Below are 57316 nucleotides of genomic sequence, written 5' to 3' on the forward strand. Positions count from 1 at the left end.
GCGTTCCTTCGCGGGAATCAGGTGACGTGAACAATCACCAGCCTGCCATGACCGCCCCCTCTCAGCGAATTTGCAGAACTCTCAGCACACTACCGCGAGGGCGTAGAAAGGAGCATTAAGCGCCGGGCTGGCGCTTCGGTGCGTCCAGCGTCGCGCGCCATTCCTTCAGCAGCGCCTGCCGACGACGTGGATAGCGGATATCCGTGGTGTTGAGCCCCGACATCCGGTCGGCGCGAAAATGTCTGAAATCCTGCCGCGTCTCGCACCAGGCCACCACCACCCGCACCTTGTCGAAAAAGCCGAGCGCGAATGGCCAGATCAAGCGCTCGGAGGCGGCGCCGCCGGCATCGCGGTAAAGAAAGCCGAGTTTTCTCTCGTTGCGGATCGCCTGGCGCACCAGGCCAAGGTCGATGCTTTCGACAGCATCGCCGTGCGGCCCGACCAAAAGCGCGGTCGCATCGAGGTCCTCGCGCAGATCATCCGGCAGCACAGCGGCGATCTTGGCCAGCGCGTCGGTGGCGGCGGCCGACAGCCGCTTGTCCGGTTGTCTGGCAACCCAACGCGATCCCAGAACGATGGCCTCGATCTCCTCGTCGGTGAACATCAGTGGCGGCAGCATGAAGCCGGGTTTCAGCACATAGCCCAGCCCAGCCTCGCCCTCGATCGGCGCGCCTTGCCCCTGCAGCGTGGCAATGTCGCGGTAGAGCGTTCGGATCGAAACGTCCATCTCGCCGGCAAGCGTGTGACCGCTCACCGGCCGGCGATGCCGGCGCAGGATCTGGATCAGGTCGAGCAGGCGTTCGGAACGGGACATGATTCGAGATTTGCCTGTTTCCTCAGCGAGGTCCACCACCTCAGACATTCGCACGCTGGACCATTTTGTTTGCGCAGCCGGTGACCCTATGCCAAAAGCGGCCTGCCGCCTCCGGAGACGCTCCTGCTTGAAGTCTTTTCGCGACAAACGCCGCGACAACCGTCCGCCCGCAAAAGGCAGGACCGAACATGCGCGGCCGCAGCCGGAGACCGTACCAATCCGACCCGAAGTCAGACAGCAACGCCACGAAACAAAACCGGACGACCGGTCTGATCCGAAGCCCGCCCCCCGTATCCTGGCGCGTCGCGAAGGCATCCTGCCCACTGAGCGCCTGCCGGTGATCCTCGAAGTGGCGCCCAATCAGGATTATGCACTGCTCGACAGCGGTGCCGGCGAGAAGCTCGAACAATACGGCCCCTACCGCATCGTGCGGCCCGAGGGACAGGCGATCTGGCAAAAGGCCTTGCCCGCCAGGGACTGGGACCGAGCCGACGCCATCTTCACCGGCGACACCGACGAGGAAGGCATCGGCCGCTGGCGGTTCCCGAAGGTACCGCTGGGCGAGACCTGGCCGATGAAGCATGACGGCATCGACTATCTCGGCCGCTTCACCTCGTTTCGCCATGTCGGCGTCTTCCCCGAGCAGGCTTCGCACTGGGACCATATGGCCAGCCTGATCGCGGCGGCCAACCGCCCGGTCAAGGTGCTGAACCTGTTCGGCTATACCGGGCTCGCGTCTCTCGTAGCCGCCCGCGCCGGTGCCGAGGTCACCCATGTCGATGCCTCCAAGAAGGCGGTCGGCTGGGCGCGCGAAAACCAGGAAATGGCCGGTCTCGGCAGCAAGCCGATCCGCTGGATCGTCGACGATGCTGTGAAATTCGCCGAGCGCGAAGAGCGCCGCGGCAGCCGCTACGACATCATCCTGTTCGACCCGCCCGCCTATGGCCGCGGCCCCAAGGGCGAGGTCTGGCAGTTGTTCGAGGACCTGCCCGGCCTGACCGATCTTTGCCGCGCGATCCTGACGCCGAAACCGCTCACCGTGGTGCTGACCGCCTATTCCATCCGCGCCTCCTTCTTCGCCATCCATGCCTTGATGCGCGACACCTTTGCCGGCATGGGCGGCACCGTTGAATCAGGCGAACTGATCATCCGCGAGCAATCCGCCGGCCGGGCGCTGTCGACATCGCTGTTTTCGCGCTGGGTGGCCTGAATGCCCGGGAGACCTGAATGCCCGGGAGTCCCGAATGAATGAGCGGCACGCAGGTGCGCCCGGGCAGGTCAAGGAAGTCACCAGCCTTGCCAATCCGCTGATCAAGGACATCAAGGCGCTCGCCCAGAAGAAATTCCGCGACCAGCAGAACGCCTTCATGGCCGAAGGGCTGAAGCTGGTCATCGACGCCCTCGACCTCGGCTGGTCGATCAGGACGCTGGTTTTCGCCAAGGCCGGACGCGGCAATGCGGCGGTCGAAAAGGTGGCGGCGCGCACGGTTGCCGCCGGCGGCACCGTGCTCGAAGTGTCCGAAAAAGTGCTGGTCGCCATCACCCGCCGTGACAATCCGCAAATGGTGGTCGGCGTCTTCCGGCAAAAACTGCTGCCGCTAAGAGACATCCGCGCTCACGACGGCGACGTGTGGGTGGCGCTCGACCGGGTGCGCGATCCCGGCAATCTCGGCACCGTCATCCGCACCGTCGATGCCGTCGGCGCCAAGGGCGTCATCCTGGTCGGCGAGACTACCGATCCTTTTTCGGTCGAGACCGTGCGCGCCACCATGGGCTCGATCTTCGCCGTGCCGGTGACCAAGGCGACGCCGGAAGCATTTCTGGCTTGGCGAAACAGCTTCTCGGGCCTGGTGGTCGGCACCCATCTGAAGGGTGCGGTCGACTACCGCTCGGTCGATTTCTCCCGAGGACCGGTGCTCTTGATGATGGGCAATGAGCAGCAGGGCCTGCCCGACAATCTGGCGGAAAGCTGCGACCGGCTGCTGCGGATTCCGCAGGCCGGCCGCGCCGATTCACTCAATTTGGCGGTCGCCACCGGAATCATGCTGTTCGAGATCCGGCGCGGCGCGCTGAAACTTGCCCCCGAGGACGCCACATCGTGAAATCATGGTCTCCCTATGCGCTGCTGGTGATGGTGGCAATCGCGCTCGACCAGTGGATAAAGCATCTGATCGAGACCGGCCTCGTCTTCCAGGAAAAGCTCGACCTGGTGCCATTCCTGGCGCTGTTTCGCACCTACAATACCGGCATCGCCTTCTCGATGTTCTCGTCCTTCGGCCACACCGGCCTGGTCGTCATCGCGGTCGTCGTCGTCGCCTTCGTGCTTTATCTGGCAACGCGTACGCCATCCGGCCATGTGCTGGCCCGCATCGGCTTTGCCCTGATCATCGGTGGCGCGATCGGCAATCTGATCGACCGCGCCGTCTACGGCCACGTCATCGACTATATATTGTTCCACACGCCGGTATGGTCCTTCGCCGTCTTCAACCTCGCCGATGCCTTCATTTCGGTCGGCGCGGCGCTGGTCGTCTTCGACGAATTCATCGGCTGGCGGCGCGAGGCCAAGCCGCAAGGCCCAGAAGCCTGACGGCCCGACTCTTTTGACCAATTGACCTCGCCGGACGGTCGCCGCACAGTTCGGCCAGAGCCAGCCAATGCCGACCGCCAGCCTTTGCGAAGCCGAGGAGAAGAGATGCCTGAAACCTTCAAAGCCATCCTCGTTTCGCGCGACGCCGAAAAGAAGCAGTCGGTCGAGATCGTCGATTTCGGCGAAGCCGATCTGATGGAAGGCGACGTAACCGTCGCGGTCGAGGCGACGACGGTCAACTACAAGGACGGGCTGGCCATCACTGGGAAAGCGCCAGTGATCCGCCGCTGGCCGCTGGTGCCGGGCATCGATTTCGCCGGAACCGTCCTCTCCTCATCGCATGCCGACTGGCGCAAGGGCGACAAGGTCATCCTCAATGGCTGGGGCGTCGGCGAGACGCATTTCGGCGCCTATGCCGGGCGCGCCCGCGTCAACGGCGGCTGGCTGGTGCCGTTGCCCGACGGCATCAGCGCGCACGATGCGATGGCGGTCGGCACCGCCGGCTATACGGCCATGCTCAGCGTCATGGCGCTGGAGCGGCACGGCATCCTGCCGGATCGCGGCCCGGTGGTGGTGACGGGTGCAGCCGGCGGCGTTGGGTCGGTCGCGGTCTCGATCCTGTCCAGCCTTGGCTATCACGTCATCGCCTCGACCGGCCGCAACGCCGAAAGCTCCTATCTGATCGACCTCGGTGCCGCCGAAGTGATTTCGCGCGAGGAACTCTCCCAGCCGGCCAAGCCGCTGGCCAAGGAGCGCTGGGCCGGCGGCATCGATGCCGTCGGCAGCCACACGCTGGCCAATGTGCTGTCGATGACCGCCTATGGCGGCGCGGTCGCCGCCTGCGGCCTGGCCGGTGGCATGGATCTGCCGTCGAGCGTCGCCCCGTTCATCCTGCGCGGCGTCTCGCTGCTCGGCATCGATTCGGTGATGGCCCCAAAGGCTGTGCGGCTGGAAGCCTGGCGCCGAATCGGCAGCGATCTTGATCTCAAGAAGCTCGCCGGCCTGTCGACGACCATCGGCTTCGACGGCATCATCACCGCCGCCCACGACATCGTCGACGGCAAGATCAGGGGCCGCGTGGTTGTCGATATGTGAGGCCCCGAAGCCACCAGAACGGGCGGCAAAAATGCATGACCGCTAAAATTCGAACGATCCGCCGCGCTTTTCCATAATCTCTATCTGGCAAGGATTTCCGCATGATCGCGGAGTCCGCCAGGAAAGAGAAGAGCCGTGCCGAAAGCGTCGACGGGCCGAGTCCGGCGACGGCGAAGCGGCAGCGTGTTGCGCCGCCGCCTCTGGCGCCGGATTTGCCGCGCCCCACGTCCGAGGGCCTGCCGTTCCTGACGGTGGTCGCCAGTGTCGTGCTGGCGGGCCTCTCCCACCTCACCGGTGCGCCGATCTTCATCACCCTCGGCCTGCTGGCGACAGGCCTTGCCGGCGTCGCCATGCACCTGCGCAGCCGGCGCACCGTCCGCCGCGCGGCGGCCTTGCTCGACGAAACCGCGGCCCGTAGCCGCGCCGAAATCGAGACGCTGGCCGACCGCATGTGGGAGATGCAGGAGAGCGAGGAGCGTTTTCGCGGGCTGATCGATGCGCTCGGCGATCTCGTCGTCCACCGCGACCGCGATGGCCACATCGTCTACGCCAACAAGGTTTTCGCCAGCCTCGTCGGAACCGACCAACGCGACCTTGCCGGCAGGACCCTCGCCGAGCACGGCATTGATGTCGGCATCGTCCCCGACGCCGCCTTTTCCGATCATGAATGCCTGAGTTCCACCGACGTCTCCATACGCACCCCGAACGGTCCGCGCTGGTTCTCATGGATCGAACTGTCGGTACGCGACAAGGATAGCGGCGCCGTCTCGCACCGGGCGATTGCCCGCGACATCACCGCGCGCAAACGCGCCGAATCCTCGCTGATCACCGCGCGCGAGCGCGCCGAATATGCCAGCCAGGCCAAGTCGCGCTTCCTCGCCACCGTCAGCCATGAGATCCGCACGCCGATGAACGGCATCATGGGCATGGCCAAGCTTCTGGCTGACACCAATCTGTCGCCCGAGCAGCGCACCTATGTCGGCGCTGTCTCGACCTCCGCCAGCGCCCTTTTGGCGCTCATCGAGGATTTGCTCGACTATTCCAAGATAGAGGCCGGCCGTTTCGACCCGGAGCCGCAGCCGACATCGCTGCGCGAAATCGCCGACAACATCGTCGAACTGATGGCGGCGAAAGCCTTCGCCAAGAACATCGGCCTCGGCTGTCATGTCGAGCCCGACGTGCCACAGATGATCATGGCCGATCCGGGAAGAGTCAGGCAGGTGCTGCTCAACCTGATCGGCAATGCGATCAAGTTCACTGACACCGGCGGCGTGCTGGTTTCGGTTGCACGGGCCCGCACCGAGACCAGCGACCGCATCTGCTTCACCGTCGCCGACACCGGCCCTGGCCTGCGCGAAGAGGATATGGAGCGCATCTTCGAGGAGTTCGAACAGTCCGACGGCACCTCGACCCGCACCCATGGCGGCGCCGGCCTCGGTCTGGCCATATCGAGGCGCCTGGTCGCCGCCATGGGCGGTGCCATTTCGGTGTCGAGCCGGCTTGGCGAGGGATCGGAATTCGTCTTCGAGATCCCGGCCGCAGGAGCAACCGAAGCACCGCAGAACCGGCAGAACATCCTGGCCGGCCGGCGCGCCGTGATCGTGTCGAAGAACGCCGTCGAGGCCGACGCCATCGCCCGCACCATCCGCGCCCATGGCGGCGCCGTCGACGTCGCCGCAACCGCTTCCCAGGCGACGCCCTTCGCCGAACATTGCGATGTGCTGTTGATCGACGCGGCCCTGGAGGACGGCGACGGCAGACTGCTCAAGCGCCTGCGCCAGAGTGGCTTTGCCGATTGCGAGGCGATCACGCTGATCGCGCCGACCGACCGCGGCATGCTTGGCGAATTCCGCACCAGCGGCTACGCCACCTTCCTGGCGAGGCCGGTGCGCGGCGAAACCCTGCTGCGCGTGCTGCTGACCAGTCATGCCCCTGCCTTGCCGCCGCCCAAGCCGGAAAAGACCGGCGCGTCCTCGCTTCGTGCCCATGGCGGGCGCCAGCAAGGTTTGTCGGTGCTGATCGCCGAAGACAACGACATCAACGCCATGCTTGCCCGCGCCACGCTTTTGAAGGCGGGACATCGCGTGAAAGTGGTCGGCAATGGCAAGGCCGCGGTCGAGGCGGTGACCGAAGCCGGGCTGAAAAATCGCTTCGATGTGGTGCTGATGGATTTGCACATGCCGGTGATGGACGGGCTGGACGCGATCGCCGCCATCCGCCGCCACGAAGAGGAAATGGCTGTGCCGCCGGTGCCAATCATGGTGCTTTCGGCCGACAGCCAGGAAAAGACCCGCCACGCCGTGCTCGCCCATGGCGCCAGCGGCTTTGTCACCAAGCCGCTCGATCCCGACGCGCTGGTCCATGCCGTCGAGGGCCAGGTGGCCGCCTGAATTCATGTCGCTCAAAAGTGGCCCCGGTTTTGAGAAGACGACACGCAAAACAAAGACTTGAAGCGCGTCGCGTGAATCGTCCCAGCGCGACGCGCTTCAAGGCGACGCTGGAGAAATCCTCGCGTCACGTAGGTAGCCGAATGAGGGTTTTCGCCAGCCGACGAAGTATTGCCCGTCGCGCCGTATCACGGTACTGTCACAATCCTGTTGCACCTACACCGTATCCCCGTGCCAAGAGGGATGGCTCGAAGGAGAATCACTCGTGCATACAGTTATGCCGGAATGTGACACTCGGCCCAGCGCAGGCGGCGCTTTGCTCGCCGCGCGGAACGCCGATGCCGTCGCAACAGGCGCACCGCTGGGCCGTATCGGCAATCTCGAAGTGCGGCTTGCCCGCAATGAGGCCGAGATCGCCGCCGCGCAGGAAGTGCGCTACCGGGTGTTTTATGACGAGCTTGGCGCCAGGAAGGACCTGTTCCAGGCGCAGGACCGGCGCGACGCCGACCGCTTCGACCCGCTGTGCGACCATCTCCTCGTGCTGGACACTTCGATCTCCGGCCCCGAGCATCGCCGCATCGTCGGCACTTACCGCCTGCTGCGGCAAGAGATTGCGGCGACCGCCGGCGGCTTCTATTCCGAAGGCGAGTTCGAACTGACCAAGCTGATCGCCCGCCATCCCGGCCAGCGCTTCCTTGAGCTCGGCCGCTCCTGCGTGCTGCCGGAATACCGCTCGAAGCGCACCATCGAGGCGCTGTGGCAAGGCATCTGGGCCTACATCAACCACTATGAGATCGGCGTGATGACCGGTTGTGCCTCGTTCCCTGGCACGGTGCCGGCTGCGCATGCCGAGGCGCTCACCTACCTTGCCCATCACTGCCGGACCAACTCCGCCTGGGATGTGCGGGCGGTCTCCGGCCGCTATTGCTCGATGGATCTGATGCCGATCGAGGCAGTCAACGCCAAGGCGGCGATCGCGGCCATGCCGCCGCTGGTCAAGGGCTATCTGCGCGTCGGCGCCCGCATCGGCGACGGCTGCGTCATCGACCGTGAGTTCTCCACCGTCGATGTGTTCGTGGTGATGCCGGTCAAGGAAATCGGCGCCCGCTACGTCAACTATTATGGCGGGGAAGCGCAGCGCTTTGCGGCGTGAGGCAGTAGGCAGTAGGCAGTAGGCAGTAGTGAAGGCTGCCGCGAATTGCTGACTACCGACTATTCCCTATTCCCTATTCCCTATTCCCTATTCCCTATTCCCTCTCCCTACGGAATATCCTCCGGTCGCCGTCCCGGGCGGCTCTTGTAGGACGGAAAGGTCCAGCCGAATTTCAGCGCGCCGCCGCGCACCAGGAAAGCCGCGACGAAGCCGGCAATATCCGAGGCGAGCGGCGGCAGGCCGGCAAGATCGCCAAGTGTGTAGAGGCCGGCGCCCGCGAGTGCGGCGGTGACGTAGATTTCGGGCCTGAGCAGCACCGATGGCTCGCCGGCCAGCAGATCGCGCAGGATGCCGCCAAATGTGGCGGTCAACACGCCCATAACAACGGAGACGACCGGCGAGCCGGTGATGGCCAGCCCCTTGGCCGCGCCCATTACGGAAAAGGCCGCCAATCCGATGGCGTCGAGCCAGAGCAGCCATTTCCAGCGGGATTCGACGCGGTGGGCGATGAAGAAGACCAGCACCGCAACCGCCGCGCAAACCAGCACATAGCCGGAGTTGGCGACCCAAAAGACGGGCAGGTTGAGGATGACGTCGCGAAGCGTGCCGCCGCCAATGCCGGTGACGCTGGCCAGAAACAGGAAGCCGATAATGTCGAGCTGCTTGCGCGAAGCCGCCAACGCCCCGGTCGCGGCAAAGACGGCGACGCCGGCATAGTCGAGGAGGTCGATGGGTGTCAGGGACATGAGGTAGTAGGGATTGGGAATTAGGGAAAGTATGAATAACACGAAGCCGCGCGATTGATACGCCTGCCTATTCCCTATTCCCTATTCCCTACTGCCTACCCTACTCACGCATCCTTCTCGGCCTGCTCGTTCACCGGCCCCGGCTCGACCGGCGCTTCGGTGGCCGCGATCTTGGGGCCGCCCTTGGCGACCCCGACCATGGCCGGCCGCAGCACGCGCTCGCCGATCGAATAGCCCGGCTGCACGACCTGGACGACGGTGTTGGCCGGCACATCGGGATTGGGCACTTCGAACATCGCCTGGTGGAAATTCGGGTCGAACTTCTCACCTTCCGGTTCGAGCTTCTTCACCCCATGCCGTTCCAGCGTCGACAGCATGGCGCGCTCGGTGATCTCGACGCCGTCGATCAGCGCCTTGAAGCCGGCATCTCCGGCCGCTTTCGCCTCGGCGGGGATAGCATCGAGCGCGCGGCGCAGATTGTCCGACACCGACAGCATGTCGCGGGCGAAATTGGCCACCGCATAGGCGCGCGCATCATGCACGTCGCGGGCGGTGCGGCGGCGCAGATTCTCCATCTCGGCTGCGACGCGCAGCGCGCGGTCCTTCAGCTCCTCGTTTTCCTTCAGCAACCGCACCAGCGCTTCATAGTCGCCGTCGATGCCGCCTTGCGTGCGCTCGGCCCCGGCCGTTTCGATATCCTCGGGCGCGCGTTCGTCTTTTGTCTGGTCGCTCATCGCCATTTCCCGTCATTCGAATGGTTTGGATTTGCGCCCGATATCGAGGTTTGGCGGCCAAAAATCAAGGGGCAAGCCCAGGAGGACGCCCACAGCAGGCAATGTTGCGGGCTGCCCGTCGGACTTGGTGCGGGGCGCAAGGACGTTCAAAATTAATTCAAACTTTACCGTAACGGCAGCCTTTGCTTGCCAATACCCCGCTATGGGGAACCATTCAAAGCTTGGAGGAGTTTTGAAACCGACACAGGATTTGAGACAATGGACCGCAATACTGGCAACAGAAGCGAAGAGCTCGCCGCCGACATCAGGCGCCAGTTCGGCACCGAGGCGACGACGCGCTTCTTGCGCACCTTGCCGGCCTTCCGCACCGAGGCCGACATTCCCGCCCGTTTCCGGGACCTGCTCGACCGGCTGGACGGCATAGAAGCCAGCATGGCCGGCGGCCAACGCCGTCAATAGCGATGCTATCGCGCGACAATTACGCGCAGTAATTTTGCGTGAGCTTTTCCTTGCGGCAGCGGGACGCCCCGCCTATGCTTCCTGATGAACATGATTTCCCCCGAGACGGCCGCCAACAGCAAGCGCGCCTGGTTGAAGATCCTGGCGCGCTACAAGAAGCCCGACCGGCGACGCAGCACTCTTGAACTCGCCATCACCCTTATTCCTTTCGTTACGCTGTGGGCGCTGTCTTCGGCAGCCTATTCCTATGGCCACTGGTGGGGCTTGATCCTGATCCTTCCCGCCGCCGGTTTTCTGGTGCGGATCTTCATGATCCAGCACGATTGCGGCCACGGCTCCTTCTTCGCCAACCGCACTGCCGACGACTGGATCGGCCGCGCGCTCGGCGTGCTGACGCTGACCCCTTACGATTGCTGGCGGCGCGCGCACGCCACCCATCACGCCAGCGCCGGCAATCTTGACGAGCGCGGCATGGGCGATATCAGGACGTTGACGGTTGCTGAATACCGGCAGCTGTCTTGGCGGGGACGCCTTGCCTATCGTCTCTACCGCCATCCCCTGGTGATGTTCGGCCTTGGCCCGATCTGGCTGTTCATCTTCGAGCAGAGGCTGCCGGTCGGCATGATGCGCGGCGGCCTGACGCCCTGGGTGTCGTCGATGACCACCAATCTCGGCATCGCGGTCGCGGCAGCGCTGCTTATCTGGCTGGTCGGCCCCGGCGCTTTCCTGATCGTCCATTTGCCGATCGTGATCCTGGCCGGATCGGCCGGAATCTGGCTGTTCTACGTCCAGCACCAGTTCGAGGAGACGGAATGGGCGAAGGACGAAGAGTGGGAATTCCAGCGTGCCGCCCTGCACGGCTCGTCCTATTATGATTTGCCGCCGGTGCTGAACTGGTTCACCGGCAATATCGGCGTCCATCACGTGCACCATCTCTCGGCCAAGGTGCCGGGCTACCGGCTGCAGGAAGTGCTGCGCGACTATCCCGAACTGCGCGGCATCGGCCGCGTCACGCTTCTCGACAGCCTGCGCTGCGTCAAGCTGGCGTTGTGGGACGAGAACCGCCGCAAGCTGATCTCGTTTCGCGAAGCGCGGGCCTTGGCCTAAAAGCAATTCCAGCAAAGTGTGAGGCGGTTTTCCGGGCTTTCGCTTGGGAATGCCGTAAGAGAAAGAAAAAAACCGCCGCACCGAAGGCGCGGCGGCATCTTCCAAAAACCGGCTCAGGCAGCCTTGCGCTCCTCGCGCATCCAGACCTTGCAGCCCTGATCATGTCAGGCGCCTTTTCGGCGATCATGATGGACGGTGCATTGGTGTTGCCGCCGATGAGCGCCGATTCCTCCCTCGCGCCCGGCGGATATTTTCCGTCCGGACAGCCAGGAGAAGGCCCGATCACAGTCTTTGTAAAGACAGGCGAAATTACCGCTGCGTCAGATGTTGCGAACGCGCCGCCAGGAGTATTTCGGCCCCTTCGGCTCCGACGCTTCGGTCGGCTGATAGTAAAGGCCCAGCCCGCCTGTGCGGCCTTCTTCGAGGCGCTTCAGCAGAACCGGGTTGGAGATTTCGAACTCGTCGAAGCCGAGGCGCAGCATATGCGGCAGCTGGTCGACGAGCACCTGGCCAGTGGCGCGGACCGCGCCCTCGAAATGGTAGCGGCTGCGCAGCAATTCGCCCTTGGAAAACGAGCGGCCGTCGCTGAAGGCCGGGAAGGCCAGCGCCACCAGCGACAGCTGGTCGAGCAGATCCACAATCTTTTCCAGCTGGTCGCCGGGCTGCAGCGCGACGCCAAGCCGCTCCTTGGCCGAGCGCCGCACTTCGGCATCGAGGCCGAGAAATGCCTGCAACGGCAGGATGAAGCGGCCATTGCCCGCCAGTGCATCCGCACTTTCGGCATGTGTCCACTCGTCCTCGCGAAAACCCGTCCGGGTCCAGAGGCGGGTCTCCGCTGTCGTCGGTTCAGTCATCGAAAATTCCTAAAAGCCCCAAAATCGAAGTCCGCGAAAGCCGGTCCACACGAAACCGGCGGCCTCCGGGCGGAAGCCGCCGTTGCAGGCCAACCTCACCTGAATATCACCATAGCTTAAAGGGATGCGTCGGTCAGCGACACTTCCAGTCCCGACAGATGGATGCCGCACTCGGTCTTGGCATGACCGGCCCAGCGTCCGCTGCGCGCATCTTCGCCCGGCTGCACCGGCTGCGTGCATGGGAAGCAGCCGATCGACAGATAGCCGTACGCAACCAGCGGATTTTCGCGCAGCGCATGCGCGCGCATGTAGTCGGCCTGATCGGATGTCGTCCAGTGCGCCAGCGGATTGATGCGTACGCGCGGGCCGACCGCCTCGAACACCGGCAGCGCGGCTCGCGTCGCCGCCTGGAAGCGCTTGCGGCCGGTCAGCCAGGCCCGGAAGGGGGCGACGCCGCGCGCCAGCGGCTCGACCTTGCGCACGTCGCAGCAGGCATCGGTGTTGCTCTGGTGCAGATTGCCGGTCGGATCGACCCGTTCGAGCGCTGCGTCTTCGGGCTTGATCACCCTGATGTTGGTCAGCCCGAAATCGGCGACCAGCGCATCGCGGTAGCCCAGCGTCTCTTCGAAATGCTTGCCGGTGTCCAGGAAGATGACCGGCAGCGTGCGGTCGACCTTGGCGATCATATGCAGCAGGACGGCGGAATCCGCGCCGAAGGACGACACGGCGGCGATCTCGTCATGAAACAATTCGCTCGCCGCGCGTTCGATGATGTCGAGCGGGCTCAGATGTCCATACAGCGCGTCGAAGCCCGCCGCTTTGGCGGCGATGCTGTCGTCGACGTCGAGGATGCGGTCAAGCGGCCTTGGTTTCGCCAGCATAGAGCGCCTCCTTGAACGGCGCGGGACCGACACGGCGGTAGGCGTCGATAAAACGTTCACTGGGACCGAGCCGAAGGCCGAGATAGGTGTCGACGATCTGCTCGATGGCGTCGGTGATCTCTTCCGAAGAGAAGCCGCGGCCGATGATTTCGCCAACCGAGGTGTTCTCGTCGGCCGATCCGCCAAGCGTCACCTGGTAGAGCTCGGAGCCCTTCTTCTCGACGCCGAGGATACCGATATGGCCGACATGGTGGTGGCCGCAGGCATTGATGCAGCCGGAAATCTTCAGCTTCAATTCGCCGATCTCGCGCTGCCGCTCCAGCGAGGCGAAGCGAAGCGAAATCTCCTGCGCGATCGGGATCGAGCGCGCCGTCGCCAGCGCGCAATAGTCGAGGCCAGGGCACGCGATAATATCGCTAATCAGGTTGGAATTGGCCGTCGCCAGACCAATATCGACCAGCGCATCATAGACAGCCTTGAGATCGGCGCGCGCCACATGCGGCAGGATCAGGTTCTGCTCATGGCTGACGCGCAGTTCGTCGAACGCGTATTTCTCGGCGATGTCGGCGACCGCTTCCATCTGGCTGTCGGTGGCATCGCCCGGCACCTCGCCGATGCCTTTCAGCGAGATCGTCACCGCGGCATAGTCAGGATGGCGATGCGTCACGACATTCTGGTCGAGCCAATCCGAGAAGCTTTTGGAATCGAGCCGCGCCAGCTTGATCGCCGCGTCGCCTTCCGGCCGGGCGGTCAGTGCCGGCGGCGCGAAATAGGCGTCGATGGCACGGATGTCGGCTTCCGGCAGCTTCAGCTCGGCGTCCTTCAGCTCCTGCCATTCGGCCTCGACCTGGCGGGTGATTTCCTCGACGCCTGTCTCGTGGACGAGGATCTTGATGCGCGCCTTGTACTTGTTGTCGCGGCGGCCATAGAGGTTGTACACGCGCAGGATCGCCGTGCAGTAGGAAAGCAGGTCGGCTTCCGGCAGGAAGTCGCGGATCTTGCGCGCCACCATCGGCGTGCGGCCCTGGCCGCCACCGACATAGACGGCAAAGCCGAGCTCGCCGGCGGCGTTCTTCTTCAGATGCAGACCGATATCATGCGTCTGGATGGCGGCGCGGTCGCGCTCGGCCCCGGTCACCGCGATCTTGAACTTGCGCGGCAGGAACGAGAATTCCGGATGCACAGACGACCATTGCCGCAGGATCTCGGCATAGGGGCGCGGATCGGCGACCTCGTCGGCGGCGGCGCCGGCGAAATGGTCGGCGGTGACGTTGCGGATGCAATTGCCGCTGGTCTGGATGGCATGCATCTCGACGCTGGCGAGATCGGCCAGGATCGCCGGAATGTCGGACAGCGCCGGCCAGTTGAACTGGATGTTCTGGCGCGTGGTGAAGTGGCCGTAGCCCTTGTCGTATTTGCGCGCGATGTGGCCGAGCATGCGCAGTTGCGCGCTGTTCAGCGTGCCATAGGGCACCGCGATGCGCAGCATGTAGGCGTGCAGCTGCAGGTAGACGCCGTTCATCAGCCGCAGCGGCCGGAACTGATCCTCGGTGATCTCGCCGGACAGGCGGCGTTCGACCTGGTCGCTGAACTCGGCGACGCGGGCCTGGACAAAATCGTGGTCGAACTCATCGTAGCGGTACATGTTTCGTCTTTCAGGGCGCGTCCGCCCGTATTTTGTTAAGCTGCCCGCGCAGCCTGCTTGCCCAGATCTTCCCGGATGGTCGGGCCGGCGGCGCGGATCTTTTCGCGCAGCCGCACCGGCACGACGACGCCATTGACGACTTCAGCGTCGATCAGATTCACGTCGACAACCTGATTGTTGGCGTTGGCCTTGGCGCCGATTGCTTCCAGCCTGTCCTCTGCCGCTTGGTCATGGGCAAGGTCGGCATGGTCGACCGTCTCGGCCCAGCCGCCATCGGCATACCAGACGGCGATGCCGTCGGAGAGGCGGTTTGCGGTCAGTATCTTCATGGCTCGACCTCTGCGTCGGCCGCGTTGGCGGCGCCCTCATAGTTATGTGCCGCGAGCGGCTCGGAACGTTCAAAGTTGGCGCCGGCAACCGCGTCGCCGATGATGGTCATCACCGGACCGGCCAGATCGGCGCGCTCTTCCAGCGACGGCAAATCGGCCAGTGTGCCGTGGAAACGGCGGCGGTTCTGCAAGCTGGCATTCTCGACCACGGCAACCGCCGTGTCCGGCGACAGGCCGGCCTCGATCAGCCGTCCGGCGACTTCGGCGGCGACCGAGCGGCCCATATAGACGGCTACGGTGGCGCCGGAAATGGCGAGCTTGGCCCAATCCGGCAGCGAATTGCCCTTCAGATCATGGCCGGTGGTGAACACCATCGACGAGGAGACGCCGCGCAGCGTCAGCGGCAGCTCGAAATCGGCGGCGGCGGCAAAGGCGGCGGTGACCCCGGGAACGACATCATAGGCGATGCCGGCATCGCGCAGTGCGGCCATCTCCTCGCCGGCGCGGCCGAACACCAGCGGGTCGCCCGACTTCAGCCGCACGACGCGCTTGCCCTGCCTGCCGAGATCGACCAGCAGCGCATTGATCTCGGCCTGGCTCTTGGTGTGGCATCCCTTGCGTTTTCCGACCGGCAGCCGCTCGGCGTCGCGGCGGCCCATGGCGACGATCGCCTCCGGCACCAGCGCGTCATAGACGATGACGTCGGCTTCCATCAAAAGCCGATGCGCGCGCAGCGTCAGAAGATCCTCAGCACCTGGCCCGGCGCCAACCAACGCGATATGGCCCGAAGCCGGAGCCTTCGACAGCAACAGATCGGCGGCGGCGTCATGCGCCTGCGAAAGCTCGCCGGCTTCGACGGCGCGCGCCGGTGCACCCTGGAAAAAACTGCTCCAGAACTGGCGGCGGGCGTTGCCTTTCGGCAGCAGCTTTTCGGCGGCACCCCGGAACGAGGCGGCAAGCGCTGCCAGCGGCCCGAGCGACGGCGACAGCATGCGGTCGATGCGGCTGCGCAGCATCTGCGCCAGCACCGGACCCGCGCCTTCCGTGCCGATGGCGATGGCGACCGGGGCGCGGTTGACCAGCGCCGGGGTGAAGAAATCGCATAGCTCCGGCCGGTCGACGGCATTGACCGGAATGCCAAGGCGGCGCGCATCGTGGGCGACGCGGCGGTCGAGCGTCTCGTCGCCGCTGGCGGCAAACACCAGGACCGCGCCTTCGAGATGCGCGGCGTCGTAGGGGGCGTCGATACGGATGGCGCCGGTCGTGGCGATGAAGCTCAGCAATTCGGCGTCGGCAACATCGGCAATGATGCGAAGCACAGCACTCGACTGATCAAGTAGCCGCGCCTTGGCCAACGCTTCGCCTCCGCCGCCGACGATGGCCACGGCTTCGCCTTCGACCCGCATGAAGACCGGGAACGCGGTGAGCTTGGGATTGGTGTGCGGCATGACGAACAGATTCCAGAACAATTCGGCAGTTTTAGGCGCGGACGCGAAAAAGCTGAAGGAACCCACTCGCGCATCCCCTGACGGGAGGCAATCGGTTTTCCGCAAGCCAAAGGGCCAAGAGAAAAATATTCCACATCCGCATATCAGGCGGATTCAAGCTGCTGCCGCAGACTTCGTTCTGCGGCTCTTTTATCCGGGAGCCGGCCAAGCTGCAAAATTATTTTTTCTAAATTCTACCAATCTAGTAGATTAAAAGCCGTCACCTCGGACATTGCTCCGATAGACGATAGATCGGGCTTGGTATGGCTGCGTGCGATCTCGGCGAACGAAGTGGAACGTTCCCGCTTCGCCACGCGTTCTGCCCCTGCCGTAACAGACAATCGTCGGCTGGATTTGAACCTTCAAACAGGAGCCCGCAAATGAGCAAGATCAACCTGAAACATGGCCTTCTGGTCATGGTGGCCGATGGCGAGAAAGCGCTGTTCCTGAAGAACGAGGGCGACAATCTCTATCCGAACCTGCAGCTCTTCCAGGAGATGAAACAGGACAATCCGGCAACGCGCGAACAAGGCAGCGACAGTCCCGGCCGCTACAATGACGGCCCCTCCGTGCATCGCAGCGCGGTTGAGGAAACCGACTGGCACCGGCAGGGCAAGGAACGCTTTGCCGAAGAGATCGCGGACCGGCTCTACAAGCTCGCCCATCACGGCATCTTCGACGACATCGTGCTGGTCGCGCCGCCGCTGGTGCTCGGCACCATGCGCAAGAAATTGCACAAGGAAGTCACCGACAAGGTGCAGGCGGAGATCCCAAAGACACTGACCAACCGCCCGCTGATCGACATCGAGGCCATGCTGCAGCAGGCAGCCTGACGCTATCTCATAGATCATTCGCGCGCGCAGCGTTTTCGCTGCGCGCGCCTTTCGTTTTTCGGCGCCTCTGGCCACCAATTTACGTCTCGCGGGTTGCGTCGCCCGCACCCCCTCCACCATATTGCAAAGGCGGCGGCTGCGGGCGGCGCACACCCGACATTTCCCGAAAGGCGCTCCATAGACAATGCCGCATGACACGCCCCTTATCGCCACCATCGTCGCCGGTCTGGGGCTGGCATTCATCTTCGGGGCGCTCGCCAACCGTTTTCGCATCCCGCCGCTGGTCGGCTATCTCGTCGCCGGCGTGCTGGTCGGACCGAACACGCCGGGTTTCGTCGCCGATGCCGGCCTTGCCAATGAGTTGGCCGAAATCGGCGTCATCCTGCTCATGTTCGGCGTCGGCCTGCATTTCTCGCTGAAGGACCTTCTCTCCGTCCGCGCCATCGCCGTACCCGGCGCCATCGTCCAGATCGGCTTTGCCACCGCGCTGGGCGCCGGCCTTGCCTGGATGCTCGGCTGGTCGATGGGCGCCGGCCTGGTCTTCGGCCTGGCGCTTTCCGTCGCGTCCACAGTGGTGCTGTTGCGCGCGTTGCAGGAGCGACGGCTGATCGAGACCGAGCGCGGCCGCATCGCCGTCGGCTGGCTGATCGTCGAGGACCTCGCCATGGTGCTGGCGCTGGTGCTTTTGCCGGCGTTGGCCGGCGTGCTCGGCGGCCAGCCGCAGGTCGATGACCATGCGAGCCTTTTGTCGCTGCCGGCCAGCTACGGCATCTGGGGCGTCGTCGGCCTCACGCTCGCCAAGGTCGCCGCCTTCGTCATCGTCATGCTGGTGGTCGGCCGCCGGGTCATTCCGTGGATCCTGCATTACGTCGCCCATACCGGCTCGCGCGAACTGTTCCGGCTGGCGGTGCTGGCGATCGCGCTCGGCGTCGCATTCGGCGCCGCCAAACTGTTCGGCGTCTCGCTGGCGCTCGGTGCCTTCTTCGCCGGCATGATCATGAGCGAATCCGAGCTCAGCCACCGCGCGGCGGAGGAATCACTGCCGCTGCGCGACGCCTTCTCGGTGCTGTTCTTCGTCTCGGTCGGCATGCTGTTCGATCCGTTCAGCCTGATGAGCAATGGCTGGCCGATCCTGGCGACGCTGGCCATCATCGTCATCGGCAAGTCGCTGGCCGCCTTCGTTATCGTCATCGCCTTCCGCTATCCGCTGGGAACCGCCTTGATGATCTCGGCCAGCCTCGCGCAGATCGGCGAATTCTCCTTCATCCTGGCCGAGCTCGGCGTCGGGCTGAAGCTGTTGCCCGAACAGGGACGCGACCTGATCCTGGCAGGCGCCATCCTGTCGATCCTGGTCAATCCGCTGATGTTCCTCGCCCTCGACTGGATGAAGCCATGGCTGGACGCGCGCGCCGCCAAGGCAGCACCACCGGAAGAGGCCAAGCCGGTCGGCCCGGCGACGCAGCCCGGACAAGTGGCCTCGGTGGCCGCCGCGGCAAAAGAGAATGGCCCACCGCCACGCACAACGCTTTCGGGCCACACCATCCTGATCGGCTACGGCCGCGTCGGCAGCCTGGTCGGCGCGGCGCTGAAACAGGCATCGCTGCCCTTCCTGGTCATCGAGGACGCCGACAAGACGCTGGCGAGGCTCAGAGACGACGGCGTCGAAATCGTCTCCGGCAATGCGGCCAATGGGGGCGTGTTTGCCGCCGCCAATCCGCAGGGGGCCAAACGCTTGATCCTTGCCATCCCCAACGCGTTCGAGGCCGGGCAGATCGTGCTCAGGGCACGCGCCGCGAATCCCGGCATCAACGTCATAGCGAGGGCCCATTCCGATGCCGAGGTCGAGCATCTCAAAGGCCTCGGCGCCGACACCGTCATCATGGGCGAACGCGAGATCGCCCGCGGCATCGTGCAAGAAGTGCTGGAGCAAAAGCCGATGCCGCGCCCCGAAGCCATTGAGCCCTCCCCGGCCTGAGCTTGCCACAGGCGCATCGATCATCCAACGAAGGCGGAGCCGCCATTGTGCGCGACGCTGGCGAGATACTTTGCCGGCGGCTTGCCAAGCGCCTTCTTGAACATGGTGATGAAGGCGGTGACGGAGCCATAGCCAAGATCGCCTGAAACCTGCTGCACGCTGGCACCCGAGGCCAGCTCCCTTATGGCGACGATCAGATGCAATTGCTGGCGCCAGCGGCCGAAGCTCAGTCCGGTCTGCTTCACCACAAGACGGGCGAGACTGCTTTCTGAGAGCGCGACGCGACTGGCCCACTCTGCAAGCGTGCTGCGGTCGGCAGGGTCTTGCGCCAACGCATCGGCGATCCGCCGCAAGCGCGGCTCGGCGGAGATCGGCAGATGCAGCTGCTGGACCGGCATGCGCGGCAGTTCGGAGAGCAGGATCGTGGTCAGCAGCACGTCCCTCGCCTCATCCTCCTCCACGCGATCGGCCAGCTCGATGATCAGTTCGCGCAACAATGGCGAGATCGACAGCGTGCAGCAGCGGTCCGGCAGATCGGCGGCTCCCGGCTCGATATAGACGAAGAAAATCCGCGCATTGGCGGTGGCGATATTGCTGTGTCCCATGCCACCGGGAATCCACACCCCGCAATGCGGCGGCACCATCCACAGACCGCTTTGGACGCGGCAGGTGACGCCACCGCCGAGCGCGAAGACGAGCTGGCCCTTCCGATGCCAATGGGCAGCCACTTCCGCTTTGGTTTCGGTAACGTCGACGCGCACGGCAATCGCAGGTGCCTGCACATCATCGACATCGAAATTGACCCGGGGGTAGCGGAGCGGCTGTCTCATGATTGATGGCTTTTAGCGACTATTCGGCATGATAGCTAAATTCTTTGATCCGGGAAGTCGATAGGCTCTGGTTCGTGGCTGGCATTTCACAAACCGGCAGGAGGGCTTCCCATGCGCGCGCTCGTCATGTCTCCCGACGACCCCACCAGACTGACGCTCGCCGAGGTCGAGGACCCTCGGCCCCTCCCCAACGAAGCGCTTGTCTGCGTCCACGCAACCTCGTTGAACCGCGGCGAACTGCGCCTGCTCACCATACGCCCAAAAGGCTGGATACCCGGCCAGGACATCGCAGGGATTGTCGAACGGGCGGCAGCCGATGGCTCCGGGCCTGCCGTCGGCGCCCGGGTTGTGGCTTTGGTCGACGAGGCCGGCTGGGCGCAACGGGTCGCCGTTCCGACCGACCGCTTCGCCGTCATCCCGGATGAGGTCAGCTTCGTTTCCGCCGCCACGCTTCCCGTGGCGGGCACGACGGCTCTCAGGGTCTTGCGCCATGGCGGCGACCTCGCGGGACAGCAGGTGTTGATCACCGGCGCCAGCGGCGCGGTCGGCCGTTTCCAGATCCAGATCGCCCGCGAGCAAGGCGCCGCGGTGACTGCAATCGCCGCCGCCCGGCACGCCGAGGATCTCCGCGGTCTTGGTGCTCACGAAGTCGTCGAGTCGATCGAACTGGCCGAAGGGCCATTCTCTCTGATCACCGAGTCGGTCGGCGGCCAAAGCCTCGCCCATGCCATCGAACGCGTCGCCCCCGGCGGCACCATCGTCATGTTCGGTTCGAGCAGCGGCGAACTCACGCCGGTTGGCTTCAGACAGTTCGTTCCGGGCCATGAGGGAGCGAGGCTTCAGACTTTCGCCTACTACACATCCGGTCCAGCCATTGGCGCGGACATCGCCTCGCTGCTCGCTCTGGTCGCGGCTGGCCGGCTGGAAACCCGTGTGTCCATGACCGTGCCGTGGACAGACATCACCCAGGCCCTGGACGCCCTGCGCCAGCGCAGCTTCAGCGGCAAGGCTGTTCTCACCATCGCCGAATGAGCAGTCTTTCAGTGCTCAGACGTGCTGGCCGCCATTGATGTGGATTTCCGAGCCCGTCACATAGGACGCCTGCTGCGAGCACAGGAAGAAGATGATGTCGGCGACTTCCGAGGTGGCGCCAAGGCGCCTGAGTGGGATCGTCTCGACGATCTTGTCGGTGCCCGGCGACAGGATCGCGGTGTCGATCTCGCCCGGCGCAATCGCATTGACGCGGATACCGTGCGGGCCGAAATCATGCGCCATCTCGCGCGTCAGCGAACCGAGCGCCGCCTTCGAGGTCGCATAGGCGGTGCCGGCGAAAGGATGCACGCGCGTGCCGGCGATCGAGGTGACGTTGACGATCGAACCTTTTGCTGCCGCAAGCTCCTTGAAGAGACCACGCGCGAGCATGATCGGCGCGAAGAAATTCACCTGGAACACATCGCGCCAGACATGCATCGGCGTGTCGATCGAATCCATGCGGCTGTTGCCGTCCTTGAGCTTCGGCGAAATGCCGGCATTGTTGACCAGCGCGTGCAATTGCCCGCCATGCGCTTCCAGCCGGTGACGTATCTCCGAGACGGCGATGCCGACATCTTCCTGGTCGGCGAGATCGACCTTGATGTGGTCCTCTGGGCCGGCCGGCCACGGGCAATCCTCGGCAAAAGCCTGGCGCGAACAGGTGATGACCCGCCAGCCCTCACGCGAAAAGCGCTTGACCGTGGCATGGCCGATGCCGCGGCTGGCTCCGGTCAGCACGATGGTTTTTCTGGTGTCGGTCTCAGCCATGTCTGTCACTCCGGCCGGAGATGTAGCCGAATGCCGCGAAGGTGGCGAGAGGCCGAATTGTCACCGCAGCTCTCATATGAGGAACGGATTGCCAACTCGCATTTGGTTCGAAGCTAGAATGACGAGCCGCTCAGCCGCCGCCGAGAATATCCAGGATTGAGGTTTTCCGCTTCTTGGTCGGGCCGCCGACGCTGCCCGGCGGTACCGGGTGCTTGATGGAGGCCGTGGTGCCGCCGTCGCCCGGCATGTCGAAACCGTCGGCATCGACCGTTTCGGCCGGACGGCGGACCGGTGCTTGTGCGGGTACAGCAGCAGGTGCCGGCGCGGCAGCAGGCTCAGAACGGCTGACGGCCACGGCAGGCAACGGCGCCGCCTGATTGTTATCGACTGACGGAATATCGTCGGGCACGATGGTGTCGGGCGGCGTCGACTTCCAGGTGCCGGGCAGCGGCCGGACCGGCACACCTTCATGCGCGGCCACCATGAACTCGTGCCAGGCCTGTGCCGGCAGCGCGCCACCGGTCACCTTCTTCATCGGCGTGCCGTCATCGTTGCCGAACCACACGCCGGTGGTGAGGTTTGCGGTGTAACCGACGAACCAGGCGTCGCGCGAATTCTGGCTGGTTCCGGTCTTGCCAGCAGACGGCCAGGCGAAGGCCGCCTTCTTCGCCGTGCCGATCTCGACCGTGCCGGTCATCATCGAGTTCATCATGCCGACAATGTTCTGCTTGACGACGCGCGGCGCGCTGCCGCCATTGTCGTCATAGAGCACCTTGCCTTCGGTCGTGGTGATGCGGCGGATGAAATGGATGTCGGGCTTGTAGCCACCATTGGCGAACGGCACATAGGCCGATGTCAGCTCCAGCGGCGTCACTTCCGAAGTGCCGAGCGCGATCGAGGTGTTGGCGATCAGATCGGATTGGATGCCCATGCGGTGCGCCGCCTCGACCACCGCGTCGGGGCCGACCTCCATGGTTAGCTGTGCCGCGACGGAATTCAGCGACTTCGCCAAAGCGGTCGCCAACGTCACCTTGCCGAAATACTTGCCGCCGTAATTGTCCGGTGTCCACTTGCCGATCTTGATCGGTGCGTCGTTGCGCACGCTGTCGGGCGTGCGACCAGCTTCCAGCGCGGCCATATAGACGAACGGCTTGAACGCCGAGCCCGGTTGACGGCGTGCTTCGGAGGCGCGGTCGAACTGGCTAGTCGAATAGTCGTAGCCGCCGACCATGGCGCGCACGGCGCCGGAATTGTCGATCGACACCAGCGCGCCTTGGCTGACATTGAGCTTCTTGCCGCTCTCGTCGATCAGCCGGCGGATCGACTCTTCGGCGAGCTTCTGCAGGTTGAGGTCGACGGTGGTGTCGACGACGATGTCGCTGCGCACGTCGCCGATCAAATCGGGCAGCTCTTCCATGATGGTGTCGGCGACGTAGTTTTCGGAACCGGTCCAGTAGGATGGCGCGCGCGTTGCCGGCGCGCTCATCGCCGAGGCCAGTTCCTTGGCGCTGATCTTGCCTTCGTCGCGCATGGCGGCCAGCACCAGCTGCGAACGCTCCTCCGCCGCCTTCGGATCCCGCGCCGGCGACAGTCGCGACGGCGCCTTCAAGAGGCCGGCGAGAAGGGCTGCCTCCGACAGCGTGACATCGCGCGCGCTCTTGCCGAAATAGCGGCGCGAAGCCGCCTCGACGCCGTAGGCGCCGGAGCCGAAATAGACCCGGTTGAGGTACATTTCGAGGATCTGGTCCTTGGTATGCTTGTGCTCCAGCCACAGCGCCAGCAGCACTTCCTGCACCTTGCGCTCCAGCGTGCGGTCGGGCTTCAGGAACAGGTTCTTGGCCAGCTGCTGGGTCAGCGTCGAGCCGCCGTGCGAGAAACGCCGGCCCAGAACATTGGTCACCATGGCGCGCGACAGACCGATCGGGTCGATGCCGAAATGCGAATAGAAGCGCCGGTCCTCGATGGCGATGACGGCTTCGGGAATGTAGGGCGACATTTCGTGCAGGCCGACCGCCTCGCCACCGCTCATGCCCCTGTTGGCCAGCAGCTGGCCGTCGACCGAGATGATCTTGATGTTCGGCGCACGGTCGGGGATCGACCAGGTGGTGGCCGCCGGCATCTTGGCGCCGTAATAGGCGACGATGCCGGCCACCGCGATGCCGCCCCAGATGCAGAGCACGAAGCACCAGTAGAACATCCGGGCCATTACGCCGAAAAGGCCGCGCCGGGCTTTGCCTCGCTTGCCGCGTGACGATGATTTTGCCTTGGAGGTTTTGCGCGCCGAAGATGATTTGCGATTGGCCGGCACGACCCGATCCTCCTCGTTCACCGAAAAACCGGCCGCGGATTTCGCCTTTGGCGATCCCTCGAAGCTGGGTTCGATGCGACTGTCTCTGCGGTTCGCCATGCGTTGCGCTGTCTTCCCGGTGTCAATGGCGCTCGGGTTGGAGGGTAGATGCGGCGGTTTAAGGGCGCGTTAAAGCAGGGTTTATGTACCCTTTTCAGATTCCGTAAGAATTTTCTAAAATCCGCTGCCGCTGGCTAACAGGCGTCGGCAACGCGGTACTTTTGCGGGTGCCCGAGATCACTGTTCAAACAGTTTGACGGATCTTGTCTCGCAACGCGGCGGCGACAAAGGCCGATCGGGTGACCCCCAACCGATTGGCTGTTTCGTCAGCCTCGGCGAGCAAACCGGCATCCAACGAGATATTGGCCCGGGCCGGACGGCCAGCATCTCGGATCAAGGGCACGGACATCAATATAGCGCCAGCGGCGAGCGCTGCTCGAACCTCAGCATCTTCTAAAAGCGCCTCGACTTTGCGAGGAGTGGGGATTTTACGGCCGTCCGCGATTTCTTCAGCCACCCATTCGGCCAACGCGGCCATAGCGTCTTTTATAGCCTCGTCCCGGCTTTCCGACTGCGCGACGCAGCCAGGAGCATCGGGAAATGAGACGCCGACCAAGCCGTCGGCAGCATCCACGAGTGCGACATAGCGAGACATATCTAAGAACTTTCCTTATTCCGATTTTGTAAGCCGTTAGGCCCAACCTGCCGCCTGGGCGATAGACCGAGCTACCAACGGCGTCAGAGTCCTGTGGCGAGGAACCATGATCGTCGGCATTCCGTCCTTTTTGTACTTGTCATGCTTCGTGCCGCCGACGTTCTTCCAGCCCTCCCTCTCGAGCCGGCCCTTGACTTTGGCGGTGTTGGTTTCGTTCATTTCTCGGCTCAAACTATGTGCAAATATTTGCACATAGTGGGTCGGAAATCAATCTTGATGTGCAAATATCTGCACAAGGCAACTCCTAAATCGCCGTAAAATGCTTGGGCGACAAATCAGCGCCGTCTGCAGGCCGACATCATCAATTCTGCTGGATCGAAATGCCCTTGTCGTCGATCTTCAGTTCGACGCCCTTGGGCTTGGTCTGTTCGTGATAGAGATATGCACCGAGCGCGATGACCACGACAACGAGCGCGCCGACAAGGAGATAGAGAGTGTTCTGTTTCACGGCGCGCTCCTTTTGGAGCAATTCCAGGAAAGCGCAGGCTTTCCGCTGAGGAATTGCGTTCAGTAAAAACTTCGAGCGTCACGCTCGCTTCAGAACCTTGACCAGCACCAGCAGGATGACGGCGCCGATCGTTGCGTTGATGATGGCAGCCAGAATGCCACCTCCGATAGCGAAGCCGAGCCTTGGAAATAGCCAGCCAGCGATGAGGGCGCCGATAATGCCGACGAGGATGTTGCCGATCAGGCCGAAGCCGAAGCCCGAGACGATGAGGCCGGCGAGCCAGCCGGCAATGGCGCCGATGATGATGAAGATGAGAAGGCTTTCGATGCCCATGACGCGTTCCTCCAGGAAGAGAGGCGGCTGCGGGGCGGAAGGCCCCGAATCGACCTCGATATCAACGAGTTCAGGCTATGCGAAAGCAGTTGCACCCGCCAGCGGCGCTCATTGATCGTCGTCATCGTCGCTGGAGACTGGCCGCCAGCTGGTCGGGTCGACCTTTTTCTGGGTATCGCTGTCGGTGTAGACCCACCAGGCGCCGTCGCGATATTGCCCGACGGATTCGCTGACGACGCCGGCGCCGTCCTTCCACAGGACAGTGACCTTGGATCCATCCGTCGGGGCGGTCGCTATCGGTTTGCGGTCTGCCACGTCATCCCCCTCATTGAGTCGACAGAACGCCACGACGCGTATCTGGTTGCAAGGCTGCCGGAAGCGTTATCCGAAGGCCATCAGCTGTGGGCAAAAATATCCTCTTCGTCCCAACCCATCAAATCGAGCTTGGCACGCGTCGGCAGGAAGCAGAAGCAGGCGTCGGCTTCCTTGGTGCGCCCGTCCCGCGCCAGGCGTCCAGCCAGCACCTCGCGCAGACGGTGCAGATAGAGAACGTCGGAAGCGGCATATTCGAGCTGTTCGGGCGACAGGGTCTCGGCCGCCCAGTCCGACGACTGCTGCGCCTTCGACAGGCCGACGCCAAGCAGCTCGAAGCAGATGTCCTTCAAGCCGTGCCGGTCGGTATAGGTGCGGGTCAGCCGCGAGGCGATCTTGGTGCAGAACACCGGCTCCGGCATGACGCCGAAGGCGTTGTAGAGCACGGCGAGGTCGAAACGGCCGTAGTGGAACAGTTTCGATATGCCGCGGTTGCGCAGCAGGCTGACGAGGTTCGGCGCTTTCTTCTGGCCGGGCGCGATCTGGATCACGTCGGCCGAGCCATCGCCGGGCGAGATCTGCACCACGCACAGCCGGTCGCGGTGCGGGTTCAACCCCAGCGTCTCGGTATCGATGGCCACCGCGTCGACATTGTAGTGGGCGAGGTCGGGCAGATCGTTCTTGTGGAAGCGGATGTCGGGCATAGTTGTCTCCGGATCGCGGCGTAACTCGTCCTCGCCGCGATCCGCTGAAAAATCAACAAGAAAACTTCCCAGCCTCCTCAGCGCGTCAGCGCATCGAGAATGCGCGCCCAGGAGCGCTGGCCCTTGTGGAAGGAGGTCAGCTCGTATTTCTCGTTGGGCGAGTGGATGCGGTCGTCGTCGAGGCCGAACCCGACCAGCAGCGATTCCATGCCGAGATAGGTCTGGAAGTCGCCGACCACCGGTATCGAGCCGCCGCTGCCCGTTGTCACCGCTGGCTTCGGCCATTCATCCGACAGCGCAGTCTTGGCCTTGGCCAGGAATGGCGAGTCGTAGGAAAGCTGAATTGCCGGCCCGCCGCCATGCGGGTGGAATTCCACCGAGCAGTCGGCGGGAATGCGCGCCTCGACGAATTTTCGGAAGGCGGCGCGGACCTTCTCGGGGTCCTGCTTGTGGACGAGGCGGAAGGAGATTTTCGACGACGCTTCCGCGGCGATCACCGTCTTGAACCCCTTGCCAGTATAGCCGCCGATGATGCCGTTGAACTCGGCCGTCGGCCGCGCCCAGGTCAGTTCCAGCACCGAGCGGCCCCTCTCGCCCGACGGGATCGACAGGCCGATCGGCCCGAGGAAGCTTTCTGCGGTCTCGCCCAGCGTCTCCCATGACTTCAGGATCTGCGACGGCGTCTCCTCGACCCCGTCATAGAAACCGGGAATGGCGATGTGGCCGTTCTCGTCATGGATGTCGGCCAGGATTTTCGCCAGGATGCGGATCGGGTTGGCGGCGGCGCCGCCATAGAGGCCCGAATGCAGGTCGCGATCGGCGGCCTTGACCGTGACCTCCTCGCCGACCATTCCGCGCAGCGAAACGCAGATCGACGGCGTTTCGCGGTCCCACATGCCCGTATCGCAGACCAGCGCGAAATCGGCCTTCAGCTCATCGGCATTGGCCTCGAGGAACGGCTTCAGCGACGGCGAACCGGACTCCTCCTCGCCCTCGAACAGGATGGTGATGCGGCAAGGCAGATTGCCATGCACCTGCTTCCAGGCGCGGCAGGCCTCGACGAAAGTCATCAGCTGCCCCTTGTCGTCGGCCGAGCCACGGCCGGTGATTACCTTGTGACCGGGCTCGATCTCCTTGACCGCCGGTGCGAACGGGTCGTTCTCCCAAAGCTCGATCGGGTCGACCGGCTGCACGTCGTAATGGCCGTAAAACAGCACATGCGGCGAGCCGGCCGGGCCTTCATGCTGCGCAACCACCATCGGGTGTCCCGGCGTGTCGCGCACGGAAGCGTCGAAGCCGATCAGCTTGAGCTCCGACACCAGCCACTCCGCGGCCTTGCGGCAGTCGGCGGCATAGTCGGAATCGGTGGAGATCGACTTGATGCGGAGCAGGCCGAACAGGCGCTCCAGGCTCTGGTCGAGATTTTTATCGAGACGGTCGAGGACGGGGGTAATTGAGGACATGTCTTGCGGGCCTTTCTTTTCGGTGGCCGAACCGTAAAGGCAGCGCATCAAAACGAAAAGCCCGCGATCGTTAGACCACGCACCGTAACCACTTTTCAGAAGGCAAAAAAGAACCGCCGTGGTGGAGGGGAACCACGGCGGTCTTTACTCGAAACGATGCGGCAGCCCGGAGAGGGGGGATAGGCTGCCGCAATTGTCCGGGATAGGCGGGGGACGGGCCTTGCTCCGGACTCGGCGAAAACTGCCGATGACCTTTATTTGTGTCTCGGATCGTGGCGTTTCAAGGGCACAAAAATTACACTTTTGTAACATCGCCGTGAGCGCCGAGGCAAACAGCAGCAGGGCCTATCGGCAGGCAGGCTCTGTCAGCATGTCGCCGCAACACCTGTTGGAAGCCCGCCTTTGCCATGGACCGCGCCGTCCCGCCGCGCTATCCCTGCCGGCATGAAAAAAGGCGATCATCTCTTCCTTATCGACGGCTCCGGTTACATCTTTCGCGCCTATCATGCGCTGCCGCCGCTAACCCGCAAATCCGATGGGCTACCGGTCGGCGCGGTCTCCGGCTTCTGCAACATGTTGTGGAAGCTGATGCAGGACGCCCGCAACACCGATGTAGGCATTGTGCCGACGCATTTAGCGGTCATTTTCGATTATTCGTCGAAAACCTTCCGCAACGATCTCTACCCGGAATACAAGGCAAACCGCAACGCGCCGCCCGAAGACCTGATCCCGCAATTCGGTCTGATCCGCCAGGCAACCGTGGCCTTCAACCTGCCTTGCATCGAGATCGAAGGCTACGAGGCCGACGACCTCATCGCCACTTATGCCAGGCTGGCGTGCGAGGCCGGCGGCGACACCACTATCATCTCCTCCGACAAGGATCTGATGCAGCTGGTCGGACCCACGGTCGGCATGTACGACCCGATGAAGGACCGCCAGATCGGCATCCCCGAAGTCATCGAGAAATGGGGCGTGCCGCCGGAAAAGATGATCGACCTGCAGGCGCTGACCGGCGACTCCGTCGACAATGTGCCGGGCGTACCCGGCATCGGGCCGAAGACGGCGGCGCAATTGCTGGAACAGTTCGGGGACCTTGACGGGTTGCTCGCAAGGGCCAGCGAGATCAAGCAGGAAAAAAGGCGTGAATCGATCATCGCCAATGCCGACAAGGCGCGCATATCGCGCCAGTTGGTGACGCTGAAGAACGACGTGCCGGTGACCGACGGGCTCGACGATTTCGTGCTGCATGCGCCGGATGGGCCGAAGCTGATCGGCTTTCTCAAGACCATGGAATTCACCTCGCTGACCCGGCGCGTTGCTGAAGCGACCAGCACCGAAGCAGGCGATGTGCAGGCTGTCGCCGTCACCGTCGAGCGCGCCGACAATGCGCATGGCCCCGATGTCGGCTCCGGCACACCGGCGCCTGCGGCAACACAGGATGAAGCCAAAACCGAAACCGCCAAGGCCGGCGACGCCCCTTCGCTGCTTGCCGCACTTCGCCTGGAAACGGCCACCGCGGCCAAAATCGATCCCGCCGCCTATGTCGCCATCCGCGACACGCCGACGCTCAAGGCCTGGCTGGCCCAGGCCAAGGAGACCGGAACCGTCGCCTTCGACACCGAAACCACGTCTTCCGATCCGATGCTGGCCGACCTCATCGGTTTCTCTCTGGCGATCGGCCCCGGCCGCGCCGCCTATGTGCCGCTCGCCCACAAGAGCGGCGCCGGCGACCTGCTCGGCGGCGGCACGCTGGAGAACCAGATTCCGGTCCGCGAGGCGCTGGCGCTGCTGAAGCCGCTGCTGGAAGACAAATCGGTGCTCAAGATCGCCCAGGACGCCAAATACGACATCGTCGTCATGAGCCGCCACGGCATCGATATCGCGCCCTTCGACGATACTATGCTGATCTCCTATGTGCTCGATGCCGGCACCGGCCACCACACTTTGTCCTCGCTTGCCGACAAATGGCTCGGCCATGCCACGACGCCGCTCAAGGATCTCGCGGGCTCCGGCAGAAGCTCGGTCGGGTTCGACCAGGTCGACATCGACCGGGCGACCGCCTACGCCGCCGGCCATGCCGACGTAGCGCTGCGGCTATGGCAGGTGCTGAAGCCGCGGCTGGCCGCCAAGGGCCTGGTCTCGGTCTATGAGCGGCTGGAGCGGCCGCTGGTGCCGGTGCTGGCGCGGATGGAGCAGCGCGGCATCTCGGTCGACCGCCAGATCCTGTCGCGGCTCTCCGGCGAGCTGGCGCAAGGCGCCGCACGCCTGGAAGAGGAAATCTACGGCCTTGTCGGCGAGCGCATCAACATCGGGTCGCCAAAGCAGCTGGGCGACATCCTGTTCGGCCGCATGGGCCTGCCCGGCGGCTCCAAGACCAAGACCGGGCAATGGTCGACTTCCGCGCAGCTTCTGGAAGACCTCGCCGCCGAAGGCCACGAACTGCCGCGCAAGATCGTCGACTGGCGCCAGCTGACCAAGCTGAAATCGACCTATACCGACGCGCTGCCGGGCTTCATCCATCCCGACACCAGGCGCGTCCACACCTCCTATGCGCTGGCCGCGACGACCACGGGCCGGCTGTCTTCCTCCGACCCCAATCTGCAGAACATCCCGGTGCGCACCGCGGAGGGACGCAAGATCAGGACCGCCTTCATCGCCGACAAGGGCCAGAAACTGGTCTCGGCCGACTACAGCCAGATCGAATTGCGCGTGCTTGCCCACGTCGCCGAAATCCCGCAGTTGAAGCAAGCCTTCGCCGATGGCGCCGACATCCACGCCATCACCGCCTCGGAAATGTTCAACGTGCCGGTCGAAGGCATGCCGTCCGAAGTGCGCCGCCGCGCCAAGGCGATCAATTTCGGCATCATCTACGGCATCTCGGCCTTTGGGCTGGCCAACCAGCTGTCGATCCCGCGCGAGGAGGCCGGCGCCTACATCAAGAAATACTTCGAGCGTTTCCCCGGCATCCGCGACTATATCGAGGCAACAAAAGCCTATGCCCGCGAGCATGGCTTCGTCGAAACCATCTTCGGCCGCCGCATCCACTATCCTGAGATCCGGTCGTCAAACCCGTCGATCCGTGCCTTCAACGAGCGCGCCTCGATCAACGCCAGGCTGCAAGGCACCGCTGCCGATATCATCCGCCGCGCCATGGTGCATATGGACGAGGCGCTGGAAAAGGCCGGCCTGTCCGCCCGCATGCTCTTGCAGGTGCATGACGAATTGATCTTCGAGACGGTTGAAGCGGAAGTCGAGGCGACGATCCCCGTGGTGCGCAGGGTGATGGAGAACGCGCCGATGCCGGCCATCTCGATGTCGGTGCCGCTGCATGTCGATGCCCGCGCAGCGAACAACTGGGACGAGGCGCATTGAAGGTGCGATGATTGTCTTTGTCACCGGAGACCTGCTGGCCGCCCAGGAAAGCTATATCGCTCAAGGCGTGGCAGAGGGCAATCAAGAGGGCCTTGGCACCGGACTTGCGCTGAAGATTTCGAAAAAGTGGCCGAATGTGCAGGCTGCGTTCAAGAAATATGCTCGGACCGGCAGGTTTATTGGGGGTCATATCTGGACATTGGAGCCAGACGGCAATCAGCCGGGCTTCATTTATCTGGCAACCCAGCCAGATATGTATCACGCCACGCTTCCCTATTTACGGAAAGCAGTTCGCGGGCTTGTGAAATGGGCCGACAAAAACCGGGTAGAATCCATCGCCTTGCCAAAAATCGGGTCTGGGCTTGGCAAATTATCTTGGCTCGACGAGGTGAAACCCCTGCTTATGGAGCAGCTAACACCTGGGCCTACGCGGTACGTCGTCTATGAGACATTCTTGAACGAATTCGAGAATAGCGCACCGCCTCGGCTCAAGTAGGAAGCAAGCTAAGCCGCCTCAGCCAGGCACTTGGCACACGTCCCCCGAAACTCGATGACCGCCTTCTTCGCAGCAAACCCGGTCGAGCGCACCCATTCGTCCAGCCGGTGGCCGACGTCATGGTCGGACATCTCCATCACCTGCCCGCATGTGTCGCAGATAGCGAAGGCTGTCATCGAATGCGTATGGTCGTGCGGTTCGGCGCAGGCGACGAAGGAGTTGAGGCTTTCCAACCGGTGCACGAAGCCTGACTTCACCAGGCTGTCGAGCGCCCTATAGACCTGTAGCGGCGCGCGGAAACCGCGCTCGCGCAGCTGGTCGAGAAGCGTATAGGCGCTGAGCGGTCCGCTGGCGGCCTCAAGCTTTTCGAGCACGCTCAGCTGATTCTTCGTCAGCACATCCCTTGCCGCCATGATCCCGTTTTCCGATCGTTTAGAGCATGATGCCGAAAAGTGTGAAGCGGTTCTCGGACGACATCATGTTCTATCTGTTTGATCCAGCGCCGCTCGCAAATCATTTCTGCCATGCGGCGGTCTCAATTCCCTTGAGATAGCGATGAAGCAGGCTTTTTGCCACTGTTTCCGTTATCGCCATCGACACCATGACCACCACCGCCGATTGACGGCACCGACCACATTCAAAATACTGACAAAATTCGCGACGAAAGGTGCCGCACTTGCAAATTCGATCGGGCTTGGGGAAGCAATTATGATCAAACTGACACGACGGACGCTGCTCGTCGGCACGTCGGCGCTTGTGGCTGCCGGTACGGTTTCGTTCCGCGCTCTCGCCGCCTCGCGCACCTATCACGCGCTGCTGGTTGCCTGCACCGACTATCCGAACCTGCCGCAGAAGAACTGGCTGATCGGGCCGAAGAACGATGCCGGCCTGGTGCGCGACTATCTCCTGAAGAACACGCCCGATCCGGTGAAGTTCTCGGCCGAGAATGTGATCCTGCTCGCCAAGGACGTCGAAGGCGCCAACGGCCCGCCGACGCATGCGGCGATCAAGGCCGCCCTTGCCGACCTCGCCGGCAAGGTGCAACGCGACGATTTCGTCTATCTGCATCTGTCGGGCCACGGCGCCCAGCAGCCGCAAGCCAAGGCCGGTGACGAGACCGACGGCCTCGACGAGATTTTCCTGCCGTCCGATATCGACAAATGGATCAACCGCGAAGAGGGCGTGCCGAACGCGCTGGTCGACAACGAGGTCGGCGCCGCACTCGACGCCATCCGCGACAAGGGCGCCTTTGTCTGGGTGGTGTTCGACTGCTGCCATTCGGGCACCGCGACGCGCGCCGCGGAAGTCGATGACGAACTGGAGCGCAAGGTCGAGTTCGCCGACCTCGTCGGCGGCGACAACGCGGCGAGAGCAGCGGCGGTGAAGGCCTATGACGACATCTCGGCAAGCGCATCGCGCGGTTTCGACGAGAATGGCGGCCGCAAGCCGGCCTTCAACCTGACGCCGACCGGCGCAGAGCCGATCGCCAGGGGCAAGCTGGTCGCCTTCTATGCCGCGCAGACGGTCGAGACGACGCCGGAAATGCCGCTGCCCAAGGGCACGCCCGACGCGCCGCGCTTCGGCCTGTTCACCTTCACCATCCTGTCGAAATTGGCCGAGAACCCCAACGTCACCTATCGCCAGCTCGGCCAGGCCGTGCTGCAGCAATATTCGGCCGACGGCCGCACAAGGCCGACGCCCCTGTTCGAGGGCGAACTGGACGCCCGCGTGTTCGGCACCGACAAGACCGACGCCGTCATGCAATGGCCGATTGCCGTCAAGGACGGCGATGTCGCGATCGGCGCCGGGCTGCTGCAGGGTCTGACCCCCGGCAGCAAGCTCGCCATTTTGCCTTCGGCGCTGTCGAAGCTCTCCGACGCCGTCGGCTATCTCGAAGTGAAATTGGCAAAAAACCTCGAAAGCCAGCTCGCACCGGTCGAATTCGACGGCAAGCCGGCGCTTGCGCCGACGGCGGTGCCCGCCGGCGCCTATGCGCGCGTTGCCGAACTCGCAGTCGACTACAAGCTGCTGGTGGCAAAGCCGGCGCCGACCGCAGGGCTCGATAAAGAAACCGAGCTGGTCAATTCGGTTCTGGACGAATTGGTGGCGAAGCCGAAGTCCGGCTTCCACATCGCGCTGGTCGAGCCCGGCAAGAGCGCCGATCTGCGGCTTGCGGTGCTGCGCGAAAAATCCATGGACGGCGCTGCCGCCAACGCCAGCGACGAACCGGCGCTGTGGTTCCTGCCGGCGTCCGGCGACATCAGCTTGAAGGACGGCAGCAAGCCGCCGCGCATCGTCATCCATCAGGATGGCCGCGACAAGCTTGCGGAAAACACAGCCAAGAACCTGACCACGATCTTCCGCGCCACCGGCCTGTCGCGGCTCGCCGCGGCGTCCGACTACCGGCCGGACGAGGTCAGCGTCCAGTTCCTGATCAAGCGCCAGGACAGCGATGTGCTGGAGCCGATCGAATCCTCGACGGTGCCGCGCGTTTCGCCGGGCGATCAGGTACACATTGCGGCCAAGAACGGGTCCGACGAGTTCGTCGACATCAACGTGCTCTACATCGGCAGCGACTATTCGATCACCCATATCGTCGCCGAGCGGCTGGCGCCGATCAACCAGCAGGCCGATCAGGGCCTGAAGGAAGGGCTGCTCGCCTTCACCGACACCAGCTTCGGCATGGAGCGCATGATTGCCGTGCTGACCGAGGCGCCGCCGCAGAGCGAGAAAGAGGATCTGAGCTTTCTTGCCCAGGAAGGCGTGCGCGCCGTGACGCGTGCCGCATCGGGAACGCCTGGTTTTTCCGACATGCTGGCCGACATCGGCATGGCGCCGGCGACGCGCTCGGTGATGCGGCTTGCCGACGAGAGCGGTCCCAAAGGCGCGGTGATGATCTTCCCGATGGAGACGGTGCCCCGCGCCTGACCTGACATCGCTTCGCCGGCTCTTGCCGGCGTGATATATGAACATTCCCGGCTCGCGACACTTCTATGCGCCGCGGCTGAATGCAACAGATGAGGACATCAGTGACTATCCCCGTGCTCTCCTGGCGTGCAGCGACGGCCGGCCTTGCCGGAAGCCTGTTGCTGGTTGCCAGCGCCTCGGCGGACGAGAATTGCGGCCTGTGCGCCAAGCAGATCGTCACCAACTCCGAGCTCGCCACCTGCTTTCTCGACCAGTACGACCAGATCGCCAAGACCGGCAACACGGCCGTTGTCGTCGATCTCTCCAGCTGCGCCTCGCGCGGCGTGGTCGAGCCCTTGCCGTCACCCAGCAAGGCGGCTGCCGAACCGGACGTGCAGTTCATGATTTCGCGCACGCAGCTCGATTGCCTGAAAAAGAAGCTGGAGACACCCGGCATCGTGCTCGATCCCACCGCCATTATCCGACTGGACAGCTGCGGATGAAAAAGCCGGGGGGCACTGCAACGCAAAAATCGCCAGCCACATCGGCGCCGGCACCGGCCAAGAAGCCGGCGACCTTGCCCGAAACCACCGAAGGCTTTCCGTGGCCGAGCAGTCACGAGATCAAGAAGGAAGCCAACCCGTTCACCGACCGCGACTGGCGCATGCTGATCTATGCCTGGTCGGGTCTCGCCGTGCGCCTGGCGATCGTCTTCACCTTGGGCTTCTCGGTCTTCCAGTTTCTGGCAAACCAGGAACAGAAGCGCGTCGAGCAGACGATGTCGCTGGTCGAGCTTTGGGAAAGCAAGGATTTTCAGCAGGCGCAGCGCGCGCTCAAGGAGCGCCTCTCGTCGCTCAACGCCAAATACGACAATCTGCTCAGCGCCACGCCGTCGCCGACCGAGGAACGGGTCTTCCGGCAACGCATTGGCATTGAGGCGATGACTGCCGGCGGCGGCACCATGCCGATCGCCGATTTCAACGACAATTTTGATCGCATCGTCTATTTCCTCAATCGTCTCTCCATCTGCGTTGAGGGCAAGCTCTGTTCGCGCGATGTCGCCGATGCCTATTTCCGCGACTATGCGGTGTCGTTCTGGAGCTATTTTGCCGGCTACATCGAAAAAGAGCGCAAGGCCGGTTCCGCCAGTTATGCCCAGGCGATCGAGAATTATGTGCGTCACGGGTCGGCGCCGCCCGCCGACTCCAAATAGCGGCGCAACAAGGTGCCGGGCAGCTCCCATCCCTTGCGTGCTATCCGGTGGCTAATCCTGGTCGGTCTTCTGGCGTTAACGTCAACCGCCGGTGCCGAGGACCTCGATTTCCACCTCGATCTCAACACCGGCGGCCACAGCGCCAGGGTCACCGACCTTGCCTTCACGCCGGACGGCGAGGAACTGGTCTCCGCATCTGACGACAAGACCATCCGCATCTGGGACTGGCAGAGCGGGGTGACGCTGCGCACCATTCGCGGCTATCTTGGCAATGGCAATGACGGCAAGGTCTTTGCGATTGCCGTGTCGCCGGATGGCAAGACGATCGCCGCCGGCGGTTATTTCGGCGCCGGCATCGGCGACAAGCCCCCTTATGGCGATATCAGGCTGTTCGATTTCGCCACCGGCAGGATCAAAACCGTGCTCAAGGCCGCCGACTATGCCATCTATGATGTCGCCTTTTCACCCGACGGAAACACGCTCGCCGCCGGCGGTGGCGATGGTTTCGTCTACCTCTGGCGGGCGGACGACAAATCCGCGTCGGGCTGGACGCTGGCGGAAAAATTCGATGCCGATTCCTGGCGTGTGGAAAAGCTCGCCTTCGCCGCTGCGGGAACCCGGCTGGCAGCGACGACCACCGACAATGGCATCCGGCTCTGGGACGTCGCCAAGTCAGAGGAAATCGCTTTGCCCGCCGAGGCCGAACCGCTGCGCGATGTCGGCGTCGCCGCACTCGCCGTGTCATTGGATGGCAGCCTGTTCGCCACCGGCAGCAAGGACGGCGACGTCCAGCTCTGGCAGGCCAGCACCGGCAAATTCGTCCGCGCCATGCCGAAGCGGGATTTCCAGATCGGCGCTCTGAGCTTCGCGACGGGTTCGCGGCTTGTGGCGTCATGCAGCTATCGCTGCGCCGACAAGCATCGCTCGGTGGTCTGGAATACCGACAGCGGCGAGCAACTGCTCGACTATAACGGCCATGACGGCACGGTCTTTGCTGGCGCCGGCAATGCCGACGGCTCGCTGGTGGCGACAGCCGGCGGCACCCGCAACGCCATCCAGGTCTGGAACCCCATGACCGGCGAGCGCAAGGCGCTGCTGCAAGGGGTCGGCGAACCGGTGACGGCGATCGGGATCGATGCGGCGAGCAGCTCCATCGCTTGGGGCAACACCAACCCCTGCCCTGAACGCGTGTCCTGTCCCGAGCTGCAGGGCACGCTGGACAAGGTGCTGGCGCTACCGACGGCCGAGCGGTTCTTCGAGGACCCGGTGGCGTTTGCGGAACAGGGCGCCTATGCCCGCGCGGCACTCGCAGAGGGTGAGTGGTCGCTCCGTGCTGCCCCCGGCGGCAAGGACGGCCTGGAGAATGCCGTGCTCGAAATCGCGAGCGGCGGAAAGGTGATGCACAGCATCGAGAATGCCGCCACCAATGGCTTCGTCCATTCGGCTTACACGCTGATCGGCAATGGGCTTGGCCTGATCACCGGCGGCAGCGACGGCACGCTGTTGGAATACAAAACCGCGACCGCCGAGCTATCGGGTGAATTCACCGGCCACACCGGCGAGATCAACGCCATGGTTGCCGCCGAGAAGGAAGGGCTGTTGGTCACCGGCAGCGCCGACCAGACCGTGCGGCTGTGGAATTTGAAGACACACAAACTGATAGTGTCGATGTTCTTCGCCGGCTCCGAATGGATCGCCTGGATGCCGCAGGGCTACTATTATTCCTCCGCCGACGGCGACAAGTTGATAGGCTGGCACGTCAATCAGGGTCGCGACCACGAAGGGCGTTTCATCAGCGCCGGCCAGCTGAAAAAATATCTCTGGAGCCCGGAAATGGTGCGCCGGGCCATCATCCTGCGCAGCGCCGAACAGGCGGTTCAGGAAATGCGCCCCGGCGTCGACCGCCAGCTGGAAAAGCTGCTCGAGCGCAAACCGCCGGAATTCGGCATCAAGCTTGCCGCCGACCAGAGCAACGTCCGCGAGGGCTATGTCGCCGTCGAGATTTCGGGCGCGCAGGAAGCCGGCGCCGATGTCGCCGGATTTTCGATCCTGTCGAACAGCCGCAATGTCGGCAATGTCACGGCGCGCTCGGCCGATGGCGGCAAGAGCACCATCGTCGAAGTGCCGGTCGAGAATGGCGAAAATACCATTCGCATCACCGGCACCAACGAGTTCGGCTATCTGACCGAGCGCAGTGTCACAGCACTTGGCAGGAAAACCGAAAAGCCCGCCAACAAGGGCAAGCTCTACGTCGCCGTGATCGGCGTCGACAAATATCCTTTCCTCACCGATGCATGCGCCGGCCACGCCTGCGATCTGCGCTATCCCGTCGATGACGCCACCGAATTCCTCAAGGTGATCTCGCAGAAATCCGCGCCCTTGTTTTCGGCGATGGAGACGCTGGTTCTGGTCAACCGCGAAGCGCTGGATGAGGCGCCCGATTCCGGCAAGGACGTGTTCAAGGTCGCCAGCGCCGACACCATCCTGGAACCGGATTCCGACACGATCAACGACCAGCTCGCCGACTTTCTCGACAGACCCGGCGAGAACGACACCACCATCATTTTCGTCGCCGGTCACGGCATCAACATCGACGAAGATTATTATTTCATCCCCACGGACGGCCGCAAACAGGATGCCGACCGCTGGAAGCGCTCCTCGCTGGTCGACTGGGGCGACATCCAGAAATCGGTTGAGCGGGCCAAGGGCATGCGCTTCATGCTGCTCGACACCTGCCACGCCGCCAACGCCTTCAACCCGCGCCTGGAAAAAGACGCGCAGGACGCACGCATCGTCGTCTTCTCGGCCACCGCTGCCAACAACACCGCCGCCGAACTGCCCGAGCTCGGCCATGGCGTCTTCACCTATTCGATCCTCGAAGGCCTGCGCGGCCGGGCCAAGACCTCCGACGGCGGCGTGACGCTGTTCGGCCTCGCCGACTACATCTCGCGCGAAGTGCTGCGGCTGACCGCGTCCAAGCAGAAGCCGTTCTACTATGTCGGCGGCGTGGAGAACATTGTGCTGGCTGAGCCGTGAGAGGTCGGCACCCAGGCACCCGCCTCTGGCCTGCCGGCCATCTCCCCCGCAAGGGGGGAGATCAGTCTCTTCATTGCTGGAGATCTATTTTCAAGGTTGGTGATTGGCGAAAGTCGAGGCGACATCCAATCTCCCCCCTTGCGGGGGAGATGTCCGGCAGGACAGCGGGGGGTGCCTGGGCACGGACCAGCATTCTGATCTTTGCCACCGCCTTGCTTATCCTCTCAGTGCTTCAAGCGTCTGCCGCCCCCATCACCTGCCCGCCCGGCGACACAAACTTCCCGTCCTTCTACTCCGACCCCACACTCTTCACCGACGCCATCGCCGCCGTCGCCAGAATCGAGCCGTCCAACCAACGCCTCACCGGCATCACAGTCCCCCACCACCTGCTCGTCGCAGATCTCGTCGCACTCGGTTTCCACGCCGCGTCCGGCTTCCGCTACAAGCGCATCGTCATCCTGTCGCCGGACCATTTCCATAAGACGCAGAAACTCTTCGCCACCACGACGCGCGGCTTCGACACTGTGCTTGGCCCGGTCCTGGCCGACACGGCAGCCCTGCGCCTTATCCAGGCGAACAGCGAGATGGTCGAGGACTCCTGCCTCTTCGCCAAGGAGCACGGCGTTCAAGCCATGCTGCCCTTCCTGCACCATTATTTTCCCGAGGCAACCATCGTGCCGGTGGCGATGTCGGTCAAGGCGAAGCGCGGCGACTGGGACCGGCTGGCGCAGGCGCTGAAAGCGATCGTCGACAAGGACACGCTGATCGTCGAATCCACCGATTTCTCACATTATCTGCCGCAGCACGAAGCCAGGCGTTTCGACCAGCAGACGCTGAACATGCTCGCCGCCGGTTCGCTCGACGGCATCACGGCGCTGCGCCAGCCGGATCACGCCGATTCGGTCGGTGCGCTCTATATCCAGACCAGGCTGCAGCGCGAACTGTTCGGTGCTGCGCCGCTGGTCGTCGCCAACGAGAACTCGCAGGCGCATTCAAGCGACTATGTCGAGCGCACCACCAGCTATGTCGTGGCGCTGTTCGGCGCCTTCGGCCCCGGCATCAACAATCCTGCCCGTCCCGACGACAAGCTCTACTATTTCGCGGGCGACGTGAATTTCGGCCGCGCCATGAAGAAGATCCTGGTCCGCGACGGTGTTGCCGAGAAGATCGTCGAAAGCGTGCTGGCCCTGACCCGCTCGCGGCCGCTGATCGTCAATCTCGAAGGCGTGATCCTGCCCAACGTCCCTGAGGCGATCGACGACATGACGCTGGCCATGCCCGCAGACCTCGCCATCGACATGCTCAAGAAATTGCATGTCGCCGCTGTCAGCCTCGCCAACAATCACGCCTACGACCTCGGCCCGTCAGGCTATGCCGAGACGCTGGCCGCACTCGATGCGGCCGGCATCGCCCATTTCGGCCAGGGCGAGACGCTGGCGCTTGCCGATCTCGACTTGGTCGGGCTGACCGACATCGATACCAACGGCTCCAGGAACACCGACCTTCTGACGCCTGCTTTGCTCGACCGGCTGCTGCACGACAATGCCGAGCGGCCGGTGATTGCCTTCGTCCATTGGGGCCGCGAGTACAAGACGGAGCCGTCGCCGCACGAGGAGATGCTTGCCGACCAGATGCGGCTGCGCGGTGTCACGGCAATCGTCGGCGGTCATCCACATGTATCGAGCGAGGCGATCCTGCCGCTCGGCGGTGGCGATGTTGCGGAGATCTATTCGCTCGGCAATTTCCTGTTCGACCAGAAAGCCGAACGATCGTCCGGGTCGATGCTGGAACTCAGGGTGTTCAGCCAGGGCACGATCTTTGCCCGGCTGATCCCGCTGCCCAATTTTTTCGAGATGGGCTCGAAATGACGCGATTCCCGAAAGGACGTGACAGGACCTCAACAGCCTTGCAGATCTTCCGGCAGATAGCAGACCGCCGGCTTGGTGCTGGTTTCGAACAGCGACTGCTTCGGCCTGAAATAGAAGAACGTGGCCGGCTTGCTCTCGCGTGTGCTGCCATCGGCGAAATGGGCGGCGATGCTGAAGCGATGGATCGACGACATTGACGACCACATTTTCAGCCGTGCCGTGTAGGCGCTGAGATTCTTGTTGCCGCGCACCGGCATGGGGATGCTGTAATCGGTCTTGCCGATCGGAAATTCGATGTTCTGGTAGCGCAGCGCTTCGGGCGACGCGCCGCCGCCATCGCCGCATTCGGCGAGCGATTCTGGGACCTCGATGCTGACCAGCGAGACGATGACGCGAAACGGCTCGCTCTGCTGGTAGACAGCGCCCTGATCGTCCGCCCAGGAATAATCCAGCTTGCCAATCCCGGTCACGCTCATTTTCTCGACGCTGCCGCTGATGTAATCGGCAACGTCGCCGAATTTGACCTTGTTGGCCACCTGGGCGCGGCAGACATCCAGGCTGTCCCTTGACGGGCAAGTGAAGCGCTCGGTCTCGAGCGTGGTTGTGTCGACGCCGGCTTCAATCAGCACGTTCTTGATCGAGACGTCGACGCCGTCGCCGAAAGTGCCGATGTCCTTCGTGAACGTGCGGCTCGGCTCGCCGGTCGCGTTGTCCTCCTCGTCGGTCCTGGTGAACTGGATCGACATCTTCATGTCTTTCACTTCGCCCCAGCCATTGTTGACGATCGAGAAGTCGGGGCGGAAGCCGACGCAGCCATAATGCTCGCTGATCGACAGCATCGGCTTGCGGTAGGCCTCGCTCGCGGCCACCTTCATTTCCAGGCTGTCGATCTTGACCCTCGACTGGTCGGTGGTCTTGAGGTCGACTTCGGCGAAGGCCGGCGCCGTCTCCCAGTCCATGCCTTCATAGACATTGCCGGTACGAATCTCTGCGGTGCCGTTCCAGGCATCATTGTACTGGTCCGACACCGGATAGATCGCGATGTCTTCGTCGCGCACGAGATGCTGGTACTGCATGTCGGCCTGCTGCGTCATGCGCTGGTCGACGGCAATGCCGATCTCGACCTTGTCGGCGGAACCGCCGCCGGTCTGCGCCTTGAGCAACCCGCCCACTCTGGCATCGGCCAGCACGTCGGGGCGCGCACCGCCGATCTCCTTGCCCATCGCCCATTGCGACCAGTAGACGGTGCCGCCGGGCAGCCGGGTGCGGCCCTTGCCGTCCTTCAGCCCATCGGCAAAAGAGCCGACGAATATCTCGCCTGTCTTCGTCTCCAGCCTGCCCTCGCCATTCGGCACACCGGCCCTGAATTGCCCTTCATAGCGATTGCCGTCGGCATCGACATGGATCGCATGGCCGTCGAGCTGGCCGGCGACCCAACGGCCGTCGAGAACCTCGCCTGAACGCAGCTCCAGCCGGCCTTGTCCTTCGGGGCGGCCATTCCTGATCTCGCCGAAATAGCTGGAATAGATCGTCTTGGGGTCATAGCTCGCCGAGCCGCGTACGCGCCAGACCAGCCTGCCCTTGCCGTTGACGGTGCCGTCGGCTGCGACGGTGCGGTCCGGCGACACGCCGGCTGCCGGCTCCCAGGTGAAATCAAGACCCAATTCCGGGTGGGAATCCCAGACCCGTACATTCTTGCGCAGCACCGAACGTGTTTCGCTTTTATAGAGGATTTGCACCCGCTCGGCCCAGGCGCCATCGGGTGTGGCACCGCCTTGATCGGCCATAGCGGAAAAGCATGTCAGTGCGGCCAGCATGGATGCAGCCGCCATCGCTTTGACTCCGAAGATCATTCTTGCCCGCGCCATCTTACCCAACCCCTTGGATCGCCTAGCGTAAGCACCGCTGTAACACAGTGCAAGAGAGGTGTTTCGATACAAAAAAACCGGCGGCAGGAACGTCCCGCCGCCGGTTTGGTAGTGCTGGTTATCGCCGCTGTTTGCCGGCGAAAGATCGGGCCTTATTTGTACAGGCTGTTGATCCACGCCACGTTGGCAGCGTTCAGGCGCACCGCAGTGTTGGCGTTGGGGCTTTCGGCCACGTTCACGCCGGTGACGACGCGCTGCTTGGCGCCATTGTCGTAGGCGTAGACCGAGCTGCCGCTCGACCCCGGATAGGTGTCGCAGTCGTACTGGAAATACTCCGCGCCGACGTTTTCGGCTTTCACTTCGCAGGTCGCCTTCCACATCGTTCCCATCGGCTTGTCGCCGGGATAGCCAACGATGTTTGCGGTGAAATCGCCGAGGTTCTCATAGTTGGCATAACCCAGCCAGCCGAGATTGGTGCCGACATCCTGCTTCAGCGTAATGATGCCGAGGTCCCACGGAATGACCGAGCCGTAGTAACCCTGATAATTGTCGATGAAGCCCTGCAGGATATAGACGCTCTCGTAGCTGAAAGCGCCAAACGGTGCATCGTCGGCGGTGTTGCCGTTGAGCGACGGCACGAAGATGACGTCGTCGAGCCAAGCCTTGTCTTCATTGCTGTAGAGGCAATGCGCGGCGGTGAGCACCGTGCGCGGACCGATCAGGGTTCCCGAGCAGCTGCCGTAACCGCTCTTGGCTTTGCCTTCGATATACCCGATCGCGGTGAACGGGTAGGTCTTGGTGTTCTTGATCTGCTCGCGATCGTCGGCCCCGAACACCTGGCGGCCGGCTTCGTCGCCGCCCGTCAATCCGGTCTTGTCGGCGTTCGGTGTGTTGGCGGGCGCGTTCAATTCCTTGATGACAAGGTCCTTCAGCGTCTCGCCTGCATCGATCTTGATGTCCTTGCCATCGGCGGAACGTCCGACGATGCCATAGGATTTGACCGCCGTGCCCTCGTCGGTCAGCGGCGCTGCCCGGCTGGCTTCATCTTCGGTCAGTTTCGGCGGCGCGATCGGCTTTGCACGGCCGGGCTGGTAGTCGCCCGTTCCGAGATCGCGCATGCTTTCGCCATTGCCGGCATTCGCTGAGCCGGGATCGGCGGCGAAGGCAGGCATCGTCCACAGTGCGGTGGATAGCAGTGCGGACGCAATGATAGTGCTTGTCAGTTTCGTCATGGTGAGACTCTCCCAAAAGTCAGCAAGGAGTGGAGCAAAATACAGAAATATTGTCGAGATCGTGGTGGAGTTAAAAAATTAGTTTGGTTACCCGCCCGTATCGGATCATCGGTCCGGGCGGCCTCGTTAAAGCCCTCCGCCAAACGCACCCGCGTCGATATACTGCCTAAAATAATCCAACATTGGCAATGACAAATCGCTTCCACGTAGCCCGTGGGGGGCTATAGGGTTTGGGTGGGCTCTGCCCGATGGGGCACGATTAGCAAAAGTGGTATTTCGGTTTTATAACCGCGCGGATGTCGTTCGTTCTGGCAGAAGGCGATCGAGGTACCGGTACCGCTTCTGTTGGTTATGCGTCATGGCGGCATGGCTCGGCATTTTTCATCTCAGGAGGGTTTCAAGGTGAACATTATCCATCGGTTCAGGCCGCTTGCCGCTGCATCGCTGCTGGGCATCGCGGCCGCTTTCCCCGCCGTCAACGCGCTCTATGCAGCCGACGACGCCGCCAGGCCGGAAGCGGCGGTCTCGCCGATGCAGCGCGTTGCCGAATCCCGGGACAAGGCCAAGGCCGAGAATCCCGACGGGGCCGACCGCGTCTATGGCGGCAAGGAAGCCGACAAAGGGGCCTATCCGTTCCAGGTGGCGCTGCTGACCAGCGCCCGGCTGGACCCCAGCCCGGCCTCGCAGCCGAACGCGCAATTCTGCGGCGGCAGCCTGATTGCTCCGCAATGGGTGCTGACGGCGGCGCACTGCCTCAACGACAAGGGCCGGCCGATTTCGCCCGACACGGTGACCGTGCTGACCGGCGCCACCGATCTTACCGAAGGCAAGCGCTACAAGGTGGTCGAGGTCATCGTCAACGAGGGCTACAGCGAACAGACGCTGGACAATGATCTCGGCCTGCTCCGGCTGGCGGAGCCCGCCGATGCGCCGGTCATCAAGATCACCAATGAGCCGACGCCAGACAGCGGCAAGACCACGGTCATCGGCTGGGGCAAGATGCAGGACGGCACCTTCCCGACCGCGCTGATGGTGGCCGATCTCGATCTCGAGCCGAGCGCTGCCTGCAACAGCGGCATCAAGTCGATCTATGCGCATGACCTGAAGGCGGCACTTGGCGATCTCTCGCATCGGATGCGTTATTCGGAAAAGGGCATCGATGCCGCCGCCAATGCGATCGCCGCCGATATGTCGGATCCGCTGACCAAGAACATGATCTGCGCCGGCACCGACAGCGGCGAACGCGACGCCTGCAACGGCGACAGCGGCGGTCCGCTGTTCATGACCGGCGCCAACGGTCCGGTCCAGGTCGGCGTCGTCTCCTGGGGCGAAGGTCCGTCCGACGGCACCGCCGCTTGCGGCCACAAGAATGCCTATGGCATCTACACGCGATTGGCCAACTATACGGGTTGGATCGAAGCCAAGATGAAGACCCCGGCTCCGGCAGCCGCGGCGGCGCCCAAGGCCGGTCTCGGCACGGCCAAGAAGCCCTGAACGGGCCCGAAGCTTGATAAACGCAAAACGGCGGGATCTTTCCCGCCGTTTTGATTCATGTCCGGTGCCGGCTGTTCCGCTTACTTCCGCGGCGGGCCTTTGCGCTCGGCCGACGCCGCCCACAGATTGATGTCGGACTCGCGTGCGTAAGTGTCGATTTCGGCGAGCTCGGCATCGCTGAACTCGAGCACCTTGAGCGCGCCGACGCAGTCCTCGACCTGTTCGGGCCGGCTGGCGCCGATCAGCGCCGAGGTGACCCGGCCCTTGCGCAGCACCCAGGCCAGCGCCATCTGCGCCAGCGTCTGGCCACGCTTGCCGGCGATCGCGTTCAGCGCCTGGATGTTAGCGATGGTCTTTTCGTTGATGAAGGCGGGCCGCAGCGACTTGCCTTGGCTGGCGCGGCTACCCTCGGGGATGCCGCCGAGATATTTGTCGGTCAGCATGCCTTGCGCCAGCGGCGAGAACACGATCGATCCGACACCGAGCCCTTCCAGCGTATCGAGCAGTCCGTCCTCTTCGACCCAGCGGTTGAGCATCGAATAGCTCGGCTGATGGATGATGCAGGGCGTACCGAGCTGCTTCAATATGTCGGCGGCCTCGCGCGTGCGCTGCGAATTGTAGGACGAGATGCCGGCATAGAGCGCCTTGCCGGAACGCACCGCATGGTCGAGAGCGCCCATCGTTTCCTCAAGCGGCGTATCCGGATCGAAGCGGTGCGAATAGAAGATGTCGACATAGTCGAGCCCCATCCGCTTCAGGCTCTGGTCGAGGCTCGCCAGCACATATTTGCGGCTGCCCCATTCGCCATAAGGCCCTGCCCACATCTCATAGCCGGCCTTGGTCGAGATGATCAGCTCGTCCCGATAGCCGGCGAAGTCGGTGCGCAATATCTCGCCGAAGGCGATCTCGGCCGAGCCCGGCGGCGGACCGTAATTGTTGGCGAGATCGAAATGGGTGATGCCGAGATCGAAGGCCTTGCGCGCGATCGCCTGCTTGGTCTTGTGCGGCGTGTCGTTGCCGAAATTGTGCCACAGGCCGAGCGAGATCGCCGGCAGTTTCAGGCCGGATCGCCCACATCTGTTGTAGAGCATTTTCTCATAGCGGTGTTCAGCCGGCTGCCAGCGCATGGGTACAGATCCTGGATTGTATGGGTGGCGGCGCGCGCGCGCCCACACCCTTCTACCTCATTTCTGCTTCGCCAACAGTCCTTTTGCGTCCTTGACGCCGAGTGCAGCCGGCCGCTCGCAGCTGGTCTGCATGGCGACGAACTTGCCGGTCTCGCCCGACCGCAACAGGCCGGTCATGACGTCGACGGCATGCAGCGCGAGCTCCATCGAGCAACGATGCGGCCGGCCCTCGGCGATCGCCAGCGCCATGTCGGCAAGGCCTGCTGTGCGGTAGTTGGCCATCATGCCCTGGCCGTGCATTTCGTTGGGCACGCCGAACGGATGCTGCCATTTCGGCAGTTTCTTCACCGGTTTTGCCGCCTCGGTTATGCGCACGTCGCCACCGAAGAAATTCGGATCCGGCACGAACACCGTGCCCGTTTCGCCATAGAGTTCCATCGGCGCATGACCATGCGCCCAGACGTCCCAGCTGGTGTTGAGCGTGACCACGGCGCCGTTCTCGAACTCCAGCAGGCCGTGGATCGTCGTCGGCGTGTTGACCGGGATTTTTTCGCCCGCGCGCGGTTTCGACGAGATCGTGCGTTCCTTGGCAGGCGTCGTCGCGAAGGCCGCCACCTGCTTCACCGGCCCGATCAGCTGGATCAGGTTGGTGATATAGTAAGGCCCGATGTCGAGCACCGGCCCGGCGCCCGGCTGGAAGAAGAAATCGGGATTGGGGTGCCAGTGCTCCATGCCGTGGCCCATCACATGACAGGTGCCGCTGGTGATCTTGCCGAGCGCGCCGGTGTCGATGAGGTTGCGCACCAGCTGGTGCGCGCCGCCCAGGAACGTGTCCGGGGCCGAGCCGATGCGCAGCCCTTTCTTCTCGGCCCGGCTCTTGAGGTCGAGGCCTTCCTTGACCGACAGCACGAACGGCTTTTCCGAATAGACGTGCTTGCCGGCATCGAGGATCTGCTTCGACACCCCGTAGTGCACCGCCGGGATGGTGAGGTTGACGATGATGTCGATCTCGTCATCCTTGAGCAGTTCTTCGACGGTCTCGGCGCGCAGCTTGAACTCCTTCGCCCGTGCCTTGGCCGCGTCCATGTTGATGTCGGCGCAGGCGCGCATCTCGATGCCGCGAAACAGAGGCGCCAGCGAGAAATACGCTTTCGAGATGTTGCCGCAGCCGATGACGCCGATACCCAGTTTCTTTGCCATGATGATTGTTCCTAGTAAGCCTTGACGGATGCGAGCGAGCGGCTGGCGAAGCGCTCGATGTCGTTGGGGTTGTCCTGTTCCATGACGTAATATTTGGCCGCGCTCTTCGCCTGAAGTGTCTTGATCAGGCCGGCCCAGTCGATGGTGCCGTGGCCGACATCCGCCCAGCCGTCCTCGTCAAGGCCTTCGCCTGACTTGGCCATGTCCTTGACATGGACGGCGCTGATGCGCTTGCCGTGCTTTTCGATCCACGGCAGCGGATCAACGCCGCCGCGGATTACCCAGGCGACGTCCATCTCCCAGCCGATGTCGGGCGCAGCCGACAGGATGTGATCCTGCGGCACCGAGCCGTCGGCGAGTGTCTTGAACTCGAAATCATGGTTGTGCCAGGCAAAGCCGTAGCCGGCTTTTTTTGCGGTCTCGCCGACCTTGGCCAGACGCTCGCCAAAGCCGCGCCAGCCGGCAGCGTCGGCCGGCCGCTGCTCGGCCAGCAGATAGGGACAGATGACGAGCGTGATGCCGAGTGCGTCGGCTGTTTTGCGTACGCCGTCGAAATCATTCTCCAGCGCATCGATCGAGAAATGTCCGGTCGGCATCGAAAGCCCGTTCTTGTCGAGTTCGGCGCGGAACGCCTTGGGGTCGTCATAGACGCCGCCGAAACCTTCGACTTCCTTGTAGCCGAGCTTACCAAGCATTTTCAGGATGCCGTCCCACGGCTGGAAATTGCGGGCGCTGTAGAGTTGGAATGACCAGTTCATCGTCTCTGTCCGTTTCTTGGGTGGTTAAGGCTTGGGGATGTTTTCGGGGGATCGTTTCGGTCGTTCTTGGGAGGATGGTTTGCGGATGATTCTAGAGGGTCACAGGCGATTGCCGGTCGCAGCGTCGAACAGCGAGGCGCGCGCCGGATCGAAACCGAACTGGATCGGATCGCCGCTGCGCAGCGTCCGTTCCGCTTCGACGCGGAAGGAGAAGTTGCGGCCGGCAAGCTTGGTCCACACCAGCGTGTCGGAACCCATCGGCTCAACGATCTCGACCGAACCGCCGGCGGAAAACGGCATCGACTTTGCAGCGTCACCGAAAGCGATGTGTTCAGGCCGGATGCCCAGCACGCAAGCGCCGGCCGGGCGCTCCGTGCCGTCAAAGGTATAGCGGTCGAGCGGCACCGAAACACCGTCGGTCCTGAACGCCGGAGCAGCACCGGCTTCCAGCTCCCCTTCGAGGAAATTCATCGCCGGCGAGCCGAGGAAGCCCGCGACAAAACGGTTGACCGGCCGGTTGTAGATCGTCTGCGGCGCGTCGAGCTGCTGGATGACGCCGCCGCGCATGACCGCGATACGGTCGGCCAGCGTCATCGCCTCGATCTGGTCGTGGGTGACGTAGATCATGGTGTTCTGCAGCTTGCGATGCAGAAGCTTGATTTCGACGCGCAGTTCCGAGCGCAGCTTGGCGTCGAGATTGGATAGTGGCTCGTCGAACAGGAAGACATCGACGTCGCGCACCAGCGCCCGCCCGATCGCCACGCGCTGGCGTTGGCCGCCGGACAAGGCCGCGGGCTTGCGCTGCAAAAGCGGCTCGATCTGCAGGATCTCGGCGGCGCGTGCGATGCGCTTGGCGATCTCATCCCTGGGCACGCCGGCAACGCGCAGGCCGAACGACAGGTTCTTCTCCACCGTCATTTGCGGATAAAGCGCATAGGACTGGAACACCATGCCGATGCCGCGATCCTTGGGCTCTTCCCAGGTGACGTTCTTGCCCTTGATGAAGATGCGGCCTTCGGAAATATCGAGCAGCCCGGCGATGCAGTTGAGCAAGGTCGACTTGCCGCAGCCCGAGGGACCGAGCAGCACGATGAACTCGCCCTCTGCGACCTCGAGATTGAGGGTCTGCAGCACCGATACAGAGCCGAAATTCAGGGACAGGTCCTGGATCGAAACGCTGGTGCCGTTGGCTGCCGTCATCGCCATCACCCTTTCACCGCACCGGCGGCGATGCCGCGCACGAAAAGCTTGCCGGAAATGAAGTAGACGATGAGCGGCACGAGCCCGGTCAGGATGGTGGCGGCCATGTTGACGTTGTACTCCTTCACGCCTTGCACCGAATTGACGATGTTGTTGAGCTGCACCGTCATCGGATAGGTGTCGGGGCGGGTGTAGACGACGCCGAACAGGAAGTCGTTCCAGATGCCGGTCACCTGCAGGATGATGGCGACGACGAAGATCGGCAGCGACATCGGCGCCATGATCCGCAGGAAGATGCCCCAGAAGCCGGCGCCGTCGACCCGTGCCGCCCTGAACAGCTCTTCCGGCATCGAGGCAAAATAGTTGCGGAACAAAAGCGTGAGGATCGGCATGCCGAAGATGGAATGGACGATCACCAGGCCGCTGAGGCTGCCGTAGAGTCCGATCTCGCGCAGGATGATGACGATCGGATAGATCATCACCTGATAGGGGATGAAGGCGCCGACGATCAGGATGACGAAGAATGTGTCGGCGCCCTTGAAGCGCCAGTTGGCGAGCGCATAGCCGTTCACCGAGGCGATCGCGATCGACAGCAGCACCGACGGCACGGTGATGCGCACCGAATTCCAGAAGCCGCGCGAAAGCCCGTCGCAATTGAGGCCGGTGCAGGCGGTCGCCCACGCCTTCACCCACGGTTCGAACGTGATTTCGAGCGGCGGCGAGAAGATATTGCCCATCCGTATCTCGGGCATGCCCTTAAGCGAGGTGACCACCATCACATAGAGCGGCAGCAGATAGTAGACTGCCACCACGATCAGCGTGCCATAGAGGAAGATGTTGCGGCGCGAGAAGACATGCCGCGGCTTCGGCCCGCGCGGCCCCGAGGCTTCGCGCTCGGCGGCACCCGCGCTGGCGGGCAAAGGGACGGCCGGGTCAGCCACGCTTCCTGCCTCCGAATTCAAGGTAGGCCCACGGCACGACGACGATCACCACCGAGAGCAGCATCATGGTCGAGGCGGCAAAGCCCTGGCCAAGATTCTGTGCGAAGAACATGTAGTCGTAGACATATTTGGCCGGCACTTCGGAGGCGATTCCGGGGCCGCCGCTGGTCTGGGCGACAACGAGGTCGTAGACCTTGACGATGCCCGACGCGATGATGACCAGCGTGGTGATGAAAACCGGCCGCATCATCGGGATGACGATGAACAGATAGGTCTTCCACATCGGGATCCCGTCTACCCGCGCCGCCTTCCAGATGTCCTCGTCGATGCCGCGCAGGCCGGCCAGCATCAAGCACATGATGAGCCCGGTGCCTTGCCACAGCGCCGCAATCGAAATGCCGTAGATGACGATGCTGGAATTGTAGAGCGGGTCGAAGTTGAAGCTCGTCCAGCCGAGGTCCCGCACCACATGCTGGATGCCGAAATCCGGATTGAGCAGCCACTGCCAGACCAGGCCGGTGACGATGAAGGAAAGCGCGAACGGATAGAGGAAGATGGTGCGGAACGTGTCCTCGAAACGGATCTTCTGGTCGAGAAGCGCTGCAAGCAGGAAGCCGATGACCAGTGAGAACACCAGCGAGATCGCGCCGTAGATCAAAAGGTTCTCGATCGAGATCAGCCAGCGCGGCGTCGCCCACAGCCGGTAATACTGGTCGAGCCCGGCGAAATTCAGCCGTGGCAGCAGCTTCGAATTGGTAAAGGAATAGAACACCGTCCAGACGGTGCCGCCGACGAAAACCACCGACGCGGTGAGGATCATCGGGATCGAGGCGACCTTCGCATTGATGTTGCGGAACAGCGGGTTGGGGCGTTCGCTCTTGCTCATCTCGTCAGCCGGCTGGGTAAGGGCGGTGCGATCCCGGCCCTGCTTTCGCAAGGCCGGGAGCGAGGTGTATTGCCTCCAACGTCAGTCTGCCGAAGCGATGAGGTCGGCGAAGCGCTTCTGCGCGTCTTCGATGGTCAGGTCCGGCTTGGCGAAGAATTCGGCGAAGAGATCTTCCTTCTGCTTCTGGGTATCCTGCGAAAGCAGTTGGTCCGTCCACGGGATGACGGCGCCCTTGGCGAGGATGGCCAGACCCTTCTTCATGCAGTCGTTCGCCGCATTGAGATCGACGTCGCCACGCACCGGCAGCGAGCCCTTCTTGAGATTGAAGGCGACCTGAGTCTTAGGGTCGAGCAGCGTCTCTGCCAACACCTCCTGCGCCTTGGACTTGTCGGCATCCTTGAGCAGCGGGAAATAGAAGGCGTCGCCGCCGGTGGCGATCACTTCGTTCAGACCGAGGCCCGGCAAGCAGGCATAGTCCTTGCCGGCGACCTTGCCGGCAACCTGGAACTCGCCTTGCGCCCAGTCACCCATGATCTGGCCACCGGCCTTGCCGGTGATGACGAGATTGGTTGCCTGGTTCCAGTCCTGCACATTGGTGTTCTTCGCCATCTTGCGGGCATCGTCGGCGGCCTTGAAGACCTTGGCGATCTCGGGCCCGGCGGCGAACTTGGCATCCTTGTCCTTGTAGACCTTAAGGAACGCGTCGGTGCCGCCGACCGCCGCCAGCAGCACGTCGAAGGCGCCGGAAGATTGCCAGGCCTGTCCGCCGACAGCGAGCGGGATGATGCCCGCCTTTTCCAGGGCGGGCGCTGCCGCCACGAATTCATTCCAGTCCTTCGGCAGCGGCACGCCGGCCTTCTCGAAGGCTTCGTTCGACAGCCACAACCACTGCCAGGAGTGGATGTTGACCGGCACGCAATAGATCTTGCCGTCGATGGTGCAGCTGTCGAGCAGGCTCTTCGGCCGCACGATTTCCGTCCACTTGCCCTTGGTGGCGACATCGGTGAGGTCGCGCATCAGGCCGGCCTGCACCAGTTCTTCGGCCTGCCGGCCGTGATTGAACTGGGTGGCGCCCATCGGATCGCCGCCGGTGATGCGGCTGATCATGATCGGCCGTGCCGTGCCGCCGGATCCGGCAATGGCGCCGTCGACCCAGTGATTGCCGGTCGCGTCAAAAGCCTTCGCGAATTCCGCAACCGCCGCCGCCTCGCCGCCGGACGTCCACCAATGGGTCACTTCCAGGTCGGTGGCGGCCGCCGGGCCGGCAAGCTGAAGCGCGGCCGTCGCGGCAAGGGCAGCGGTCAAAAGTCTATAGCGCATTTCGGTTCCTCCCAGAATCTGAAACGTTACAGATTTTCGATACGGCAATTATGCGGTGCGTGCAACCCCTGAGATAAACGCGCTCGAATGTTTTTTCGAGGCGCGAACAAATTCGTTGCGTGCAAACCGGCAAACTCCGCGCAAAACCGGGTGCTGCGCTGCAAAATCATGCTGCAGCGCAAGAAAAACGTCTCGAACCTGATTTTCGCGCAACGTTTCTGGCCGCCAAAACCCTGCCAAAACCATGGCTTGAGAGACCCACTCGCTGCGATGTTGGAAATCTGTAACGTTTCAGTATATTGAGGCCTGACGGCGAAGAACCGTGCCACATCGTCATCGAAGCGATTGTCGGCTGGTCCGGCGGCTGCTATGCGCCTGACGGGGCGGGACGAATGGACAGGGACCAGACGGAGAAGGACGACGAGGCGTCGGCACATGAGCGGCCGACGCTGAAAACGCTTGCCTTCATGACCGGGCTCGGCGTCACCACCGTCTCGCGCGCGCTCAAGGATGCACCCGAGATCGGCGCCGAGACCAGGCGGCGGGTTCAACTCGTCGCCAGGCAGATCGGCTACCGGCCGAACCGCGCCGGCGTGCGCCTGCGGACTGGCAAGACCAATGTTATCAGCCTCGTGCTCAATACCGAGCGCGAGATCATGAGCTTTGTCTCGGACATCATCTACGGCGTCTCGGAGGTCATTGCCGACACACCCTATCACCTGATCGTCACGCCCTACTCGCGCTCGCAGGATCCGCTGGACCCGGTAAAGTATCTGGTCGAGTCCGGCTCGGCCGATGGCGTCATTATCTCACGCACGCAGCCCAACGACCCGCGCGCCCGCTACATGCTGGAGCGTGGCATACCCTTTGCCACGCATGGCCGCACCGATATGGGGCTTGTCCACCCCTATCACGACTTCGACAATTACGCCTTCGCCGCCGAAGCGGTGCGCCATCTGGCCAGCGTCGGCCGGCGCCGGCTGGCGCTGGTAGCGCCGCCGGTCGGGCTCACCTATTACGACCACACGGTCAATGGCTTTGCCGACGCACTGAGCGAGGTCGACGCCAGCGAAGTGCCGTTCAACGCTGTTTCGATCGACCAGTCGATCGATCAGATCAGGACGCGGACCGCGCAGTTGATGCGCCGCGACGTCAGGCCGGACGGTTTCGTCAGCAGCGCCGCCGCAGCAACGCTGGCCATCGTCGCCGGCATCGAGGATGCCGGCCTGAAACTCGGCCGCGACGTCGATGTCGTGTCCAAGCAATCGTCGGAACTGCTGCATCTGTTCCGCCGGGAGTTGCTGATCGTCAACGAAGACTTCCGCCTCGCCGGCACCGAGCTTGCCCGCGCCGTGCTGGGCTGGATAGGCGGCGCGGCACTTGGCTCTTTGCAGACTGTGGTCAAGCCAGGCGACGTCGTCGCGTATCAGGGCTGACTGGCACGACCGGAGAGGCCGCCTCACCTGACCCTAGCCGGCAGCGCCGCTGCCCCATGGGCCATGGAAAGCCCCCTGCTCGCCGATGCGCTCGAAACCATGCGCGCCGAAGAAATCGCGCTGCGCCTGGATCAGGTTCGAGGTGCCGCGGCCCTGGCGGTAGCTGTCGAAATAGGCAAGCGCCGACGCCAGCGCCGGCACGGGCGAACCGGCCTCCGACGCTCTTGCGACGATGCGCCGGAGCGACGGATGCGCCTCCTGCATCATGGTGGTGAAAGCCGGCGCCATCAAAAGGTTGGTGGACGCGCCGCCCGAGCCGAAGGCTTCCGCCATGGTGTCGAGCATCTGCGAGCGGATGATACAGCCGGCACGCCAGATCTTGGCGATGGTCGGCATCGGCAAGTTCCAGTTGAACTCCTTCGAGGCGGCGCTCATCACCGCGAAACCTTGTGCATAGGCGGCGATCTTGCCGGCGAGCAGCGCCAGCTCCAGGTCTTTCAGAAGTGCCGCCTTGTCGCCGGAGATCTTGGTGACGCCGATATTGCCATAGGCTTTTTCGGCCGCCTGCCGCTCATCCTTGATCGAGGACAGCACGCGGGCCGCCACCGCCGCCTCGATGGCCGTCGCCGGAATGCCGAGCTGCTGCGCCTCGATGACAGACCATTTGCCGGTGCCCTTCTGGCCGGCACGGTCGAGGATGATGTCGACCACCGGCTTGCCGGTCTTTGCATCGTCAGCGGCCAGCACCTTGGCGGTGATCTCGATCAGATACGAATCGAGCCGGCCCTTGTTCCAGTCCTCGAAGACCTTGCCGATCTCCTTCGGCCCCATGCCGAGACCGTCACGCAGGATACCGTAGATCTCGGCGATCATCTGCATGTCGGCATATTCGATGCCGTTGTGGATGGTTTTCACGAAATGCCCGGCGCCGTCTGTGCCGAGCCAGGCAGCGCACGGTTCATCCTTGAACTTGGCCGAGATCGCGGTCACCACGCGTTCGACGCGCTTCCAAGAGTCTTCGGTGCCGCCGACCATGATCGACGGCCCGTGGCGCGCGCCTTCCTCGCCGCCGGATACGCCCATGCCGATGAAGGTGAGACCCGAGCCCGACAGTTCCGAAAAGCGCCGCATCGTATCGCGGAAATTGGCGTTGCCGGCATCGATGACGATATCGTTGTCAGACAACACGCCGCGCAGCGCTTCGATCTGTTCGTCGACCGGCTTGCCGGCCAGCACCATGATGATGACCGGGCGCGGCGGCTTGATCGCAGCTGCCAGTTCCTCCAGGCTGTAGCAGGGCACCACCATGTCCCTGAGCGAACCGGCGCCTTCGAGGAAGGCATCGGTGCGCGCCTTGGTGCGGTTGAAGACGGCGATGCGGTGCCCGTGCTCGGCAATGTTGAGCGCGAGGTTGGAGCCCATTGTGCCAAGGCCGATCAGACCGATTTCGGCTTTTTCCATCGTTTCTTCCCTGCTTTCGGATTTTGTTGAGGCCGCGTTTTTCGGGATGCCCATTTTTCGGCGAGATGATTGACGAGCCTTTCGCGCCACGTCAACCGCCTCGCCGAATTGTGTTGCGTCTGCGTTGTGTCAGACCGAGTCAGGAAGGGTCAGTTGGTGACCGGGCGACGCCTTGCCGATCGAACATATGACGTTAGGTTGAACTTATGGCAGTCAAACGGATGGACAATGTCGGAATCGTCGTCGATGACCTCGACGAGACGATTGCCTTCTTTCGCGAGCTCGGCCTCGAACTGGAAGGGCGGGCGACGATCGAAGGCGAGTGGGCCGGACGTGTCACCGGGCTCGGCGATCAGCACGTCGAGATTGCCATGATGCGCACACCGGATGGCCATAGCCGGCTCGAGCTCTCCCGCTTCCTCACGCCGACGGTCGTCGCCGATCACCGCAACGCCCCGGTCAATGCCCTGGGCTACCTGCGCGTCATGTTTACCGTGGACGACATCGACGACACGCTTGAAAGGCTCCGCAAGCGTGGCGCGCAGCTGGCCGGTGAAGTCGTCCGTTACCAGGACGTGTATCGGCTCTGCTACATCCGCGGGCCGGAAGGGCATCTCATCGGGTTAGCCCAGGAACTCGGCTGAGCGCCCTTCGTAGGCGGGCTGAATATCACTCGGCGCGGATATCGATCGGCGCTTCGATCTTTACCACTTCGAAATCCGAAACCAGAATATCGAGCCGCGCCGTCCAGCGGCCTGGAATCGGAATGACGAGATTATCGACGCGCCAGGTGCCGTCGCCTGGCTTGGTCGTCGGACGCTTGATCGGCTCGATCCCCGAATCGGGCTTGGACAGCACCAGCGTCACTTCCTTGGCGTCGAGCGGGCCGAAATCGCCATCCATGATGACGATGGAGGCGGTGACCTCCCCGGTATGGCCGGGCGTGATGTCGATGTCGGCCATCGCCTTCATAGTGTGGATATGGGCCGACGTCGGTTGTGCCGCGGCGATTGCCAGGGCCCGTGGCGGCGGCGTGAAGCGCCAGCCGGCGGCAACGCCGAAGATCAGGAGCACGATCAGCATTTCGACTGAGATCGAGCGGCTAAGCCGTCGCCGCACTTCCGTCGCTCCGGCCTCGGCCAAGGCGGTGAGCCGCCATCGATTGACCGCCGCCAGCGTGAACAGAAACACCAGCAGCGCCAGCTTGATCAGCAGCAGCCGGCCATAGGCGGTGTTGACCAGTGCCGCCGGTGTCTGCACCTGGATGATGGCGAGCACCACACCGGCGGCGGCAAGCACTACCACCACGGGCATGATCGCGCGCGAAAACCGCCGCAGGAACGCCCCGGCTTCCACCGATTGGCTGCTCAACGCCAGGCCGAGCGGCAGCAATGCTCCAGCCCAGAAAGCGATGCCGGCGCCATGCAGGAACACCATAGGCCGCGTCAGCCATTGCGGTTCGG

General features: G+C 63.3%; 52 protein-coding genes (1 of these 52 cut by a window edge). 22 read left to right on the plus strand and 30 right to left on the minus strand.

All coding sequences use genetic code 11. The features are described 5' to 3' along the window. Positions 1-115: 115 nt before the first annotated feature. Positions 116-814 (minus strand): helix-turn-helix transcriptional regulator, encoded by a 699-nt coding sequence (locus NKI15_RS28300; protein ID WP_352514975.1) that lies wholly within the window; start codon positions 812-814, stop codon positions 116-118. A 127-nt stretch (positions 815-941) separates the two neighbouring features. On the opposite strand from NKI15_RS28300, the gene NKI15_RS28305 reads away from it, so the two are divergent. The 6 genes from NKI15_RS28305 to olsB all read left to right on the plus strand — a co-directional run bounded on the left by NKI15_RS28305 (position 942) and on the right by olsB (position 8036). Further along, positions 942-2024, plus strand: a complete 1083-nt coding sequence (locus NKI15_RS28305) for an RsmD family RNA methyltransferase (protein WP_352514974.1) — start codon at positions 942-944, stop codon at positions 2022-2024. 34 nt (positions 2025-2058) lie between these two features. Next, a complete protein-coding gene (locus NKI15_RS28310) occupies positions 2059-2916 on the plus strand; it encodes a TrmH family RNA methyltransferase (RefSeq protein ID WP_023683061.1) in 858 nt (285 codons plus the stop codon). After that, positions 2913-3401, plus strand: coding sequence for a signal peptidase II (gene lspA, locus NKI15_RS28315; RefSeq protein WP_352514973.1), 489 nt, complete (start codon positions 2913-2915; stop codon positions 3399-3401). Before NKI15_RS28310 ends, lspA begins: the two co-directional genes overlap by 4 nt. Positions 3402-3506: 105 nt before the next feature. Then, complete coding sequence (gene acuI / locus NKI15_RS28320; RefSeq protein ID WP_352514972.1) at positions 3507-4496, plus strand: acrylyl-CoA reductase (NADPH); 990 nt, start codon at positions 3507-3509, stop codon at positions 4494-4496. Positions 4497-4597: 101 nt separating this feature from the next. Continuing rightward, positions 4598-6886: a response regulator gene (locus NKI15_RS28325; RefSeq protein WP_352514971.1), complete on the plus strand. Its 2289-nt coding sequence runs from the start codon at positions 4598-4600 to the stop codon at positions 6884-6886. A gap of 274 nt (positions 6887-7160) precedes the next feature. Next, positions 7161-8036 carry a l-ornithine N(alpha)-acyltransferase gene (olsB, locus tag NKI15_RS28330; RefSeq protein ID WP_023683057.1) on the plus strand — a complete coding sequence of 292 codons (876 nt, stop codon included), beginning with the start codon at positions 7161-7163 and terminating at the stop codon, positions 8034-8036. Positions 8037-8143: 107 nt separating this feature from the next. Here olsB and NKI15_RS28335 read toward each other — a convergent pair whose 3' ends face one another. Continuing rightward, positions 8144-8776 carry a trimeric intracellular cation channel family protein gene (locus tag NKI15_RS28335; RefSeq protein WP_023683056.1) on the minus strand — a complete coding sequence of 211 codons (633 nt, stop codon included), beginning with the start codon at positions 8774-8776 and terminating at the stop codon, positions 8144-8146. Positions 8777-8886: 110 nt separating this feature from the next. Next, a complete protein-coding gene (grpE, locus tag NKI15_RS28340) occupies positions 8887-9516 on the minus strand; it encodes a nucleotide exchange factor GrpE (protein WP_023737533.1) in 630 nt (209 codons plus the stop codon). Between the two features lie 258 nt (positions 9517-9774). Between grpE and NKI15_RS28345 the strand changes: the two genes are divergently transcribed. Together NKI15_RS28345 and NKI15_RS28350 are read left to right on the plus strand one after the other, a co-directional pair. Continuing rightward, on the plus strand, positions 9775-9975 hold the full coding sequence (locus NKI15_RS28345) for a hypothetical protein (protein ID WP_023669766.1): 201 nt from the start codon (positions 9775-9777) through the stop codon (positions 9973-9975). An 84-nt stretch (positions 9976-10059) separates the two neighbouring features. After that, positions 10060-11082, plus strand: a complete 1023-nt coding sequence (locus NKI15_RS28350; protein ID WP_023691976.1) for a fatty acid desaturase — start codon at positions 10060-10062, stop codon at positions 11080-11082. A gap of 320 nt (positions 11083-11402) precedes the next feature. On the opposite strand, the gene NKI15_RS28355 is transcribed toward NKI15_RS28350, so the two are convergent. From NKI15_RS28355 to cysG, 5 genes are all read right to left on the minus strand, one after another. Further along, positions 11403-11936 carry a DUF934 domain-containing protein gene (locus tag NKI15_RS28355; RefSeq protein WP_023691978.1) on the minus strand — a complete coding sequence of 178 codons (534 nt, stop codon included), beginning with the start codon at positions 11934-11936 and terminating at the stop codon, positions 11403-11405. Between the two features lie 116 nt (positions 11937-12052). Beyond that, on the minus strand, positions 12053-12817 hold the full coding sequence (locus NKI15_RS28360) for a phosphoadenylyl-sulfate reductase (protein WP_023691979.1): 765 nt from the start codon (positions 12815-12817) through the stop codon (positions 12053-12055). Further along, positions 12792-14462 carry a nitrite/sulfite reductase gene (locus tag NKI15_RS28365; protein ID WP_023683051.1) on the minus strand — a complete coding sequence of 557 codons (1671 nt, stop codon included), beginning with the start codon at positions 14460-14462 and terminating at the stop codon, positions 12792-12794. The genes NKI15_RS28360 and NKI15_RS28365 overlap by 26 nt, the downstream gene beginning before the upstream one ends. Positions 14463-14497: 35 nt before the next feature. Beyond that, a complete protein-coding gene (locus NKI15_RS28370; protein WP_023737532.1) occupies positions 14498-14791 on the minus strand; it encodes a DUF2849 domain-containing protein in 294 nt (97 codons plus the stop codon). Further along, the gene (cysG, locus tag NKI15_RS28375; protein ID WP_023704213.1) at positions 14788-16239 is read right to left on the minus strand and encodes a siroheme synthase CysG; all 1452 of its coding nucleotides are present in this window, start codon (positions 16237-16239) and stop codon (positions 14788-14790) included. The genes NKI15_RS28370 and cysG overlap by 4 nt, the downstream gene beginning before the upstream one ends. Between cysG and NKI15_RS28380 the strand changes: the two genes are divergently transcribed. The 3 genes from NKI15_RS28380 (at position 16238) to NKI15_RS28390 (ending at position 19086) form a co-directional block, all read left to right on the plus strand. After that, entirely contained in the window at positions 16238-16492 is a 255-nt protein-coding gene (locus NKI15_RS28380; RefSeq protein ID WP_155921517.1) for a hypothetical protein, read from the plus strand. The genes cysG and NKI15_RS28380 overlap by 2 nt on opposite strands. 166 nt (positions 16493-16658) lie before the next feature. Next, positions 16659-17111, plus strand: coding sequence for a baeRF12 domain-containing protein (locus tag NKI15_RS28385; RefSeq protein WP_023700117.1), 453 nt, complete (start codon positions 16659-16661; stop codon positions 17109-17111). Positions 17112-17295: 184 nt separating this feature from the next. Continuing rightward, the gene (locus NKI15_RS28390) at positions 17296-19086 is read left to right on the plus strand and encodes a cation:proton antiporter domain-containing protein (RefSeq protein WP_023733592.1); all 1791 of its coding nucleotides are present in this window, start codon (positions 17296-17298) and stop codon (positions 19084-19086) included. Between the two features lie 20 nt (positions 19087-19106). Here NKI15_RS28390 and NKI15_RS28395 read toward each other — a convergent pair whose 3' ends face one another. Beyond that, a complete protein-coding gene (locus NKI15_RS28395; RefSeq protein WP_352514970.1) occupies positions 19107-19916 on the minus strand; it encodes an AraC family transcriptional regulator in 810 nt (269 codons plus the stop codon). 111 nt (positions 19917-20027) lie between these two features. Between NKI15_RS28395 and NKI15_RS28400 the strand changes: the two genes are divergently transcribed. Further along, positions 20028-20948, plus strand: a complete 921-nt coding sequence (locus tag NKI15_RS28400; RefSeq protein ID WP_352514969.1) for a zinc-binding dehydrogenase — start codon at positions 20028-20030, stop codon at positions 20946-20948. A 15-nt stretch (positions 20949-20963) separates the two neighbouring features. Here NKI15_RS28400 and NKI15_RS28405 read toward each other — a convergent pair whose 3' ends face one another. From NKI15_RS28405 to NKI15_RS28445, 9 genes are all read right to left on the minus strand, one after another. Then, on the minus strand, positions 20964-21716 hold the full coding sequence (locus tag NKI15_RS28405; RefSeq protein ID WP_023669777.1) for an SDR family NAD(P)-dependent oxidoreductase: 753 nt from the start codon (positions 21714-21716) through the stop codon (positions 20964-20966). 130 nt (positions 21717-21846) lie between these two features. Next, entirely contained in the window at positions 21847-24123 is a 2277-nt protein-coding gene (locus tag NKI15_RS28410; RefSeq protein WP_352887657.1) for a transglycosylase domain-containing protein, read from the minus strand. 184 nt (positions 24124-24307) lie between these two features. Next, positions 24308-24718, minus strand: a complete 411-nt coding sequence (locus NKI15_RS28415; protein WP_023750085.1) for a type II toxin-antitoxin system HicB family antitoxin — start codon at positions 24716-24718, stop codon at positions 24308-24310. 36 nt (positions 24719-24754) lie between these two features. Next, positions 24755-24937, minus strand: coding sequence for a hypothetical protein (locus NKI15_RS28420; RefSeq protein WP_023733598.1), 183 nt, complete (start codon positions 24935-24937; stop codon positions 24755-24757). Between the two features lie 142 nt (positions 24938-25079). After that, positions 25080-25226, minus strand: a complete 147-nt coding sequence (locus NKI15_RS28425; RefSeq protein ID WP_023750084.1) for a hypothetical protein — start codon at positions 25224-25226, stop codon at positions 25080-25082. 78 nt (positions 25227-25304) lie between these two features. Beyond that, complete coding sequence (locus tag NKI15_RS28430; protein WP_023750083.1) at positions 25305-25559, minus strand: GlsB/YeaQ/YmgE family stress response membrane protein; 255 nt, start codon at positions 25557-25559, stop codon at positions 25305-25307. 108 nt (positions 25560-25667) lie between these two features. Then, complete coding sequence (locus tag NKI15_RS28435) at positions 25668-25874, minus strand: hypothetical protein (protein WP_023683046.1); 207 nt, start codon at positions 25872-25874, stop codon at positions 25668-25670. A gap of 80 nt (positions 25875-25954) precedes the next feature. Next, positions 25955-26575, minus strand: a complete 621-nt coding sequence (locus tag NKI15_RS28440) for a ribonuclease D (protein ID WP_031245290.1) — start codon at positions 26573-26575, stop codon at positions 25955-25957. A gap of 77 nt (positions 26576-26652) precedes the next feature. Next, positions 26653-28038 carry a M20/M25/M40 family metallo-hydrolase gene (locus NKI15_RS28445; protein WP_023704221.1) on the minus strand — a complete coding sequence of 462 codons (1386 nt, stop codon included), beginning with the start codon at positions 28036-28038 and terminating at the stop codon, positions 26653-26655. 444 nt (positions 28039-28482) lie between these two features. Between NKI15_RS28445 and polA the strand changes: the two genes are divergently transcribed. Both polA and NKI15_RS28455 read left to right on the plus strand, forming a co-directional pair. Next, positions 28483-31410 (plus strand): DNA polymerase I, encoded by a 2928-nt coding sequence (gene polA, locus NKI15_RS28450; protein WP_023704222.1) that lies wholly within the window; start codon positions 28483-28485, stop codon positions 31408-31410. A 7-nt stretch (positions 31411-31417) separates the two neighbouring features. Beyond that, the gene (locus NKI15_RS28455) at positions 31418-31906 is read left to right on the plus strand and encodes a macro domain-containing protein (protein ID WP_023691986.1); all 489 of its coding nucleotides are present in this window, start codon (positions 31418-31420) and stop codon (positions 31904-31906) included. A gap of 8 nt (positions 31907-31914) precedes the next feature. Here NKI15_RS28455 and NKI15_RS28460 read toward each other — a convergent pair whose 3' ends face one another. Then, complete coding sequence (locus tag NKI15_RS28460) at positions 31915-32319, minus strand: Fur family transcriptional regulator (protein ID WP_023686595.1); 405 nt, start codon at positions 32317-32319, stop codon at positions 31915-31917. Between the two features lie 295 nt (positions 32320-32614). Between NKI15_RS28460 and NKI15_RS28465 the strand changes: the two genes are divergently transcribed. The 5 genes from NKI15_RS28465 (at position 32615) to amrB (ending at position 40930) form a co-directional block, all read left to right on the plus strand. Beyond that, on the plus strand, positions 32615-34834 hold the full coding sequence (locus tag NKI15_RS28465) for a caspase family protein (protein WP_352460452.1): 2220 nt from the start codon (positions 32615-32617) through the stop codon (positions 34832-34834). A 101-nt stretch (positions 34835-34935) separates the two neighbouring features. Continuing rightward, the gene (locus tag NKI15_RS28470; protein WP_245261352.1) at positions 34936-35316 is read left to right on the plus strand and encodes a hypothetical protein; all 381 of its coding nucleotides are present in this window, start codon (positions 34936-34938) and stop codon (positions 35314-35316) included. Further along, the gene (locus NKI15_RS28475) at positions 35313-36026 is read left to right on the plus strand and encodes a DUF4760 domain-containing protein (protein ID WP_023700125.1); all 714 of its coding nucleotides are present in this window, start codon (positions 35313-35315) and stop codon (positions 36024-36026) included. Before NKI15_RS28470 ends, NKI15_RS28475 begins: the two co-directional genes overlap by 4 nt. 33 nt (positions 36027-36059) lie before the next feature. After that, positions 36060-39062: a hypothetical protein gene (locus NKI15_RS28480; protein ID WP_352514967.1), complete on the plus strand. Its 3003-nt coding sequence runs from the start codon at positions 36060-36062 to the stop codon at positions 39060-39062. Between the two features lie 149 nt (positions 39063-39211). Continuing rightward, entirely contained in the window at positions 39212-40930 is a 1719-nt protein-coding gene (gene amrB, locus NKI15_RS28485; protein ID WP_023751424.1) for an AmmeMemoRadiSam system protein B, read from the plus strand. Between the two features lie 29 nt (positions 40931-40959). Here the strand turns inward: amrB and NKI15_RS28490 are convergent, their stop codons facing one another. Together NKI15_RS28490 and NKI15_RS28495 are read right to left on the minus strand one after the other, a co-directional pair. Beyond that, positions 40960-42762: an MORN repeat-containing protein gene (locus NKI15_RS28490; RefSeq protein ID WP_352460450.1), complete on the minus strand. Its 1803-nt coding sequence runs from the start codon at positions 42760-42762 to the stop codon at positions 40960-40962. A 188-nt stretch (positions 42763-42950) separates the two neighbouring features. Further along, positions 42951-44030 (minus strand): trypsin-like serine peptidase, encoded by a 1080-nt coding sequence (locus tag NKI15_RS28495; protein ID WP_023691993.1) that lies wholly within the window; start codon positions 44028-44030, stop codon positions 42951-42953. A 402-nt stretch (positions 44031-44432) separates the two neighbouring features. On the opposite strand from NKI15_RS28495, the gene NKI15_RS28500 reads away from it, so the two are divergent. Continuing rightward, positions 44433-45524 carry a S1 family serine peptidase gene (locus tag NKI15_RS28500; RefSeq protein ID WP_023713445.1) on the plus strand — a complete coding sequence of 364 codons (1092 nt, stop codon included), beginning with the start codon at positions 44433-44435 and terminating at the stop codon, positions 45522-45524. 80 nt (positions 45525-45604) lie between these two features. Here NKI15_RS28500 and mgrA read toward each other — a convergent pair whose 3' ends face one another. The 7 genes from mgrA to NKI15_RS28535 all read right to left on the minus strand — a co-directional run bounded on the left by mgrA (position 45605) and on the right by NKI15_RS28535 (position 52956). Next, positions 45605-46651, minus strand: a complete 1047-nt coding sequence (gene mgrA, locus NKI15_RS28505; protein ID WP_023686605.1) for an L-glyceraldehyde 3-phosphate reductase — start codon at positions 46649-46651, stop codon at positions 45605-45607. A gap of 57 nt (positions 46652-46708) precedes the next feature. Continuing rightward, complete coding sequence (locus NKI15_RS28510; protein ID WP_023700131.1) at positions 46709-47851, minus strand: Gfo/Idh/MocA family protein; 1143 nt, start codon at positions 47849-47851, stop codon at positions 46709-46711. A gap of 11 nt (positions 47852-47862) precedes the next feature. Continuing rightward, positions 47863-48609, minus strand: coding sequence for a sugar phosphate isomerase/epimerase family protein (locus tag NKI15_RS28515; RefSeq protein ID WP_023683031.1), 747 nt, complete (start codon positions 48607-48609; stop codon positions 47863-47865). Between the two features lie 99 nt (positions 48610-48708). After that, complete coding sequence (locus NKI15_RS28520) at positions 48709-49809, minus strand: ABC transporter ATP-binding protein (protein WP_023686606.1); 1101 nt, start codon at positions 49807-49809, stop codon at positions 48709-48711. 5 nt (positions 49810-49814) lie between these two features. Then, a complete protein-coding gene (locus NKI15_RS28525; protein ID WP_023669802.1) occupies positions 49815-50750 on the minus strand; it encodes a carbohydrate ABC transporter permease in 936 nt (311 codons plus the stop codon). Next, positions 50743-51636 carry a carbohydrate ABC transporter permease gene (locus NKI15_RS28530; RefSeq protein ID WP_023683029.1) on the minus strand — a complete coding sequence of 298 codons (894 nt, stop codon included), beginning with the start codon at positions 51634-51636 and terminating at the stop codon, positions 50743-50745. Before NKI15_RS28530 ends, NKI15_RS28525 begins: the two co-directional genes overlap by 8 nt. Positions 51637-51717: 81 nt before the next feature. After that, entirely contained in the window at positions 51718-52956 is a 1239-nt protein-coding gene (locus NKI15_RS28535; RefSeq protein ID WP_023683028.1) for an ABC transporter substrate-binding protein, read from the minus strand. Between the two features lie 392 nt (positions 52957-53348). Here NKI15_RS28535 and NKI15_RS28540 point away from each other — a divergent pair, with 392 nt between their 5' ends. Continuing rightward, entirely contained in the window at positions 53349-54392 is a 1044-nt protein-coding gene (locus tag NKI15_RS28540) for a LacI family transcriptional regulator (protein WP_352514966.1), read from the plus strand. A gap of 33 nt (positions 54393-54425) precedes the next feature. Here NKI15_RS28540 and gnd read toward each other — a convergent pair whose 3' ends face one another. After that, positions 54426-55853: an NADP-dependent phosphogluconate dehydrogenase gene (gene gnd / locus NKI15_RS28545; protein WP_031355663.1), complete on the minus strand. Its 1428-nt coding sequence runs from the start codon at positions 55851-55853 to the stop codon at positions 54426-54428. A 206-nt stretch (positions 55854-56059) separates the two neighbouring features. On the opposite strand from gnd, the gene NKI15_RS28550 reads away from it, so the two are divergent. Beyond that, positions 56060-56497 carry a VOC family protein gene (locus NKI15_RS28550; protein WP_023692002.1) on the plus strand — a complete coding sequence of 146 codons (438 nt, stop codon included), beginning with the start codon at positions 56060-56062 and terminating at the stop codon, positions 56495-56497. 25 nt (positions 56498-56522) lie between these two features. On the opposite strand, the gene NKI15_RS28555 is transcribed toward NKI15_RS28550, so the two are convergent. After that, a protein-coding gene (locus tag NKI15_RS28555) for a copper resistance CopC/CopD family protein (protein WP_050589048.1) crosses the window boundary here: on the minus strand, positions 56523-57316 show its 3' end. It continues 832 nt past the right edge of the window; only the last 794 of its 1626 coding nucleotides appear in the window; its start codon lies beyond the right edge, outside the window; its stop codon occupies positions 56523-56525.

This window comes from Mesorhizobium sp. M0862 (assembly GCF_040319795.1).
GTDB lineage: Bacteria > Pseudomonadota > Alphaproteobacteria > Rhizobiales > Rhizobiaceae > Mesorhizobium.

What these genes read in the sequence shown, in the direction of transcription:
- NKI15_RS28455 (WP_023691986.1), top strand. Translation starts at nt 31,418, where the DNA reads ATGATTGTCTTTGTCACCGGAGACCTGCTGGCCGCCCAGGAAAGCTAT.
- NKI15_RS28515 (WP_023683031.1), bottom strand. Translation starts at nt 48,609, where the DNA reads ATGAACTGGTCATTCCAACTCTACAGCGCCCGCAATTTCCAGCCGTGG.
- NKI15_RS28410 (WP_352887657.1), bottom strand. Translation starts at nt 24,123, where the DNA reads ATGGCGAACCGCAGAGACAGTCGCATCGAACCCAGCTTCGAGGGATCG.
- NKI15_RS28310 (WP_023683061.1), top strand. Translation starts at nt 2,059, where the DNA reads ATGAATGAGCGGCACGCAGGTGCGCCCGGGCAGGTCAAGGAAGTCACC.
- NKI15_RS28405 (WP_023669777.1), bottom strand. Translation starts at nt 21,716, where the DNA reads ATGGCTGAGACCGACACCAGAAAAACCATCGTGCTGACCGGAGCCAGC.
- NKI15_RS28475 (WP_023700125.1), top strand. Translation starts at nt 35,313, where the DNA reads ATGAAAAAGCCGGGGGGCACTGCAACGCAAAAATCGCCAGCCACATCG.
- NKI15_RS28520 (WP_023686606.1), bottom strand. Translation starts at nt 49,809, where the DNA reads ATGACGGCAGCCAACGGCACCAGCGTTTCGATCCAGGACCTGTCCCTG.
- polA (WP_023704222.1), top strand. Translation starts at nt 28,483, where the DNA reads ATGAAAAAAGGCGATCATCTCTTCCTTATCGACGGCTCCGGTTACATC.
- NKI15_RS28395 (WP_352514970.1), bottom strand. Translation starts at nt 19,916, where the DNA reads ATGAGACAGCCGCTCCGCTACCCCCGGGTCAATTTCGATGTCGATGAT.
- NKI15_RS28495 (WP_023691993.1), bottom strand. Translation starts at nt 44,030, where the DNA reads ATGACGAAACTGACAAGCACTATCATTGCGTCCGCACTGCTATCCACC.
- NKI15_RS28350 (WP_023691976.1), top strand. Translation starts at nt 10,060, where the DNA reads ATGAACATGATTTCCCCCGAGACGGCCGCCAACAGCAAGCGCGCCTGG.
- NKI15_RS28490 (WP_352460450.1), bottom strand. Translation starts at nt 42,762, where the DNA reads ATGGCGGCTGCATCCATGCTGGCCGCACTGACATGCTTTTCCGCTATG.
- NKI15_RS28530 (WP_023683029.1), bottom strand. Translation starts at nt 51,636, where the DNA reads ATGAGCAAGAGCGAACGCCCCAACCCGCTGTTCCGCAACATCAATGCG.
- NKI15_RS28510 (WP_023700131.1), bottom strand. Translation starts at nt 47,851, where the DNA reads ATGGCAAAGAAACTGGGTATCGGCGTCATCGGCTGCGGCAACATCTCG.
- NKI15_RS28540 (WP_352514966.1), top strand. Translation starts at nt 53,349, where the DNA reads ATGGACAGGGACCAGACGGAGAAGGACGACGAGGCGTCGGCACATGAG.
- NKI15_RS28380 (WP_155921517.1), top strand. Translation starts at nt 16,238, where the DNA reads ATGACGAACAGATTCCAGAACAATTCGGCAGTTTTAGGCGCGGACGCG.
- NKI15_RS28365 (WP_023683051.1), bottom strand. Translation starts at nt 14,462, where the DNA reads ATGTACCGCTACGATGAGTTCGACCACGATTTTGTCCAGGCCCGCGTC.
- NKI15_RS28325 (WP_352514971.1), top strand. Translation starts at nt 4,598, where the DNA reads ATGATCGCGGAGTCCGCCAGGAAAGAGAAGAGCCGTGCCGAAAGCGTC.
- NKI15_RS28355 (WP_023691978.1), bottom strand. Translation starts at nt 11,936, where the DNA reads ATGACTGAACCGACGACAGCGGAGACCCGCCTCTGGACCCGGACGGGT.
- NKI15_RS28300 (WP_352514975.1), bottom strand. Translation starts at nt 814, where the DNA reads ATGTCCCGTTCCGAACGCCTGCTCGACCTGATCCAGATCCTGCGCCGG.
- NKI15_RS28385 (WP_023700117.1), top strand. Translation starts at nt 16,659, where the DNA reads ATGAGCAAGATCAACCTGAAACATGGCCTTCTGGTCATGGTGGCCGAT.
- grpE (WP_023737533.1), bottom strand. Translation starts at nt 9,516, where the DNA reads ATGAGCGACCAGACAAAAGACGAACGCGCGCCCGAGGATATCGAAACG.
- NKI15_RS28535 (WP_023683028.1), bottom strand. Translation starts at nt 52,956, where the DNA reads ATGCGCTATAGACTTTTGACCGCTGCCCTTGCCGCGACGGCCGCGCTT.
- NKI15_RS28440 (WP_031245290.1), bottom strand. Translation starts at nt 26,575, where the DNA reads ATGCCCGACATCCGCTTCCACAAGAACGATCTGCCCGACCTCGCCCAC.
- NKI15_RS28390 (WP_023733592.1), top strand. Translation starts at nt 17,296, where the DNA reads ATGCCGCATGACACGCCCCTTATCGCCACCATCGTCGCCGGTCTGGGG.
- NKI15_RS28420 (WP_023733598.1), bottom strand. Translation starts at nt 24,937, where the DNA reads ATGAACGAAACCAACACCGCCAAAGTCAAGGGCCGGCTCGAGAGGGAG.
- NKI15_RS28550 (WP_023692002.1), top strand. Translation starts at nt 56,060, where the DNA reads ATGGCAGTCAAACGGATGGACAATGTCGGAATCGTCGTCGATGACCTC.
- gnd (WP_031355663.1), bottom strand. Translation starts at nt 55,853, where the DNA reads ATGGAAAAAGCCGAAATCGGTCTGATCGGCCTTGGCACAATGGGCTCC.
- NKI15_RS28460 (WP_023686595.1), bottom strand. Translation starts at nt 32,319, where the DNA reads ATGGCGGCAAGGGATGTGCTGACGAAGAATCAGCTGAGCGTGCTCGAA.
- NKI15_RS28445 (WP_023704221.1), bottom strand. Translation starts at nt 28,038, where the DNA reads ATGTCCTCAATTACCCCCGTCCTCGACCGTCTCGATAAAAATCTCGAC.
- mgrA (WP_023686605.1), bottom strand. Translation starts at nt 46,651, where the DNA reads ATGCGCTGGCAGCCGGCTGAACACCGCTATGAGAAAATGCTCTACAAC.
- cysG (WP_023704213.1), bottom strand. Translation starts at nt 16,239, where the DNA reads ATGCCGCACACCAATCCCAAGCTCACCGCGTTCCCGGTCTTCATGCGG.
- NKI15_RS28400 (WP_352514969.1), top strand. Translation starts at nt 20,028, where the DNA reads ATGCGCGCGCTCGTCATGTCTCCCGACGACCCCACCAGACTGACGCTC.
- acuI (WP_352514972.1), top strand. Translation starts at nt 3,507, where the DNA reads ATGCCTGAAACCTTCAAAGCCATCCTCGTTTCGCGCGACGCCGAAAAG.
- NKI15_RS28370 (WP_023737532.1), bottom strand. Translation starts at nt 14,791, where the DNA reads ATGAAGATACTGACCGCAAACCGCCTCTCCGACGGCATCGCCGTCTGG.
- NKI15_RS28345 (WP_023669766.1), top strand. Translation starts at nt 9,775, where the DNA reads ATGGACCGCAATACTGGCAACAGAAGCGAAGAGCTCGCCGCCGACATC.
- NKI15_RS28465 (WP_352460452.1), top strand. Translation starts at nt 32,615, where the DNA reads ATGATCAAACTGACACGACGGACGCTGCTCGTCGGCACGTCGGCGCTT.
- NKI15_RS28415 (WP_023750085.1), bottom strand. Translation starts at nt 24,718, where the DNA reads ATGTCTCGCTATGTCGCACTCGTGGATGCTGCCGACGGCTTGGTCGGC.
- olsB (WP_023683057.1), top strand. Translation starts at nt 7,161, where the DNA reads ATGCCGGAATGTGACACTCGGCCCAGCGCAGGCGGCGCTTTGCTCGCC.
- NKI15_RS28430 (WP_023750083.1), bottom strand. Translation starts at nt 25,559, where the DNA reads ATGGGCATCGAAAGCCTTCTCATCTTCATCATCATCGGCGCCATTGCC.
- NKI15_RS28360 (WP_023691979.1), bottom strand. Translation starts at nt 12,817, where the DNA reads ATGCTGGCGAAACCAAGGCCGCTTGACCGCATCCTCGACGTCGACGAC.
- amrB (WP_023751424.1), top strand. Translation starts at nt 39,212, where the DNA reads ATGTCCGGCAGGACAGCGGGGGGTGCCTGGGCACGGACCAGCATTCTG.